General features: G+C 72.1%; 54 protein-coding genes and 1 pseudogene (2 of these 55 running past the window's edge). 11 read left to right on the plus strand and 44 right to left on the minus strand.

Translation table 11 applies throughout. The features are described from left to right. Positions 1-226, minus strand: the 5' end (the start) of a protein-coding gene (locus ACFY93_RS05020) for a pyridoxamine 5'-phosphate oxidase family protein (protein ID WP_391353677.1). Its footprint begins 236 nt before the window's first position; the window shows 226 of its 462 coding nt (coding positions 1-226); its start codon is at positions 224-226; its stop codon lies beyond the left edge, outside the window. A gap of 186 nt (positions 227-412) precedes the next feature. On the opposite strand from ACFY93_RS05020, the gene ACFY93_RS05025 reads away from it, so the two are divergent. The 3 genes from ACFY93_RS05025 (at position 413) to ACFY93_RS05035 (ending at position 2,583) form a co-directional block, all read left to right on the plus strand. Next, a complete protein-coding gene (locus tag ACFY93_RS05025) occupies positions 413-724 on the plus strand; it encodes an FTR1 family protein (RefSeq protein WP_391353678.1) in 312 nt (103 codons plus the stop codon). Positions 725-855: 131 nt separating this feature from the next. Next, a complete protein-coding gene (locus ACFY93_RS05030) occupies positions 856-1,566 on the plus strand; it encodes a cupredoxin domain-containing protein (protein ID WP_391353679.1) in 711 nt (236 codons plus the stop codon). 234 nt (positions 1,567-1,800) lie between these two features. Further along, positions 1,801-2,583 carry a helix-turn-helix domain-containing protein gene (locus ACFY93_RS05035; RefSeq protein WP_391353680.1) on the plus strand — a complete coding sequence of 261 codons (783 nt, stop codon included), beginning with the start codon at positions 1,801-1,803 and terminating at the stop codon, positions 2,581-2,583. Here ACFY93_RS05035 and ACFY93_RS05040 read toward each other — a convergent pair. The 8 genes from ACFY93_RS05040 to ACFY93_RS05075 all read right to left on the minus strand — a co-directional run bounded on the left by ACFY93_RS05040 (position 2,562) and on the right by ACFY93_RS05075 (position 11,086). Beyond that, a complete protein-coding gene (locus ACFY93_RS05040) occupies positions 2,562-2,984 on the minus strand; it encodes a hypothetical protein (RefSeq protein WP_391353681.1) in 423 nt (140 codons plus the stop codon). The two genes, ACFY93_RS05035 and ACFY93_RS05040, sit on opposite strands and share 22 nt — an antisense overlap. Before the next feature lie 227 nt (positions 2,985-3,211). Then, the gene (locus ACFY93_RS05045; RefSeq protein ID WP_391353682.1) at positions 3,212-4,117 is read right to left on the minus strand and encodes a universal stress protein; all 906 of its coding nucleotides are present in this window, start codon (positions 4,115-4,117) and stop codon (positions 3,212-3,214) included. Between the two features lie 142 nt (positions 4,118-4,259). Next, a complete protein-coding gene (locus ACFY93_RS05050) occupies positions 4,260-5,180 on the minus strand; it encodes a universal stress protein (RefSeq protein ID WP_391353683.1) in 921 nt (306 codons plus the stop codon). Positions 5,181-5,293: 113 nt separating this feature from the next. Beyond that, positions 5,294-6,217: a carbamate kinase gene (locus tag ACFY93_RS05055; protein WP_391353684.1), complete on the minus strand. Its 924-nt coding sequence runs from the start codon at positions 6,215-6,217 to the stop codon at positions 5,294-5,296. Positions 6,218-6,220: 3 nt separating this feature from the next. Beyond that, positions 6,221-7,222, minus strand: coding sequence for an ornithine carbamoyltransferase (argF, locus tag ACFY93_RS05060; RefSeq protein WP_391353685.1), 1,002 nt, complete (start codon positions 7,220-7,222; stop codon positions 6,221-6,223). 22 nt (positions 7,223-7,244) lie between these two features. Further along, positions 7,245-8,474, minus strand: a complete 1,230-nt coding sequence (locus ACFY93_RS05065) for an arginine deiminase (RefSeq protein WP_391353686.1) — start codon at positions 8,472-8,474, stop codon at positions 7,245-7,247. Positions 8,475-8,515: 41 nt separating this feature from the next. Continuing rightward, positions 8,516-9,997 (minus strand): amino acid permease, encoded by a 1,482-nt coding sequence (locus ACFY93_RS05070; protein WP_391354130.1) that lies wholly within the window; start codon positions 9,995-9,997, stop codon positions 8,516-8,518. 456 nt (positions 9,998-10,453) lie between these two features. Next, positions 10,454-11,086, minus strand: a complete 633-nt coding sequence (locus ACFY93_RS05075; protein ID WP_391353687.1) for a TetR family transcriptional regulator — start codon at positions 11,084-11,086, stop codon at positions 10,454-10,456. Positions 11,087-11,202: 116 nt separating this feature from the next. Between ACFY93_RS05075 and ACFY93_RS05080 the strand changes: the two genes are divergently transcribed. Then, positions 11,203-11,835 carry an NAD(P)H-binding protein gene (locus tag ACFY93_RS05080; protein ID WP_391354131.1) on the plus strand — a complete coding sequence of 211 codons (633 nt, stop codon included), beginning with the start codon at positions 11,203-11,205 and terminating at the stop codon, positions 11,833-11,835. A gap of 112 nt (positions 11,836-11,947) precedes the next feature. Here ACFY93_RS05080 and ACFY93_RS05085 read toward each other — a convergent pair whose 3' ends face one another. The 9 genes from ACFY93_RS05085 to ACFY93_RS05125 all read right to left on the minus strand — a co-directional run bounded on the left by ACFY93_RS05085 (position 11,948) and on the right by ACFY93_RS05125 (position 21,839). After that, the gene (locus ACFY93_RS05085; protein WP_391353688.1) at positions 11,948-12,895 is read right to left on the minus strand and encodes a PfkB family carbohydrate kinase; all 948 of its coding nucleotides are present in this window, start codon (positions 12,893-12,895) and stop codon (positions 11,948-11,950) included. Between the two features lie 54 nt (positions 12,896-12,949). Next, complete coding sequence (locus ACFY93_RS05090) at positions 12,950-14,185, minus strand: methyltransferase domain-containing protein (RefSeq protein WP_391353690.1); 1,236 nt, start codon at positions 14,183-14,185, stop codon at positions 12,950-12,952. A 17-nt stretch (positions 14,186-14,202) separates the two neighbouring features. Further along, the gene (gene rfbD, locus ACFY93_RS05095; RefSeq protein ID WP_391353692.1) at positions 14,203-15,138 is read right to left on the minus strand and encodes a dTDP-4-dehydrorhamnose reductase; all 936 of its coding nucleotides are present in this window, start codon (positions 15,136-15,138) and stop codon (positions 14,203-14,205) included. 100 nt (positions 15,139-15,238) lie between these two features. Continuing rightward, positions 15,239-17,548 (minus strand): methyltransferase domain-containing protein, encoded by a 2,310-nt coding sequence (locus ACFY93_RS05100; protein WP_391353693.1) that lies wholly within the window; start codon positions 17,546-17,548, stop codon positions 15,239-15,241. Next, a complete protein-coding gene (locus tag ACFY93_RS05105; RefSeq protein ID WP_391353694.1) occupies positions 17,545-18,255 on the minus strand; it encodes an antibiotic biosynthesis monooxygenase in 711 nt (236 codons plus the stop codon). Before ACFY93_RS05105 ends, ACFY93_RS05100 begins: the two co-directional genes overlap by 4 nt. A 42-nt stretch (positions 18,256-18,297) precedes the next feature. After that, a complete protein-coding gene (locus tag ACFY93_RS05110) occupies positions 18,298-19,320 on the minus strand; it encodes a methyltransferase (RefSeq protein WP_391353695.1) in 1,023 nt (340 codons plus the stop codon). Between the two features lie 92 nt (positions 19,321-19,412). After that, positions 19,413-20,552 (minus strand): nucleotide disphospho-sugar-binding domain-containing protein, encoded by a 1,140-nt coding sequence (locus tag ACFY93_RS05115; protein ID WP_391353696.1) that lies wholly within the window; start codon positions 20,550-20,552, stop codon positions 19,413-19,415. Positions 20,553-20,822: 270 nt separating this feature from the next. Next, the gene (locus ACFY93_RS05120) at positions 20,823-21,200 is read right to left on the minus strand and encodes a hypothetical protein (RefSeq protein ID WP_391353697.1); all 378 of its coding nucleotides are present in this window, start codon (positions 21,198-21,200) and stop codon (positions 20,823-20,825) included. A gap of 108 nt (positions 21,201-21,308) precedes the next feature. Beyond that, positions 21,309-21,839 carry a MarR family transcriptional regulator gene (locus ACFY93_RS05125; RefSeq protein WP_391353699.1) on the minus strand — a complete coding sequence of 177 codons (531 nt, stop codon included), beginning with the start codon at positions 21,837-21,839 and terminating at the stop codon, positions 21,309-21,311. Between the two features lie 130 nt (positions 21,840-21,969). Here ACFY93_RS05125 and ACFY93_RS05130 point away from each other — a divergent pair, with 130 nt between their 5' ends. The 5 genes from ACFY93_RS05130 to ACFY93_RS05150 all read left to right on the plus strand — a co-directional run bounded on the left by ACFY93_RS05130 (position 21,970) and on the right by ACFY93_RS05150 (position 27,927). After that, positions 21,970-23,565 (plus strand): DHA2 family efflux MFS transporter permease subunit, encoded by a 1,596-nt coding sequence (locus tag ACFY93_RS05130; protein ID WP_391354133.1) that lies wholly within the window; start codon positions 21,970-21,972, stop codon positions 23,563-23,565. A 301-nt stretch (positions 23,566-23,866) separates the two neighbouring features. Further along, entirely contained in the window at positions 23,867-24,934 is a 1,068-nt protein-coding gene (locus tag ACFY93_RS05135; protein ID WP_391353700.1) for a glucose-1-phosphate thymidylyltransferase, read from the plus strand. Continuing rightward, positions 24,931-25,917: a dTDP-glucose 4,6-dehydratase gene (rfbB, locus tag ACFY93_RS05140; protein ID WP_391353702.1), complete on the plus strand. Its 987-nt coding sequence runs from the start codon at positions 24,931-24,933 to the stop codon at positions 25,915-25,917. The genes ACFY93_RS05135 and rfbB overlap by 4 nt, the downstream gene beginning before the upstream one ends. Before the next feature lie 248 nt (positions 25,918-26,165). Continuing rightward, positions 26,166-26,759 carry a LuxR C-terminal-related transcriptional regulator gene (locus ACFY93_RS05145; RefSeq protein WP_391353704.1) on the plus strand — a complete coding sequence of 198 codons (594 nt, stop codon included), beginning with the start codon at positions 26,166-26,168 and terminating at the stop codon, positions 26,757-26,759. A 553-nt stretch (positions 26,760-27,312) separates the two neighbouring features. Beyond that, positions 27,313-27,927, plus strand: a complete 615-nt coding sequence (locus ACFY93_RS05150; protein WP_391353705.1) for a hypothetical protein — start codon at positions 27,313-27,315, stop codon at positions 27,925-27,927. A gap of 104 nt (positions 27,928-28,031) precedes the next feature. On the opposite strand, the gene ACFY93_RS05155 is transcribed toward ACFY93_RS05150, so the two are convergent. The 16 genes and pseudogenes from ACFY93_RS05155 to ACFY93_RS05230 all read right to left on the minus strand — a co-directional run bounded on the left by ACFY93_RS05155 (position 28,032) and on the right by ACFY93_RS05230 (position 41,037). Further along, entirely contained in the window at positions 28,032-29,015 is a 984-nt protein-coding gene (locus ACFY93_RS05155) for an acyltransferase domain-containing protein (protein ID WP_391353706.1), read from the minus strand. After that, positions 29,012-29,980 (minus strand): ACP S-malonyltransferase, encoded by a 969-nt coding sequence (gene fabD / locus ACFY93_RS05160; protein WP_391353708.1) that lies wholly within the window; start codon positions 29,978-29,980, stop codon positions 29,012-29,014. The genes ACFY93_RS05155 and fabD overlap by 4 nt, the downstream gene beginning before the upstream one ends. A gap of 35 nt (positions 29,981-30,015) precedes the next feature. Beyond that, entirely contained in the window at positions 30,016-30,204 is a 189-nt protein-coding gene (locus ACFY93_RS05165; protein WP_391353709.1) for a ferredoxin, read from the minus strand. A gap of 28 nt (positions 30,205-30,232) precedes the next feature. Then, on the minus strand, positions 30,233-31,417 hold the full coding sequence (locus ACFY93_RS05170) for a cytochrome P450 (protein ID WP_391353711.1): 1,185 nt from the start codon (positions 31,415-31,417) through the stop codon (positions 30,233-30,235). A gap of 33 nt (positions 31,418-31,450) precedes the next feature. Beyond that, positions 31,451-31,714, minus strand: a complete 264-nt coding sequence (locus ACFY93_RS05175) for a phosphopantetheine-binding protein (protein ID WP_391353712.1) — start codon at positions 31,712-31,714, stop codon at positions 31,451-31,453. Between the two features lie 63 nt (positions 31,715-31,777). Next, on the minus strand, positions 31,778-32,986 hold the full coding sequence (locus tag ACFY93_RS05180; protein ID WP_391353713.1) for a beta-ketoacyl synthase N-terminal-like domain-containing protein: 1,209 nt from the start codon (positions 32,984-32,986) through the stop codon (positions 31,778-31,780). Next, the gene (locus ACFY93_RS05185) at positions 32,983-34,251 is read right to left on the minus strand and encodes a beta-ketoacyl-ACP synthase II (RefSeq protein ID WP_391353714.1); all 1,269 of its coding nucleotides are present in this window, start codon (positions 34,249-34,251) and stop codon (positions 32,983-32,985) included. Before ACFY93_RS05185 ends, ACFY93_RS05180 begins: the two co-directional genes overlap by 4 nt. A gap of 70 nt (positions 34,252-34,321) precedes the next feature. Further along, entirely contained in the window at positions 34,322-34,687 is a 366-nt protein-coding gene (locus tag ACFY93_RS05190; RefSeq protein WP_391354134.1) for a hypothetical protein, read from the minus strand. Positions 34,688-34,807: 120 nt separating this feature from the next. Next, positions 34,808-35,818 (minus strand): annotated as a pseudogene (locus ACFY93_RS05195) (FAD-dependent monooxygenase); the annotation flags it as partial. Between the two features lie 55 nt (positions 35,819-35,873). Next, a complete protein-coding gene (locus tag ACFY93_RS05200; RefSeq protein ID WP_391353715.1) occupies positions 35,874-36,818 on the minus strand; it encodes an SRPBCC family protein in 945 nt (314 codons plus the stop codon). Positions 36,819-36,879: 61 nt separating this feature from the next. Further along, entirely contained in the window at positions 36,880-37,131 is a 252-nt protein-coding gene (locus ACFY93_RS05205; protein WP_391353717.1) for a phosphopantetheine-binding protein, read from the minus strand. Between the two features lie 34 nt (positions 37,132-37,165). Continuing rightward, complete coding sequence (locus ACFY93_RS05210) at positions 37,166-37,495, minus strand: TcmI family type II polyketide cyclase (protein WP_391353719.1); 330 nt, start codon at positions 37,493-37,495, stop codon at positions 37,166-37,168. A 79-nt stretch (positions 37,496-37,574) separates the two neighbouring features. After that, on the minus strand, positions 37,575-39,110 hold the full coding sequence (locus ACFY93_RS05215) for an FAD-dependent monooxygenase (protein ID WP_391353721.1): 1,536 nt from the start codon (positions 39,108-39,110) through the stop codon (positions 37,575-37,577). Beyond that, positions 39,107-39,676, minus strand: coding sequence for an NAD(P)H-dependent oxidoreductase (locus ACFY93_RS05220; protein WP_391353723.1), 570 nt, complete (start codon positions 39,674-39,676; stop codon positions 39,107-39,109). Before ACFY93_RS05220 ends, ACFY93_RS05215 begins: the two co-directional genes overlap by 4 nt. A gap of 78 nt (positions 39,677-39,754) precedes the next feature. Next, a complete protein-coding gene (locus ACFY93_RS05225) occupies positions 39,755-40,087 on the minus strand; it encodes a darcynin family protein (RefSeq protein ID WP_391353725.1) in 333 nt (110 codons plus the stop codon). A 164-nt stretch (positions 40,088-40,251) separates the two neighbouring features. Further along, entirely contained in the window at positions 40,252-41,037 is a 786-nt protein-coding gene (locus ACFY93_RS05230) for an SDR family NAD(P)-dependent oxidoreductase (RefSeq protein WP_391353726.1), read from the minus strand. Positions 41,038-41,564: 527 nt separating this feature from the next. Here ACFY93_RS05230 and ACFY93_RS05235 point away from each other — a divergent pair. After that, complete coding sequence (locus ACFY93_RS05235) at positions 41,565-42,014, plus strand: spore-associated protein (protein ID WP_391353728.1); 450 nt, start codon at positions 41,565-41,567, stop codon at positions 42,012-42,014. 78 nt (positions 42,015-42,092) lie between these two features. Here ACFY93_RS05235 and ACFY93_RS05240 read toward each other — a convergent pair whose 3' ends face one another. The 9 genes from ACFY93_RS05240 to ACFY93_RS05280 all read right to left on the minus strand — a co-directional run bounded on the left by ACFY93_RS05240 (position 42,093) and on the right by ACFY93_RS05280 (position 54,057). Then, positions 42,093-44,204 (minus strand): SWIM zinc finger family protein, encoded by a 2,112-nt coding sequence (locus ACFY93_RS05240; RefSeq protein WP_391353730.1) that lies wholly within the window; start codon positions 44,202-44,204, stop codon positions 42,093-42,095. Next, a complete protein-coding gene (locus ACFY93_RS05245) occupies positions 44,201-47,050 on the minus strand; it encodes an SNF2-related protein (RefSeq protein WP_391353732.1) in 2,850 nt (949 codons plus the stop codon). The genes ACFY93_RS05240 and ACFY93_RS05245 overlap by 4 nt, the downstream gene beginning before the upstream one ends. 161 nt (positions 47,051-47,211) lie before the next feature. After that, positions 47,212-47,793 carry a sugar kinase gene (locus ACFY93_RS05250; RefSeq protein ID WP_391353734.1) on the minus strand — a complete coding sequence of 194 codons (582 nt, stop codon included), beginning with the start codon at positions 47,791-47,793 and terminating at the stop codon, positions 47,212-47,214. Continuing rightward, positions 47,790-48,935 (minus strand): ROK family glucokinase, encoded by a 1,146-nt coding sequence (locus ACFY93_RS05255; protein ID WP_391353736.1) that lies wholly within the window; start codon positions 48,933-48,935, stop codon positions 47,790-47,792. Before ACFY93_RS05255 ends, ACFY93_RS05250 begins: the two co-directional genes overlap by 4 nt. A gap of 190 nt (positions 48,936-49,125) precedes the next feature. Then, complete coding sequence (locus tag ACFY93_RS05260; RefSeq protein WP_391353738.1) at positions 49,126-49,950, minus strand: ATP-binding cassette domain-containing protein; 825 nt, start codon at positions 49,948-49,950, stop codon at positions 49,126-49,128. Further along, complete coding sequence (locus tag ACFY93_RS05265) at positions 49,947-51,002, minus strand: ABC transporter permease (protein ID WP_391353740.1); 1,056 nt, start codon at positions 51,000-51,002, stop codon at positions 49,947-49,949. The genes ACFY93_RS05260 and ACFY93_RS05265 overlap by 4 nt, the downstream gene beginning before the upstream one ends. After that, on the minus strand, positions 50,999-52,003 hold the full coding sequence (locus ACFY93_RS05270) for a substrate-binding domain-containing protein (RefSeq protein WP_391353742.1): 1,005 nt from the start codon (positions 52,001-52,003) through the stop codon (positions 50,999-51,001). The genes ACFY93_RS05265 and ACFY93_RS05270 overlap by 4 nt, the downstream gene beginning before the upstream one ends. A gap of 161 nt (positions 52,004-52,164) precedes the next feature. Continuing rightward, positions 52,165-53,154 carry a substrate-binding domain-containing protein gene (locus ACFY93_RS05275; protein WP_391353744.1) on the minus strand — a complete coding sequence of 330 codons (990 nt, stop codon included), beginning with the start codon at positions 53,152-53,154 and terminating at the stop codon, positions 52,165-52,167. Positions 53,155-53,307: 153 nt separating this feature from the next. Further along, on the minus strand, positions 53,308-54,057 hold the full coding sequence (locus ACFY93_RS05280) for a UTRA domain-containing protein (RefSeq protein ID WP_391354135.1): 750 nt from the start codon (positions 54,055-54,057) through the stop codon (positions 53,308-53,310). 117 nt (positions 54,058-54,174) lie between these two features. On the opposite strand from ACFY93_RS05280, the gene ACFY93_RS05285 reads away from it, so the two are divergent. After that, positions 54,175-55,185 (plus strand): Gfo/Idh/MocA family oxidoreductase, encoded by a 1,011-nt coding sequence (locus tag ACFY93_RS05285; protein ID WP_391353746.1) that lies wholly within the window; start codon positions 54,175-54,177, stop codon positions 55,183-55,185. Between the two features lie 16 nt (positions 55,186-55,201). On the opposite strand, the gene ACFY93_RS05290 is transcribed toward ACFY93_RS05285, so the two are convergent. Further along, positions 55,202-55,454: the 3' portion of a hotdog fold thioesterase gene (locus ACFY93_RS05290; protein ID WP_391353748.1), read on the minus strand. It continues 170 nt past the right edge of the window; only the last 253 of its 423 coding nucleotides appear in the window; the start codon falls outside the window, past its right edge; it ends in the stop codon at positions 55,202-55,204.

The raw sequence follows: 55,454 nt of genomic DNA on the forward strand, positions 1-55,454 counted from the left end.
CCAGCCGTACGCGCGGTTCCGCATGCAGATCGCGCGCGGTCGCGGAATGCGCGCCGGTACACATCCACACTGCCTGCCCGTCCCACAGAAACCACAGGGGCACTTGATGCGGGCCATGGTCGGGGTGGGACGTCGACACCCATATGTCGCGTTCCGAGCTGAGCCGCTCCAGGGTGTCCCGCCTGCGCTCCGCCGTGGTGCGGCGAACGATCTCCGTAGCTTGCATGGGTGCCGACCTTAGCCAGCAGGTTCACCGTGCGCATGAGGCGCAGGTCCTAAGCCCGGAGGCGGACCGTCGCCCAGGCGCCCCACAGCAGCGTCACCAAGACCGTCGACATGGCGCGTGCCCGCTCACACAGATCCGACGCACAGGCAGTTGATAGGTAAGCCTTACCTCATCTATTGTCCTATCGTGTTCGCCAACTACCTCATCGGCCCGCGTGAGGGACTCGAAGCGATGGGCGCCCCGGCCCTGGCTCTCACCGCATTCATCGCTGTGGGACGGGAAGGGCTGGAGACGGCCCTGTTCATCAGGACCGCCGGGCAGGCCACCGGCCGGAGCACCGCTCCGGTGACCGGCACCGCCCCCGGCCCGGCCGGCGCCGCCGTCCTGGGCCGCCCCTTCCACCGCGGCGCGGTGAGGATCGACTTCGCCAAGTTCTTCCCTGAACCGGCGCCGCCCTGGTGGTCGTCGCCGCCTGGCCGGCCTGCATCCTGCCGGTGACGACCCTCTTCTTCCTCCCCATCCGGGCCAACCCGGGCCCGGCCCCCGCCGCTTCCGGCTGACCGCTGATTCCCCGCAGCAGCGGCGCGGTTCCCCGCTTCACCTTCCACCCCGCTCACCGGAGACCATCCATGCGCACGTCCCGCACGCTCCCCGTCCTCGCCACCGCCCTTCTCGCCCTTCCCGTCCTCGCGGCCTGCGGCGGCAAGGACTCCGGCGGTACCGGCGGCGACAAGATCGCCGTCATCGCCACGGACACCGCATGCGAGGTCGCCAAGACCGAACTGAAGGCCGGGGACACCAGGTTCACCGTCACCAACAAGGGCGACAAGGCCACCGAGGTCTACGTCTACGGCGAGCACGAGGGCGCTTACAGCCACATCGTCACCGAAGTCGAGAACATCGGCCCCGGCACCTCCCGCGAGATGAAGGTCAAGCTGGGCGGCGGCACGTACGAGATCGCCTGCAAGCCCGGCCAGAGCGGCGACGGCATCCGTCAGAAGGTCACCGTCGAGGGCGCCAGGGCGGACGAGGAGCCCGAGGAGTCCTACGACCGCGAGGTCGAGGTCGAGGCCACGGAGTACCACCTCGAAGGACTCGACACGTTCACCGCGAAGGCCGGCGAGAAGATCGCGTTCAAGCTGGAGAACAAGGGCGGGGCCGAGCACGAGGTCGAGATCTTCGGCCCCGACGGCAAGAAGGCCGGTGAGGTCCCCCCGGTCGAGCCCGGTACGACCGGAGAAGCCGTCATCACTCTGCACCTCCCCGGCACCTACACCTACACGTGCGACATCGGCGATCACGCCGACATGGGCATGCACGGCACCTTCGACGTCAGCTGAGACCCCGGCCCACCGGGACGACCAAGAGGCAAGAGGGAGGAGAAGCCCAGGCGTTCGGCCTGGCGGCCGGCGGCGACCAGCTCGCGGGGGGGGCGCCGGCCGGGCCCCACTGGGCGGATGCGGTCGGGAGCAGTGCACCGATGTCCATGTCTGCGACGTTCACGACCGGTGCGGACGGCGGCAATTCCCTGCGGGGAATGGCCTGGCACCCTCCGCCGCCGTTACAACAGGTCCGTGGACTTCCCTCGTGCACTTCGCGAACGGCGTGCCCGCCGTCATCTCAGCCAACTCGACCTGGCGCTGCGGGCGGGCACCACGCAGCGCCACCTCAGCTTCATCGAATCGGGCAAGTCAGTCCCCGGCCGGAACATGGTCGTGCGCCTGGCCGAGTCGCTGGAACTGCCGCTGCGGGAGCGCAACGAGCTGCTGTTGGCCGCGGGGTACGCTGCTGCCTACCCCGAGAGCGCACTCGACGACCCGGTGCTGGCTCCCGTACGCACGGCGATCGGCCACATCCTCCGTGGGCATCTGCCGTATCCGGCGCTGGTCGTGGACCGAGGCGGCGATCTGATCGCCGCGAACACCGCATTCGACCTGATCACCGAAGGCGTGGCCCCCGAGCTGGTCGGCCCGGGCACGAACGTCTACCGTCTCGCGCTGCATCCCGACGGCCTGGCTCCCCGTATCCACAATCTCGCCGAATGGGCTCGCCACATTCTGGCACGCCTCGATCACCTGGAAGAGTTGCGTGCCGAACTCACGGAATACATTCCCCAGCTGGATCCGTCTGCCGGGCTGCTCGGTTTCGCGGTTCCGCTCCGCCTGCAGTCCTCGTACGGTGAGCTGCGTCTGATGACGACCGTGACCACCTTCGCCACCGCCGTCGACGTGACGCTCGCCGAGCTGAAACTGGAGGCGTTCCTGCCGGCCGACGCGGCGACAGCCGAGGCGCTCTCGGCGGCCGCCGGGCCGATGGGCGCATCTGCGGCTCCAGGTCAGGCACCCGGGAACATGTAGTCGGTCTTGATCCGGCCGTCGTCGTCGAGCACGAGAATGTCCAGGCCGCCACCCAGTACGTCGCCGGCTTCGGTGGACACCGTCTCCCAGCGGAACTTGACCACGTTCTCGAGGCGTACCGCATCGGCGCGGGCCCGGAAGGTGAAGCCCAGTTTCTCGACGAAGCTCTCATGGCTTCGCGCCACTCGGGTCTCGATGGCGTCGTACCCCTGAGCCTCCAAAGTCGTGTGGTCGAAACCGAGTCCCGCGGCGATCTCCCTGATCTCCGCGGGCGGATGAAGGATATGAATACCGTCCTCGGCCCACAGCCGTTCGATGGCCGCGCGCCGTTCGGCGGCCTCCGACAGTGTCCATTGAGCTATGTAGCGGTCAGCCAGGTGCTGCGGGTCGATCTCGCTCACGTGAAACTCCTTACCGGGCACATCAATTCGAACCAGATCATGTGATGTGCAGCGGCGACCGGCAATTCCTCCCAGGGAATGGCCGTTTGGAGCAGTCAGCGGTAGTGCAGCTGGACGCGGCGTACCGGCGCACGGACCTGACACTGCGACAGCTCGCTCGCGGACGGGTGGCAGAGCCCTGATCTCACCCCTTGTTCCGGACAGACCGTGTCGGTCGTGCGGGCCGGTCAGTCGTGAGCGACGACGGCGACGGGGGTGGTGGCGTGGTGCATGACGGCGTGGGCGACGGACCCGATGTGCACCCCGTACGGACTGCGGCGCACGCGGCGGCCGACGACGATCAGCGAGGCGTCGTGGGAGGCGTCGATCAGGTGGCTCGCGGGGCTCCCCATCCGGGACGCCTCGTCCACATCGACGTCCGGGTACTTCTCCCGCCAGGGCAGGAGCACCTCGGTGAGCGCGCCGGCCTGCGCGCGGCCGATGTCCTCGCGGGGGTCGTAACCGCCGGCCACCGTGTACGCGTAGGAGGACGGCAGGCTCCAGCTCTGGACGACGGTCAGGGTGGCCCCGCGCCGCCGCGCCTCCTCGAAGGCGAAGGAGATCACCTGGCCGTCGGGGCTGCCGGTGTCCAGGCCCAGCACCACGGGCCGGAAGCCGGTGGTGGCGGACGGGGTGCCGGCGGCGTCCTCGAGGTGTTCGTCGGCGGCCTGCTCGCCGGCGCGGACGAGGACGACCGGCACCTCGGCGCGGGCTGTCACGGACTGGCCGACGGAGCCGACGAGGAAGCCGCCGATGCCGCTCAGCGCGCGGGAGCCGAGGACCAGCAGCTCCGCGTCCCGGGCGGCGTCCAGGAGGACATCGGCGGGAGTACCACCGCGCTGATCGGTGCTCACCTCGACGCCGGGGTGACGCAGTCGCAGGTCTTCGGCGGCTTCGCGGGGGACACGCTCGGTCCAGTGCTGGTGGGTCTCGGCGCCGAGGAGCGGCGCCTGCGCCATCGGCTCCGGCACCGGCTGCCACACATGCACCAGCCGCACCGCCAGACCGCGCAACTCCGCCTCACGGGCCGCCCATTCCGCGGCGGCACGGCTCTCGGTCGAGCCGTCGAGTCCTACGATGATCGTGCCGTGCATGGTGTCCGCCTTCTGTGTCGTGAGTTCTGCTTCGAGCGTCCCGGCCGGTGGCCGGAACCGGCAGGGAGCGCGGCGGGACGGCCCGTGTCGAGGCGCCGTCCGCCCGTCTCGCGTCTGTTCCGCCCGCCGCCCTGCCCGTCGGTCAGTCGTGCGGGATGACCGCCACCGGCGCGGCGGCGTGGTGCAGCAGCGCCTGGGTCACCGGCCCGATGTGCGTGCCGACCGCTGACCGGCGGATCCTTCGGCCCACGACCACCAGGGCCGCGTCACGGGAGGCGTCGACCAGGTGAGGGCCCGCGCCGCCGACCGTGGTCTGCGTGCTGACCTCCACGGCCGGGAATCTCTCCTGCCACGGCCGCAGTACCCCGGAGAGTTCGCGTCGCACCTGCCTGGCCATGTCGTCGTCCAGTTCGGGCATGAGGTCGCCGCCGTAGGAGTAGGGCGGCAGCGTCCAGCCGTGGACGACGCGCAGACGTGCCGCGCGACGGGAAGCCGCGTCGAACGCGAAATCGAGCACCCTGTCGTCGGGCTTGTCCAGGCCGAGGCCGAGAACGACATCGCGACGGTCGGTTCCGGCGGTCCGGGCGCCTGCCGGATCGTCCGCCGGCCGGTCCTGCCCGTCGGGTTCCGCGGACCGTACGAGGACCACCGGCCGCTCGCTCCCGGCCAGGACGGCGAGGGAGACGGAGCCGAGCAGGAATCCGGCGACCTTGCCCAGACCCCGGGACCCCAGGACCAGCAACTCGGCGTCGTCCGCGGCCTTCAGCAGCGCCGGGACGGGAAGTCCGGGGATGTCTTCGGCCTCGACCGGCAGACCGGGGTGCCGGCCCGCGATGTGCGCTCGCGCGTCGTCCAGGAGGCGCCGCGCGGCCGCGTGCTGCAGATCGCGCGGCAGCGGCGGCATGTCGAGACCGCTCGCCGGCGCGTAGGCGGGGGCCTGCCACTGAGAGGCGTTCACCAGCCGCAGGGGCAGATCACGCAGGAGTGCTTCACGGGCGGCCCAGTCCGCGGCGGCCAGGCTTTCGGGCGAGCCGTCCAGTCCGACGGTGAGGGTGCGGGGCATGGGGAACCTCCTTCAGGTGCTTCGAGTCTGCGATGTGTGCGGTCGGGGCGGCAGGGACCACTGGTCCCTGCCCGTCGGCCGACGGTCCCCTGCCCCCGCCGCGTCGACGCCCGCTATCCGAAGGCGAGCCGCGGTCGTACGAGAGTCCCGGAGGTGCCGTGGACGATGTCGTACGCGGCGTCGAGGGCCCCGATCGCGGCCAGCGCGCCGGACCGTTCGACGAACTTGGCGGCGGCCTCGGCCTTGGGCCTCATGGAGCCCTCGGGAAGGGCCCGGTCCAGCAACTGCGCGGGGGTCACGTCGAGAACGGGCCGCTGACGGGGCGTGCCGAAGTCGGTGTACACGTTCGGGACGTCGGTGAGGATCAGCAGGAAGTCCGCTTTCAGCTCCTCGGCCAGCAGGGCGGCCGTGAGGTCCTTGTCGACGACCGCTTCGACACCGGTCAGCTCGCCGGTGTCGTGGTCGGCCGTGACCGGAACGCCTCCGCCGCCGCCACAGACGACCAACACGCCGCTGTCCAGCAGCGAGAGGACGGTGTCGGTCTCGACGACGGCCTCGGGCGCCGGGGAGGGAACGACGCGGCGCCATCCCGTGGTGTCCTTGGCGATGTGCCAGCCTCGTTCGCGGGCGAGTGCGTGCGCGACCTCCCGGGGGTAGACCTGGCCGACGAACTTGGTGGGCCGCTCGAAGGCCGGGTCGTCCGCGCGGACCACGGTGTGGGTGACCAGCGCGACGACCTGCCGGCCGGGCAGGGCGCCGCGCAGGGCCCTGGCGAGCAGCGACCCGATCATGCCCTGGGTCTGCGCGCCGAGGACGTCCAGCGGGTACGGGGCGCTGAGGGCGGGGTCGGCGGCGCTCTCCATGGCGAGCAGGCCGATCTGCGGGCCGTTGCCGTGGGTGATGACGAGTTCGTTGTCCTGGGCCAGTGCGGCGAGGGCTGTGACGGCCCGGTCGATGTTGGCCTGCTGCACCGCGGCGTCGGGGCGTTCGCCCCGGTGCAGGAGGGCATTGCCGCCGAGGGCGACGACGATGCGCATGGGTCAGTCCTCCAGTGTGGCGACGAGTACGGCCTTGATGGTGTGCAGGCGGTTCTCGGCCTGGTCGAAGACGACGGAGGCGGGCGAGGAGAAGACCTCGTCGGTGACTTCGAGTCCGTCCAGTCCGTAGGTCTCGTACAGCTGCCGGCCCAGGCGGGTGCTGCGGTCGTGCAGGGACGGCAGGCAGTGCATGAACTTGGTGTACGGGTTGCCGGTGGCGCCGATCGTCTTGGCGTCGACCCGGTAGGGCAGCAGCAGTTCGACGCGGTCGCGCCAGGTCTCCGCGGGCTCGCCCATGGACACCCACACGTCCGTGTGCAGGAAGTCGGCCCCGTGGACGGCCTCTTCGACGTCCTCGGTCAGGGTGATGCGGGCCCCGCTGCCGGTGGCGAGCGCGCGGCAGGCGGTGACCAGGCCGGGCTCGGGCCACAGCTCCCGGGGGGCGGCGATCCGTACGTCCATGCCGAGCAGGGCGCCCATGGACAGCAGCGAGTTGCCCATGTTGTTGCGGGCGTCGCCGAGGTAGCAGTAGCTGATCTCCGGCAAGGGCTTGGGGCTGTGCTCGCGCATGGTGAGGACGTCGCACAGGCTCTGGGTGGGGTGGGCGGTGTCGGTGAGGCCGTTGAAGACCGGTACACCGGAGTGTGCGGCCAGTTCGGTGACGATCGACTGGCCGGAGCCACGGTACTCAATGCCGTCGAACATCCGGCCGAGGACGCGGGCGGTGTCGGCGACGGACTCCTTCGCGCCGAGGTGGGTGTCGCCGGGGCCGAGGTAGGTGGTGGCGGCGCCCTGGTCGGCGGCGGCCACCTCGAAGGCGCAGCGGGTGCGGGTGGAGGTCTTCTCGAAGATCAGTGCCAGGTTCCGGCCGGACAGACGCGGTTGTTCGGTGCCCAGGCGCCGGGCGGCCTTGAGGTCGGCGGCCAGGTCCAGCAGGTGGGTGATCTCGGGTGCGGTGAAGTCGAGTTCGCTCAGGTAGGAGCGGCCTCGCAGGTCGATGCTCATGACGGGTCCTCGAGGATTGCGGTCAGGCGACAGGGTCGCGTTCGACGGGGCAGCTCATGCAGCGGGGGCCGCCACGGCCGCGGCCGAGTTCGGCTCCGGCGATGGTGATCACCTCGATGCCCTGCTTGCGCAGGTAGGTGTTGGTGGTGACGTTGCGCTCGTAGCCGACGACGACTCCGGGAGCCACGGCCAGGAAGTTGCTGCCGTCGTCCCACTGTTCGCGCTCTGCCGCCCGCACGTCCTGCGGCGCGGACAGCATGCGGACCTTGTCCAGGTCGAGCGTCTCGGCCAGGGAGGTGGCCAGGTCGGAGTTGACGCTGACGTCGAGGCCGCCGGCCCTCTCCGGGCTCGGCAGCAGGGTCCAGGAACGCAGGGAGTCGGCCAGGCCGGGATAGATGGCGAAGGCGTCGCGGTCGACCATGGTGAGGACCGTGTCCAGGTGCATGTAGGCGCGAGCGGCCGGTAGCTGGACGGCGATGAGCCGTCGGGCCGTGCCGTCGGCGAAGAGGCGGGCGGCGAGCGTCTCGACGGCCTGGGCGGTGGTGCGTTCGCCCATGCCGACCATGACGGCGCCGTTGCCCAGGACGTGGACGTCCCCGCCTTCGAGGGTGACCGGCCCTCCCGGGGTGGCGTCCTCCCCGAGGACGGGAGCGGTGGCGGACTCCGCGAACAGGGGGTGGAAGCGGTAGACGGCCTCCGCGTGGAGGCTCTCGCGCCGCCGGGCGGGCTTGGCCATGGGGTTGACGGAGAGCCGGTCGTAGATCCAGCAGGAGTTGTCGCGCGGGAAGAGGTGGTTGGGCAGCGGGGCGAGGGCGAAGTCGTCGTCGTCCAGGGCGTTCCAGACCAGGCTGTGCGGGTCGGCCAGTGGCAGGTCGTGCTTGAGCAGGCCGCCGATCAGATAGCCGGCGAGGGTCTCGCCGTCCAGGTCGGTGCACAGCTGCCGTACCGGTTCCGCGAGAAGCGGGCCGACCGTGGCCGGGGTGACGACCCGGTCCAGCAGCCAGGCGCGGGCCTCGGGCAGGTCGAGGGCCTCGGCGAGCAGGTCGGCGAAGTAGTGGACCCGTACGCCCTGGTCGCGCAAGGTCTGGGCGAAGGCGTCGTGCTCCTCGCGGGCGCGCTTGGCCCACAGGATGTCGTCGAAGAGCAGCGCGTCGACGTTGCGGGGGGTCAGGCGGGACAGTTCGAGTCCGGGTCGGTGCAGGACGACCTGGCGGAGCCGGCCGACCTCGGAGTCGACGTGGAAGACGGTCATGGTGGTGCGCTCCTGAGGAGTGAGGGCGGGAAGGCGCCGGTTCAGTGGTGATGGCGTGGGGTGAACCGGCGGAGTCGGACGACCGTGGTGCGGGCGTGGCGGGACCCGGCCGGGCGCGTCTCCGGCGCCCGGGTCCCGGGAGCGGGAGCCTCGTCCGGGCCGGAAGAGGCGTCCGGGGCCACGGGTGCGGTCTCGCTGTCCGGGACCGGCCGCGGCGCCGGGACCGCCGGTGCCACCGGTGCCGCCGGGGCGGAGTCGCCGAACACCCCGCGGTCGCGCTTGAGCCAGATGTACACCGGGAGTCCGAGCAGCAGCACGAACAGGCCGTAGTAGACGGTCTGGTATCCGCTGCCCTGGATCGACCAGTAGGAGAAGGCCATCGCCAGCGCTGCCACGGTGACGTCCCGGGCCAGGCGCCGCGGGGTGAGGCTGTCCCGGCCGCGCACCAGCAGCCAGTACAGCTGGGCGGCGGCGGAGAACAGGTACGGGATCACCGCGGTGAGCACGCTCAGCAGGACGATCTTGGTGAAGACGTCGTCGAAGCGGGTGTAGCTGAACACCGTGATCAGGGACGCCAGCACGGTCGAGGCCACGATGCCGAAGACCGGGACACCGCCCTTGCCGCGCGTCCTGGCGAACGCCGCGGGGAAGAGGCCGTCGCGGGCCGCGGCGTAGGGCATCTCCGCGCAGAGCATGGTCCAGCCGTTCAGCGCGCCGATTCCCGAGATGATGGCGGCGACGGCGACGATGTCGCCCGCCCAGGTGCCGCCGAAGATGTTGTTCGCGGCGTCGGTGAACGGCGCTGTGGACGCGCCCAGTTCGCCGTGGGAGACGGTGCCGAAGACGGCGAGCGTGCCCAGGATGTAGATCACCGCGCAAGCGAGGGTGCCGTAGACGGTGGCGCGGGGCACGTTGCGCCCCGGTGCGCGGACCCGGCCGGCGACCACCGAGGCGGCCTCCAGCCCGAGGTAGCTGAACAGGGCGATGGCGGCCGCCGCCGAGATCGCGCCCATCGCCGACTGGCCGCCGGCGTTGAACGGACCGAAGTTGTCCGGGTCGACGAACAGCAGCCCCACACTGGCCATGAAGATGAGCGGGATGAACTTCAGTACGGTCGTGACCACCTGGAAGGCGCCGATGTTCCGTACGCCGGTGAGGTTGATCGCGGCGGGTATCCACAGGCCCACCAGAGCGATCAGCACCGAATTGCCCATGTGATGGCCGGTGTTGACGAACACCTCGACGTAGCCGACCCAGGCCACCACGATCGCCGCGTTCCCGGCCCACGCGGTGATCCAGTACGACCAGGCGTTGAGGAACCCGGCGAACTCCCCGAACGCCTCCCGGGCGTAGACGTAGGGTCCGCCGCTGGCCGGGACGCGCTGGGACAGTGACCCGAAGGTCACCGCCAGGGCAAGTGCGCCGAGCGTGACGACGACGAACGCCACGAGGGAGATCGGCCCGTACGGTGCGAGGGCCGACGGAAGAGCGAAGACGCCGGTGCCGATGATGCTGCCGACCACCAGGGCCGTGGCGGCCGGCAGTCCGAGCAGGGTCCTGGTGTCGGGAGAGCCGTCCGACCCCGCTCCGCGTGTGCGTTCGGGTCGTCGTGGGATCGTGGACATGGCGGCGCTCCTTCTTCCGTTCGTTCCGGCCGCTCGAGCCGTTGCGGCAGGGCAGTTGGCCTACGGCTGATCCTTCTGCACCGGAAGCGCCCTGATCAGTGGCCGTCAGTCCTGGCGGGAAGGCCGATGGTCCCTGCGTCCCGGCCCCGACCGGCCCCGCCCGGCCCCGCCGGGACCGTGCGTGGTCACGCGTCGCCGTGCGCGGCATCGGTGCCCCGGCTCACCGCGTGCATGGTCTGCCCGTGCCTCCGCCTGAGGCTCCGGGACCTCTCCCGCGCTCGCGTCCCCCGGAGCGCCGATCCGGGACCGGCGAAGCCGTCCGGGCCGTCCGCGAGACCTGTCTCGGCCGTCGCCTCACCCGGCCGGACGGACGAGACCCGTAAGCAGGGTGCGGGCCAGGCGGGCTGCGAAGTCGTCCACCGGGGGGCGGGTGTGCTCCGGTGCCGCGTCGTAGGCGAAGGCCCGCTGTGCGCACGCCCCCATCAGCAGGGACGCCGCCGCGAACGTGTCCGCGTCCCTGCCGACCCGCCCCAGTTCACGCTCGGCCCGCAGATAGGCGTCGAGTTCCTCGATCGGCAGGTGCGGTCCGGATCCCATCCGCCGCATCGCCTCGTCGTGCCGCCGCTTGAGCTGGGTCTCGGCGTAGAGGGACGCGGCGATCGGGAAGCTCTGCTCGTAGAAGAGCGCGGCCCGGCGGGCGATCTCGGTGAGGTTGTCCTCCAGCGTCCCGCGTCCGGGCTCGGCGGCGAGGCTGCGCAGCAGCGGCGTCAGCCGGGGCAGCCGCTCCGCCAGTACGCGGATGAACAGCTCCTCCTTGCCGTCGAAGTACTTGTACAGCGCGGCCTCCGAGCAGCCGGCCGCCCTGGCGATCTCCTTGGTCGTGGTCCGGGCCAGTCCGACCGTGAGCATCAGCTCGTAGGCGGCGTCGAGGATGCGGACCTCGGCCGGTTTCCGCCGCGCGTCACCCGGGGATGCCGAGGCTTCCATCGCGTGTCCTTCCGTCCTCGCCGCCTTGACGGGTGGGTGAGTGTTTACTCACTCTAGAGGAGAAAGAAGGTGGGTGAATGCTCACTCACCTGCTCGTCGCGAGACCCGGAGGACTGATGAGACTCACCGTGTTCGGCGCCACGGGCGGCATCGGCCAGGAGATCGTCCGGCAGGCACTGGACGCGGGGCACCACGTCACGGCGGTCGTCCGCGACCCCGCCAGGCTGACCGTCACCGGCGCGCGCCTGGAGGTGTTCCGCGCCGACCTGACCGACCCGGAGGCGGTGCGGCCCGCCGTGGCCGGCCGGGACGCGGTCCTGTCCGGTCTCGGCGCCCGCACCCGCAGGGACGCCGGTGTCGCGACCCGGCTCACGCGCACGGTGCTGCGCGCCATGGAGGCGGAGGGCACCCGGCGTCTGCTCGTGGTGAGCGCCGCTCCGGTGGGACCCGAGCCGGAGGGCGAAGGCCCGCTCGACCGCGTGGCGCGCGGCATCGTCTCCGCCGTCCTCAAGGACACGTACGCCGATCTGCGCGCGATGGAGGCCGAGCTGACCCGGAGCGCCACGGACTGGACGGTCGTACGCCCGCCGCGCCTGCGGGACAGTCCCCTCGGCGGCACGTACCGGACGGTGGTCGGCGGCAGCCCGCCCAAGAGCCGTTTCATCGGCCGCGCGGACGTCGCCCACGCGATGCTCGCGATGACCGACGACCTCGCGACGGTGAAGCAGGGAGTGGGGGTCGCGTACTGAGGGTGCTGCGGGTGCTGCGGGTGCTGAGGGGAGCCGGGCATGCTCGGGACACGAGAAAAGGCCCCCTCCTGCCGCGTGGATCACGCGGCAGGAGGGGGCGGGGAGTGCGAGGTCAGGACGGCGACGGCTGCCGCGGTGCGCGCGGACGGCCGGGGTCGGGGGTGTAGGTCCGGCTGCCGACGGCCGACAGTGCCCGGGCGGCCAGAGCGGACCCGGCCCGGGCGCACCGCTCTGCGCCGGCGCCCGCCGCGAGGGAGGCGAGGTAGCCCGCGCGGAAGGCGCCGCCGGCTCCGGCCGGGTCGGTGACCGTGCCGGCGGGGACGGCCGGAACCTCCACCGGAGGTTCGCCCGCCCGCTCGACGCGGCTGCCCCTGTCGCCGAGCGTGGTGATCCAGACGCCGGTCCGGCGCAGGACGTCGTCCCGCGTCCAGCCGGTCCTGGTCAGCAGCAGCTCGTGTGCGTCCTCGTTGGTGAACAGGTGGTCCGCTCCCTCGACCAGTTCCCTGATGGCGGGGCCGGTGAGCCGGGCCAGCTGCCCGCCCGGATCGGCGGCGAAGGGGACGCCGAGGGCGCGGCAGGCCCGGGTGTGGCGGGCCATCGCCGTGGGGTCGTCGGCTCCGATCAGTACGAGGTCGGCGCCACCGCGGCGACGCAGCACCTCGCCGAGGTCGATCGCGGCGGCCTCGGCCGTCGCGCCGGGGTAGAAGGTGGCGAGCCGGCCGCCGTCGGTGTCGGTGGTGCACAGGCGGCGGGCCGTGTGCCGGGTGGTGGAGACGTGGACGGCCGAGGTGTCCACTCCGAGGGCGGCCAGGCGGGCGCCGTGATCGTGGAAGTCGGCTCCGACCGCCCCGACGAGCAGCGGGCGGTGGCCGAGGAGGGCCAGGCCGTACGCGATGTCGGCGGCCGCACCGCCGTCCCGGACGTCCAGGGCGTCGACGAGCAGCGACAGGGAGATGTGGTCCAGCTTGTCCGCGATCAGCTGTTCGCGGATGCGGCCGGGGAAGGTCATCAGATGGTCGGTGGCGATGGAGCCCGTGACGACGAAGCGCGTCTCAGGCATACGTCCCTCCTGCGGTCGGACGGGGGGGGTGCTCGGTCGCTGCGGCGGAGTGCCTCAGTCGACGCGCACGTCGGGCACGTAGTGGATCCATCGGCCGCCCGCCTCGCGGAACGCGGACTCCTTGGCGAGGATCTCGTCCTCGTGGTTCCAGGCCAGCAGCAGCGCGTAGTCGGGGTACGGGTCGGCGAAGGCGTCCGGGCTCCTGACCGGGATGTGGGTGCCCGGGGTGAGCCGTCCCTGCTTCTCGGGGGTGGAGTCGCAGATGAAGGAGACCAGGTCGGGGCCGATCCCGCAGTAGTTGAGCAGGGTGGTGCTCTTGGCGGTGGCGCCGTAGCCGGCCACGCGCTTGCCCTGGTCCCGCAGGTCGCGCAGCCGGGCCACCAGGGTCTCGCCGAGTTCCCGTACGCCGTCGGCGAAGCGGGTCAGCGTCGCCCGCTCGGTGAGGCCCTGCTCCTTCTCCTGTTCCAGCAGCTTCGGCACCGAGGGGCTGACGGGGCGTGCGCCGGTGCGGGCGAGCGTGCACCGCAGCTCCCCGCCGTGCACCGGCAGGAGTTCGACGTCGACGAGTTCGAGGCCGTGGCGTGCGGCCATGTCCTGAACGGAGCGGGCCGTGAAGAAGAAGATGTGCTCGTCGTAGATCTGGTCGAACGAGGCGCGCTTGACGATGTCGCCGAAGTACGGGTCCTCGAAGACGAAGACGCCGCCGGGAGCGAGCAGGTTCTCGACGCCGCGCAGGATGGAGTCGAGGAAGTCGATGTGCGAGAACGTGTTGGCGGCGAAGACGACATCGGCCCGTCCGTCGGTGGCGAGGATGCCGGCGGCGAGGTTCTCGTCGAAGAACTCGTCGACCACCCGTATCCCGTTCGCGCGGCCGACCTCGGCGACGTCCCCGCACGGTTCGACGCCGAGGTGGCGCACTCCCGCCTTGGCGATGGTGCGCAGCATGATGCCGTCGTTGCTGCCGAGTTCGACGATGAACGGGTCGGGGCCGGTCAGCTCGTCCGCCAGGAAGCGCCGCGCCAGGTTCTCGAAGTGGGCGCTCATGACGGACGACTGCGAGGAGCGGTAGGGGTATGCGGCGTGGAACATCCGGTCGTGCCGGACGTAGTCGGTCAGCTGCACCATGGTGCACGTCTCGCACATGGCGACGGTGAGACGGAAGCGGAAGGCACTGGCCTCCTCGTCCGGTCGCCCGGGGTCCACGAAGGCGTTGCCCATGGGCTGGTCGCCGAGGTCGAGGAACTCGCGCAGGGCACCGCCGCAGACGCGGCAGGTCGGCAGGTCGGACATGAGGTCTCCTCGGATCGTCACGGGGCGTCGGGAAGGGGCGGCGCGGACCGGGCCGCGGCCAGGGCGTCCGGTCCGTGCTCGCGCAGGAACTCGGCGAGGGCGTCGCGCCAGGGGCGGTTGAGCCGCCGCACGCGCGGGGGCAGCCGTACGGAGGTGAGCGGGGTGGCGGCGGGCCGCGCCGGACCGGCCGTCCCGGCGCCGGGCGTGGCCGGCCGGGGCAGGGCGCCGAGCCCCAGACCGGAGACGACGGCGTGCGCCAGTCCGTACCAGGTGGCGCTCCCCTCGTTGGTCACGTGGTAGGGCCCGCCGTCCGCGTCGGCGGCGAGCAGTTCGACCACCATGCGGGCCAGGTCGGCCGTGTACGTGGGTGACATGACGAGGGTGTCGATCACGTCGGCGCGCCGGCCGGCGGCGGCGCGGCCCAGGATCTGTTCGACGAATCCCGCCCGGCGTCTCTCTCCGGGCGGGGGTGGCCCGAACAGGGCGGCGGTGCGCACGACCAGGTGCCCGGGGCTCGCGTTCAGGGTCTCGTGCTCCCCGGCGAGCTTGGACAGCCCGTAGGTCAGCAGGGGGCGGGGCGGGGCGGTCTCGTCGTAGGGGCCGGGTCCGGTGCCGTCGAAGACGTAGTCGGTGCTGATGTAGACGCAGCGGGCGCCGGCGTCGGCGCAGGCCCGGGCCACCCGGCGCGCGCCGACGGCGTTGACCTCGTAGGCGCGGGCCGGGTCGGCCTCGCAGGGGCCGACGCCGGTGAACACGGCGGCGTTGACGACGACGTCCGGCCGTACGGCGCGCAGCAGCCGTTCGGTCTCGGCGGTCCGGGTGATGTCGGCCTGGGCCCGTCCGGCACGGTGAACGGCGCGGATCCGGGGGTCCGCCGAGGCGACGGTGGCCAGGGCGGAGCCGAGCAGGCCCTCGGCGCCCAGGACGAGCCACCTCCCTGTGGCTGGCGGCATTCCGGCAACCTCCGATATGTCGATGAGGGTCGGTTGGCGTGAGGGCGCGCGGACCCGCGGCGGGCACCATGGGGGGCGGTGGTGCCCGCCCGCGGGTGTCTCAGTCGCGGCGTTCGGCCGTGACGTGCCAGACGGGCATCGTGGCCTTGCCGTGCTCGTCGAGCGGGAGACCCTCGAGCCGGGCCGCGGCGCCGCCGTCCGGGTACTCCGACCTGATCAGGGCCGCGATGTCCGCGACGCCGAGGGAGCTGGCGAAGGTGGCGGGCTCCACGGAGAGCACGTTCCAGACACCGCCGACGACCTCGCGGAGGTAGGCGGCGGTGTGCCGGTGCGGCCCGGGGAACGGCGCCTCGAACTCCTGGGCGAAGCAGAACATGTGCAGCCTGGCCCCCGGCCGCGCCGCCTCCCGCAGCGCGCGGAGGTAGCGTTCGCGTTCGTCCTCGGCCAGCGAGTGGAAGCAGGCGCTGTCCACGATCGTGTCGAAGCGGTTCCCGTAGCCCGTCAGCCGGGTGGCGTCCGCGACGGCGAACTCGACCTCGGCGCCACGGGCCTTCGCCCGTCGCCGCGCCTCCTCCACGGCGGCCTCGGCCACGTCGACCGCGGTGACACGGTGGCCGCGTCCGGCGAGGAAGGCGGCGTTGTCGCCGAGGCCGCAGCCGACGTCCAGGACGTCCCCGGTGATCGTCCCCGCGTCGTGGGCGGCCACCAGGGCGGGCTGCGGCCGGCCGATGTCCCACGGCTGGACGGGCCTCGCCTCCTTCCCGCCCTTCTCGCCCTCGTAGATGGCCCGGAAGTCGTAGTGCTCGGGAATGTGGGCGGTGGGGTACGTCGGGTCGTCCTTCGTCATGTCGTCCTCAGGCAGCCGCACGGACAGGGCGTGGTGGAAGACGTCACGGGGGTCCCATGCCGCCTTGACGGCCTGGAGAGCCGCGTAGTTGTCCTTGTAGTAGAGCTGGTGCCAGGGCACCCCCGACCTGTTGTGCTCCGGGTCGGCGAGATCGACGTCCGGGTAGTTGATGTACGACCCGTCCGTCAGCTCGCCGGGGACGGGCACCCCGCCGGTGCCGGCGTACAGCTCTGAGTAGAGGCCGCGCAGCCAGGCCAGGTGCGCGTCGTCCTCGTTCTCGTCGTACCAGGCCGCCGAGTACGCCGCCTTGATCACCGAGTCGCGCTGGACCGACGCGGTGTCCGCCGGTGCGACCGCGTTGATGGCGCCGCCGTAGCCGTTGAGCATCATCAGGGACTCGCGGCCGAAGTAGTCCTCGCGCTGGAACCACCGGTACAGCGTGGCGATCTGCTCGTCGGTGTACACGCCCCGCAGATAGGCGGCCTTGGTCTTGAGGCGCGCCCCCATCACGGGGCCGGAGTCGCCCTGCCCCATGTACCGGCAGGCGGTCAGCCACGGCAGTTCCCTGCGGAGCACGAACGGACGCGCGCCGACGCCCTCGCCGACGGCCGCGAGGAACGCGTCCAGCCGGGCCGGGGCGTCCGGTTCCGTGGCGTCGGTCTGTACGAACATGGTGAGCCCGCCGCCCGAGCGGTGCCTGACCCACAGCGACGCGAACAGCCCGGCTGACGGCGATCCGGGTTCGCTATTGGCGACGTGCCAGGCCATGAAGTTGCGTACGAGGCCGGTGAACGCGGGCAGTTCGCACTGCTCCCACGACCAGTTCACCATGGCGGTCAGCAGCGAGGCGGGCGGGCGGGGCAGCAGTCCCGCGGGGTCGGCGCCGTCTGCCCCCGGGGAACGCATCCAGTAGCGGGTGACGATGCCGAAGTTGCCGCCGCCGGCGCCGGTGTGGGCCCACCACAGCTGCCGGTGGGGGTCGTCCGGCTCACGGGTCGCGGTCACGGTGCGCACCCGCCCGGCCCGGTCGACGTGGACGACCTCGACCGCGTAGAGGTGGTCGGCGACGAGTCCGTGCAGCCTGGACAGGGGTCCGTACCCGCCGCCCGAGATGTGGCCGCCGACCCCGACCGCGGTGCACACCCCGGCCGGAAGGGTCACGTTCCAGTTCCGGTACAGCTCCTTGTACACGTGGCCGACGGTCGCGCCGGCCTCGATCGCCACGGCGTTGAGCGCCGGGTCGTAGGAGACCCGCGACATCAGGGAGAGGTCGATGACGACCTCGACCGCCGGGTCTGCCACGAACGCCTCCGGGCAGTGGCCACCGCTGCGCACGGCGACCCGTTTCCCGGCGGCCAGCGCACGGCCGAGGGCGTCCGCGACCTGCCCGGTGGAGCGGACCAGTTCGACGTGGTCGGGCGCGCCGGTGAAGCGGTGGTTGTCGCCGCGCACCAGTTCGCCGTAGCGGGGGTCCTCCGGTCCGACGCGGACCGGTCCGGGTCCGGGACGCGGGCGGCCAGGGGCTGTGGCGGTCGTGTCACCGTCCGCCGTGCCGACGCTCATCGGTCACCGGCCGTCTGCCCGGCGGACGGCCGGTCGCTCGCGGACCGCGCGAACACGACCTCGTAGGTGTTCGACGACCGTGACGTCAGCAGCGGGCGGGCCTGCGCGCGCATGGCCCGGGTGTGCGCCGGACGCTGGTCCTCCGGGAGGTTGTGGAACGTCTCGTACGCCTCACGGCTGTCCCACTGGGCGTAGTTGACGACGAAGTCCCCGTCGAGACCGCGCAGGATGGAGTGGGAACGGTAGCCCGGCACGTCCGGCATGGACGGGTCGTACTTCGCGAACAGGTCCACGAGGGCGGCCTGGTTGCCGGGCTCGACGCCCATGATGACGATGACGGTGAAGTCGTCCCGCTCCGGCGAGATCTCTATCCGTTCAAGACCGGGGTGGAGATGGGCGGCGATCACCTCGGTCTTGAGCAGATGCACCGTGGTGGTCAGTTCCTTGAAGTGGGGCACCGTGTTGTGCCGGAAGCTCTCCCCCTCGTAGCGCTCCTGCAGGTCGTCCACGCTGCGCCACTGGATGTAGTTGGCGGCGCAGGGCTTGTCCAGACCGCCGTGCAGGGTGGAGGAGCGCCACCCCGGGTAGTTCGCCCCCTTGATGATCCCCTCCATCGTGTCCAGCAGGATCTTCTGGCCGTCCCGGTCGACGGTGTCGAAGAGGTTGAACACGGTGAGCGATCCGTTGTCGGGCGTGATGAATGGCATGGCTTGCGGTCCCTCCGTGTGGCTCGGTGGCTCGGTACGCGATCAGGCCCGGACGGCTTCGACGACGCTGTGCAGTCCCGCCGGGACGACGCGGGTGAGGCGCAGCCCGGCCCGGCCGAGGAGTTCGGCGAACTCGCTCTCGGTGCGCTGCTTGCCTCCGCAGAGCACGAGCATGTTGAGGTCCATCAGGGTCACGGTCGGCGAGAGCCCGTCCCGCTCCGGCATGACGGCCTCGACGAGGAGCACCCGGCCGTCCTCGGCGAGCGCCCGGCGGCAGTTGGTGAGGATCCTCAGGGACGGCTCGTCGTCCCAGTCGTGGATGACGTTCGACAGCAGGTAGGCGTCCTTGCCGGCCGGTACGGAGTCGAAGAAGTCGCCCGCGGCGATCTCCACCCGGTCGTCCAACCCGCGGTCCTGGAACGTCCGCTTCGCCCCGGCCACCACGTCGGGCCGGTCGTACAGCAGGCCGCGGGTGTCCGGGTGGGCGGCGAGGACCGCGGCGAGCAGGGCGCCGTGCCCGCCCGCGACGTCCACGAGCGTGCCGATGCCGCCGAAGTCGTAGGCGTCGACCACCGGGGCGATCAGCCGGCACGACGCCTCGGTCATCGCGTCGTCGAAGACCGCCGAGACGTCGGCGCGGTCCCGCATGTACTCCCACACGTCCTGGCCGTGCACCCGCTCGAACGCGGGGCCGCCGGTGCGGACGCTGTCGGCCAGGCCGGTCCAGGTGGTGCGGTCGGCGGCGAGACCGACCCACCGGGCGAAGTTGCGCATGGAGTGCGGCGAGTCGTCGCGGAGCGCGTCCCCGACCTCGGTGAGGGCGAACACGCGTCCTTCGCGCTCCTCGAAGAGCCCCAGGGCGGCGCAGGCCCGCAGCAGCCGGTAGCAGGTGGGCGGGTGCGCGCCGACGCTCCGGGCGATCTCGTCGGCGGGGCGGGCTCCGTCCGCCAGCGCGTCGGCGACGCCGAGTTCGGCGGCTGCGCTCACGGCGGCGGCCATCCAGCTCGACGTGGCGAGCTGCAGCACCCGTGCGGAGGGCGGCGGCTTGGGGGGTGAGGTCTGCATGGCGGACGGACCCTTTCGGTCGCTGGGTTGGGTGAGGGCGGTGAGGGTGCGGGCGGGCTCCGCGAGCGGGGCCCGGGCCGGCGGCGGGGGGCTCAGCGGCGGGCGAGCGCTTCGAGGTCGGCGACGACCTCTCCCGGCGGGGGCAGTTCGCCCAGCTCGCGGGCCAGCTCACGCGCCCGGCGCGCGTGGCTGTCGTCGGACAGGACACGGTCGCAGGCGTCGAAGGTGTTGTCCGGTGACTTGTCATCCCGGTGCAGGATCACGCCCGCACCCTGCTGTTCGAGCAGTCGCAGTGAGGGTTCGAACGCCTGGAACTGGTTCACGATGACCTGCGGGGTTCCTGCCGCCATGGCGTTGAGCGTGGTCAGGCCGCCCGCGTGCACGATCGCGTCACAGGTGCGCACCAGGAACTCCATCGGCACCCAGTCGGCGCGTACGCCGGGGAAGCGGTCCCGGATCTCGCGGGCGGTCGCCTCGTTGGCCGCGACGACGATCTCGGCGTCGAGTGCGGTCAGCCGCTCCACCAGTGCGCAGAGGTAGGCGAACATCTCCGGCATGGCGGTGCGGAAGCTGCCGAGCGTGACGCACACCCGGGCGCGCTCGCCCCTGCTGTACATCCACGGTTCCAGCCTGCGCTGGCGGTTGCCCGGCACCCATCGCATCGGCCGGCCGCGCACGGCGCCGGCCGGGATGAGGCTCGGCGGGCAGATGTCGATGAACAGGTCGGGGCCGGGCAGCCGTTCGAGTCCGGCCTGCGCCAGCTCGGGCGCCAGTTCCTCGTTCGCGTAGCGTTCCACGCCGTCGAAGTGCAGCCAGTCCCACGCCTGCCGGACGTACGGGATCCCCAGCCGGGAGCCGAGCAGGGCGGCGGCGTGGGCGTCCGTCCCGCCGACGACGAGGTCGGGGCGCCATACGCCGGCGAGTTCCAGGAGCCCGTCCAGGGCGACCGCGGCCTGACGGCCGAACCACCGTCCCACGTACGGCAGTTCCTGTTCCGGGGACCAGGGGAACTCGATGGGCCCGCCCGGCCGGTCGAGCTCCTTGATGCTCTCCGTGGTGTGGCCGTCGGCGACCGCCACCGCGGGCAGTCCGACGGAAGCGACGGTCGGGGTCAGCTCGTCGAAGGCCGCGACCAGGATCTCGTGCCCGGCGTTGCGCACCGCCGTCGCGAGAGGGGCCAGGGCGAAGACACCCGCCGGGCTCGTTCCCGCGGCGATGAAGAGGACTCTCATGCTGCTCCTTCGGGGCTGGCCGCCCCGCGACGACGACGCCGCCGTGGCTGGTGCCACGGCGGCGGTCGGGGTGGGGCGCGCCGGTACGCGGTCGGCGGCACCCGTGACACGGGATGTGCACGTGCACGGGGAAGAGGAAGCCGGAACCGGCCGGCGGGGAGGGGGAACGGGGCCGATGGGCACACACGTTCCACGATGAGCAGTATCTTCTTCGCCGCAGTTCGGTGTGTCAAGTGCCTTTCACTGACGGGAGGTTGTGCGGCCGGTGACTCATCCCGCCGTCGCGAGCCTCTGGAGGATCTCGCGGTGCAGGCCGATCAGGCGGGGCACGTCCGCGCGCTCGGCGCGCGCCATTACGCACTCGGTGCAGATCCCCCACGGCCTGCCGTCCCCGGGGAGGAACCGGTCGATGAGCGCGGCCTGCGCCTCGGCCGTGCCGCGGGCCTGCTTGTCGGGGTGGTAGGACACGAGGGACAGGTAGAGCTCGGTGCCGGGGCCTGCCCGCAGTCCGGCCAGCGGGGCGAAGTACGCCTCGTCGCCACGGTCCTGGGGCACGGTGAAGGAGATCCAGGCCGGCTCGCGCCCGGGTGCGGCGCCGAGCGCGTCGGCGATGTCCACCTGGCCGGCCAGGGTCTCCGGACCGACCATGTGCCGGTGCTCGAAGTCGCCGTAGCACAGGTGCCAACTCCTGCGTGCGCGCGGTGGTCACGGTCCCGGTCCACGGTCCGGCGGGACGGGGCGCGGACGGCGGCGGGGTCAGCTTCCCTCGGGCGCCCCGGGGCTCCGGCCCGCGCGGGTCTCCTTGTACTCGTGCGCGAGCAGCGAGTCCATGGTCTCGCGCAGGTGGAAGATGAAGTCCTCGAACTGCTGGAGCTGCTCGGGGGTGTACTGCGACATCTCGGCGACCATGCGTCCTGCGTAGGGGCCGAAGAACTCCTCGGCGCGCGGCTTCACGTGCGGGCTGCTGCGCAGCGTCACGATCCTGCGGTCGGTGTGCTCGCGGGTGCGCACGACGTGGCCCGCCGCCTCCAGCCGGTTCAGCAGCGCGGTCGTCGCGCCGGACGACAGGGAGACGCGCTCGCTCAGCCGGGCGGGTGACAACGGCGCCCCCTTGTCCTCGGCGTAGAGGATCTCGACCAGAGCCGCGGCGTCGGTGGAGTGCAGGCCCAGCCAGGTCGCGAACCGCTGGGTGAACTCCGCGTAGTTGGCACCGAAGGCGCGCAGCCCGTCCATGAGCCGGTCGCGCCGCACCTCCAGCCCGCCGAAGTCTGCTCTGTCCATCGTCATGCTCCGTCCTCGATCCGCGCCGGCGGCCCCGCGGCCCCGCGAGTTGACACCGTAGCCCGGACTCAATACCTTCATGGCAAAGATACATCAGAGTGGAGGTACCTTGAACGGCACCACGGAACCCCCATCCATGCGCCAATGGCTCGGCCTGGTCGCAGTTTCCTTGGGTGTGGCGCTGATCGTCGTCGACATCACGATCGTCAACGTCATCCTGGCCCCGGTCATCGAGGACCTCTCGATCGATTCCGCCGAGGCCCAGTGGATCCAGGAGTCGTACGCGATCGCCTTCGCGGCGCTCCTCCTGCTCGCCGGACGCCTCGCCGACCTGTACGGCGCCCGCAGGATCTTCGTCTACGGTCTCGTCGTCTTCGGCGTCACGAGCCTGGTGGCCGCCCTCTCCCCCGACGGCGGCCTCCTGATCCTGGCCCGCGCCCTGCAGGGCGTCGGCGGCGCCATGATCCTTCCGACGTCGCTGGCCCTGGTGAACGCCACGTTCACCGGCAAGGCCCGGGGCCAGGCCTTCGCCATCTGGGGCTCGACCATCGGCGCAGCGGCGGCCGTGGGCCCGCTGCTCGGCGGCTGGCTGGCCGACATCTCCTGGCGCTGGGCCTTCGGCATCAACATCCCCCTGGTCGTCCTGATCATGGCCGGGGCCCTCGTCTACCTGTCCGAGTCCCCGCGGGCACGGGGCCGCGTCGACGGCGTCGGCGGTGCCCTGTCGGCGGTCGGGCTCGGCCTGCTCGCGTTCGCCCTCATCGAGGGGCGCACCTACGGCTGGCTGATGACCACCGAATCGCTGGACATCGGCGGACTCTCCTGGAGCGGCGGCCCCTCCCCCGTGCTCGTCTCGTTCGTGGTGTCCGTCGTCGTCCTGTGGGCGTTCTGGCGCCGCCAGGCCGCACTGGGCCGTAAGGACGGCGAGCCGCTGATGGACGTCGGGCTCTTCTCCATCCCGTCCTTCCGCAACGGCAACGTCGTGACGCTGATGGTCGGACTCGGCGAGTTCGGCATCATCGCCGTGCTGCCGCTGTGGCTGCAGTTCACCCTGGACTACAGCGCGTTCGACGCGGGCCTCGCGCTCGTCGCGCTCGCCGTGGGCAGCTTCGTCGCCAGCGGTGCGAGCTTCGGCATGGCGGCCACGGTCCCGCCCCTCTCCCAGGTGCGGATCGGCCTCGTCCTGGAGGCCGGCGGTCTGGTGATGCTGGGCCTGATCGCCGCGACCGACACCTCCTGGTGGACGATCGCGATCGCCCTGTTCGTGTACGGCGTCGGCGTGGGCTTCGCCACGGCGCAGGTCACCAACATCGTCCTGGTGGACGTGCCCCCGCAGAGCGCCGGTCAGGGCTCGGGCATTCAGAGCGCGGCGCGCGAACTGGGCTCCGCGCTGGGCATCGCCGTCCTGACCACGCTGTTCTTCAGCACGCTCGCCACCGATCTGAGCGACCGGCTCACCGAGTCCGGGCTGAAGGAGGCCGAGGCCGACCGGTTCAGCTCCGTCGTCACGGACAGCGCCGGCTCGGTGATCCACTCGCTCTCCGACGACCGGCGGACCGCGGCGGTCGCGGACGCCGCCCGCGAGGCGATGTCCCACGGTCTGGCGATGGCCTCGTACGTGTGCGCGGGGCTGCTGGTCCTGGCCCTGGTGACCACGCTGTTCGTCACCCCCGGCAAGGGCGCTCCCGCCGAGGAGGCGAAGACCGCACACCCCGAACCGACGACGAACTGACCGCGAGCCGGCCACCAACCGACCCCGGAACGGGGCCCCATGAGCGACCCGGCCGGAGGGTTACTTTCCCCCGGACCGTCCGGCCGGGTCATCCGGGCAGAGAAACGAACCCCACGCCGTGAGAAATACAGGAGCACGGCGTGCGGATATCACGAATGTGCGGCACCGTGAATCCGATCCGCTCGTCGAAATACCGGACGACTGGACAAGCCGACTTCTCGGTGCATAGGTTCAGCTCAGTACCCGTCGCCAGGAACGTGCACATCGAATTCGTCCACGCGGCCATTTGGGGGCTTGTCACATGAAGGCGCTCGTCCTCTCGGGAGGCGCTGGCACACGCATGCGCCCGCTCACGCACACCACTGCGAAACAGCTGGTCCCGGTAGCCAACAAGCCTGTTCTCTTCTACGGTCTCGAAGCCATCGCGCAGGCCGGCATCACGGACGTCGGAATCATCGTGGGTGAAACCGCGGCCGAGATCGAGGAGGCGGTCGGCGACGGATCCAAGTTCGGACTCGACGTCACCTACATTCCACAGGAGGCGCCGCTCGGCCTCGCCCACGCCGTCCTGATCTCAAGGAAATTCCTCGGCGACGAGGATTTCGTCATGTATTTGGGCGACAACTTCATCGTCGGCGGCATCACCGAACTGGTCGACCATTTCCTCTCGGACCGGCCCGACGCCCAGATCCTGCTGACCCACGTCCCCAACCCCACCGTCTTCGGCGTCGCCGAGCTGGACGACGCGGGCAACGTCGCGAGGGTGGAGGAGAAGTCCCCCCACCCCCGGAGCGACCTCGCGATCGTCGGCGTGTACCTGTTCAGTCCGGCCGTCCACGAGGCGGTGCGGGCGATCGAGCCCTCCCGGCGCGGGGAGCTGGAGATCACCCACGCCATCCAGTGGCTCATCGACGAGCGGCGCGACGTGCGCTCCACGACCATCTCCGGCTACTGGAAGGACACCGGCAACGTCGTGGACATGCTGGAGGTCAACCGGTCCGTGCTGGAGACGCTCGAACCCCGGATCGAGGGCGAGGTCGACGAGGAGAGCCAGATCATCGGCCGGGTCTGGATCGAGGAGGGCGCGAGCGTGCGCGGGTCCCGGGTCGTCGGCCCCGCCGTCATCGGCCGGGGCACGGTGATCAGCGACTCCTACATCGGCGCGTACACGTCGGTGTCGGAGGACTGCCGCGTCGAGAACAGCGAGATCGAGTTCTCGATCGTGCTGCGGGACTCGTCGATCAAGGGGGTGCGCCGGGTCGAGGCGTCCCTGATCGGACGGAACGTCACGGTGACGCCGGCGCCCGCCGTCCCGCACGCCCACCGTCTCCTCCTGGGCGACCACAGCGAGGTGCAGATCTCGTCATGACGACCACTCACCTCCTGGTCACGGGCGGAGCCGGGTTCATCGGCTCGCACTACGTGCGCACGCTGCTCTCCCCCCAGGGCCCCGGCGACGTCTCCGTCACCGTGCTCGACGCGCTGACCTACGCCGGGAACCCGGCCAATCTCGACCCGGTGCGCACCCACCCCGGATTCACCTTCGTCCAAGGCGACATCTGCGACGAACCGCTCGTGCGCACCCTCGCCCAGTGCGCCGACGAGATCGTACACTTCGCCGCCGAGTCGCACGTGGACCGCTCGATCAGGAGCTCGGCCCCCTTCGTCCGGACCAACGTGGCCGGGACACAGGTCCTGCTCGACGCCGCCCTGCGTGCGGGGACGCGCACGTTCGTCCACATCTCGACGGACGAGGTCTACGGGTCCATCGACGAGGGCTCCTGGCCGGAGGACCATCCGCTGCGGCCCAGCTCACCGTACGCCGCGTCCAAGGCGTCGAGCGATCTCCTCGCCCTGAGCCATCACCGCACCCACGGCCTGGACGTGCGCGTGACCCGGTGCTCCAACAACTACGGCCACCACCAGTTCCCGGAGAAGGCCGTCCCCCTGTTCGTGACCAACCTGCTCGACGGGAAGAAGGTGCCCCTGTACGGCGACGGGCTCAACGTCCGGGACTGGCTGCACATCGACGACCACGTGCGGGCCGTCGAGCTGGTGCGCACGGCCGGCAGACCCGGCGAGGTCTACAACATCGGCGGCGGCACCGAGCTGACGAACCGGGAACTCACCGAGCTGCTGCTCGCGGAGTGCGGCGCGGGCCGGGACATGGTCGAGTACGTCGCCGACCGCCGCGGGCACGACCACCGCTACGCGGTCGACTGGACCAAGATCCGCACCGAGCTGGGCTACCGGCCGCGCAAGGACTTCGCCACCGGACTGGCCGAGACCGTTGCCTGGTACCGCGAGAACCGCCGGTGGTGGGAACCCCTGAAGGACCGCGCGATGCTGTGACATCCGCCGAAAACCGGCACCGCGCCTCCCCCGCGCACACGCCGGCTTACCCCCGTATCGCATAGGGCACCCCGTCCGAATGTGTGGATCCCGCACAGATCCGCATGTGCGCAATGGACCGGAAAAGATCGCACTTGAAAACTAGCGGCCAGTAGCTAGACTTTTGAGCGACCTGACCGGGCGCGGATGGCGGGACACAGGACGCCGAGTGCTCGCGATCACCTCTTGGGGGAAAAGTGATTAACGTCTTGCTCGCCGAAGAGAGGGAAATGACACGAGGGGCATTCCTCGCCTTGCTCGCGCAGGAGAGCGACATAAAGACCGTCGCCGACCTGGGCCGGAGCAAGGACATTCTGCCCGCCATCAGACTTCACCGGCCGGACGCGGCTGTCATCGATATGGACATGCTGACCCCGGACGGCCTGTCATTGATACAGACCGTTTTTGACGAGCTACCGGAAACGCGTACGCTCATTCTCACCAATCATGGACGCCCGGGTGTGGTGCGTCAAGCGCTGAACATCGGCGTCTCGGGATTCCTGCACAAGGATTCGCCGCCGGAGAAACTCGTCAGCGCGATAAGGGATCTCGCGGCGGGACGACGCGTCATCGACGCGGATCTCGCGATGTCGGCCTGGCAGACACCGCTCCCCCCGCTCACCGAGCGCGAGCTGGAAGTGCTCCGCCTCATCGCCACCGGCGAGGCTGTTCCGGCCATCGCCACCCGGCTCCACCTGTCCCCCGGCACCGTCCGCAACTACCTGACCACCGTGGAGAGCAAGCTCCACGCACGCACCCGAGTGGACGCCGTACGCATCGCCACGGACGCCGGCTGGCTCTGAATGCCGCCCGCTCCCGCACCGACGAAGGGAAGGTCGAGGACAAGGCCATAAACGGTGCTTTTCAGCCAGGACACACGCCGGGCCGCATGCCGGGCCAGGCCGCGACCTTAATTCAAGGCTGAACTACAAAGCCCCTGCGGGGAAGGCCGCCGACCACGGCCCCCCGCAGGGGCTTTCCCCTTCCCGAAAAGGGAGCGGCCTGCCGGAATTACCCATGGGCAACCCCATGATTTTCCCATGATCAACCATCGTCTCTCCACGATTACATTCATGACGGAGACACTCCATCATGGAATTGCTTCCCCATATCATTTGAAGCACGGACGAGGTCGGTCGCCCGGCCTCGAAGACGGGGAAACGGAAGAGCTTCATGGTCTGCTTCACGCACACCCGAAACCACCCTCACAACCGTGCGATCGATTGTCCCGACGACACGTCGGGCGGCCTGTGCACCGATTGCGAAGAACACCTCTCAGAAATGCTGCAAAGGCTCCCCACGCTTTATTTGAGCTGTGAACTAAGCCTTGGAGGAGCAAATTCGAGCGAGGAAAGGGTGACCAGCTCCAACAGTCACCAGGGCATGCCGTTCAACACGGCGGCCGCCGAGGTCCGCTCCTCGATCATGTCGGTCCTCGCCTCCTGGGCCGGCCTCATCACCGAGGAGCGGTCGGTCGGCGCCCCGCAGCGCCACGTCGTGGGGCTGGCCCGCTTCCTCCACGAGAACATCCCGTGGCTCCGCGCCCACCCGGCGGCACACGACCTCATCGACGAACTCTCCACCCTGACGCGGCTCGCCCGGCGCGCGAGCGACTCCCGCAGCGTCCGCGTCATCCCGGTCGGCCCCTGTGTACGGGAAGGCTGCGACGGCAAGCTGCGCGCCGTGGTCAAGGTGGTCCCCGGCGCGCAGCCGAAGCCGTCCGAGATCCGGTGCAGCGCGGACCGAGCGCACTGGTGGGCCTCCAGCGAGTGGGCGGCCCTCGCGTCGCGCATGCGGACGCTCCGCGACCACCGCCGCACCTGGTACAGCGTGGCCGACATCGAGGTGCTCTGGAAGATCCCCAGCGGAAGCATCTACCGCCTCGCCAACCAGTACCGGTGGCGCCGCCGCAAGGTCTCGGGCCGGGTCTTCTACCATGCCGAGGACCTCCACAACTCACTGCGGAGCTGACCGGCCGGCCGCGGACAGCGCACGGCGGGCAGCGCACAGCGGACATGACGGGGCGGGGGCGGGGTTCCGGTGCTCACCGGGACCCCGCCCCCGCCCCGTCCCGGTCAGACGGCCGCGGCCGTCAGCCGTCCGATGCCGCTCCTCCACGCGCTCCAGGCGTCCCGTCCCGGCGGCGCCAGCAGGGACACCACCGCGCTGTCGCCCCGCCGCACCGCCGGGTGCCCGCGCGCCAGCGTCGCCAGGGCGCCGGCCGGGCTCCCGTCGGCCAGGAGGTGGTCCCGCTCGTCGAGCACCGCGCCGAGAGCGGGCCAGAACAGCACGGGCGCCGCGATCTGCCCGCCCCAGAAGCCGGGGCGCACCGCCTCCGACGCGGTGACCGTACGGCCCGTACGGGTCGACACGATCGGTATCTCCGGAGGGCGCAGCGTCTCGGCCGCGATCACCTCGGTGAAGCGGCGGGCGGCCCGGTCCATGGCGGGCGAGTGCCAGGGTTCGAGCGCGCGTACGCGGCGTGCCACGAGGCCCGCCTCCCGCAACGCCCGTTCCGCGTCGCCGAGATGCGGCTCCGGTCCGGCGAGGACGGTCTGGGCGCGGCCGTTGTGCGCGCCGAGCACCACGTGCTCGGCCGCCGGATCTCCCCGCAGGCGGTCCAGGACGCGCTCGGGCGCCCCCGCCACTGCGAGCATGCCGCCGGGGGGAGCCTCGTCGAGCGCGGCGCAGCGGCCCGCGACGATCCGGCCCGCCGCCGCGAGGTCGAGCACTCCGGCCAGCGTGGCGGCGGCCAGTTCGCCGACGCTGTGGCCGATGAACACGTCCGGGCGCACGCCCCTGCTCATCAGGGCGCGGCCGACCGCGTACCCGGTCATGAAGAGCAGCGGTTGCGCCCGGGTGCCCCGGTCCGCGGTCTCGCCGTCCGCACCCGCCAGCCAGTCGTCCCGCAGCGCGTCCGCCTCCGGGCCGAGCGCCGCGAGGAACGCGTCGGCCGCGGCCGCGAAGTCCGCGTCGCGCCGGTAGAGCTCCACCGCCATGCCCGCGTGCTGGAAGCCCTGCCCGGGCAGGAGCAGGGCCGTGGGGCGCCCGCGCGTCACGTCCGCGCCCCGGACGGCCGCGCCGTGCCGAGGGCGCCGGTCACCCGGTCGAGGTGCTCCGCGTCGTTGGTGCGGTACGCCTGTGCGGCCGGGGCCAGCCGGCCGCACAGCTTGCTCAGCGTCCTGCCGGGCCCCACCTCCACGAACCGGCCGACGCCGGCCGCCGTCAGCGCCTCCACCGTGTCGGTCCACCGCACCCGGTGGGTGAACTGCCGCGACAGGCAGTCGGCGGCCTCCTCGGCCGTACGGACGGGCGCCGCCGTCACCGACGAGATCACGGGGATCACCGGATCGCGCAGATCGAGCGCCTCGATGGCCCGCCGGAACTCCGGTTCGATGCCGGACAGCAGGCTGCAGTGCGCCGATCCGGCTACGTCGAGCGTCAGCACCCGCCGGGCTCCGGCCTGTTCGGCGAGTTCGAGGAGGCGCGCCACACCGCCGGTCTGCCCGGCGACCACGATCTGCCGGTGGTCGTTGTGATTGGCGATCTCGACGATCTCGCCGGTGTCGGCGGCGGCCCGGGCGCACAGGTCCTCGAGTTCGCCCGCCGCGACGCCGACGACCGCTCCCATGCTGCCCGGGATCTCGCGGTTGACCGCGTCCATCAGCAGGCCGCGCAGCCGGACCAGACGCAGGCCGTCGACCCAAGTGAGCACCCCGGCGGCGACCATCGCCGCAAACTCGCCGAGGCTGTGTCCGGCCACGATGTCCGGCACCACCCCGTGCCCGGCGAGCACCTCGTGGGTGACGACGCTGGTCAGGAACACCGCGGGCTGGGTGACGGGCATGACCCGCAGTTCCTCGGCCGGGCCCTCCCGGCACAGCCGTGTCAGGGGGATTCCCAGCACCTCGTCGGCGACCCGGTAGTGGGAGTCGAGCAGGTCCGGTCGCCGTTCGGCCGGAGCGCGTCCCATGCCCACCCGTTGTGAGCCCTGGCCCGGGAACACGAAGGCTGTCGTACTCATCGCCGCTGCCACCCTCCATTCTTCGTTCCGGGCGCTCAGGCCGTCCTGAGCGCCGCGATGGGACACACCCGCACCGCGGTCATCGCGGCGGTCTGCTGGTCCACGGGCACGTCCCCCTCCACGAGCAGTTCCGCGCGGCCCTCGTCGGCCGACAGCAGTGCCGGGGCCACGCCTTCGCACAGGCCGTGCCCCTCGCAGCGCCGTCGGTCGACGACGATCCTCATCGCGCCTCCGTCTTCCGTCGGGCCACCGTCAGGTCCGCAGCGTCACGGGCAGGGAGGCGATGCCCCGGATGGTGTTGTGCAGCCGCCAGGCGGGCTCGCCGATCTCGATCGAACGCACCCGCGTGGAAAGCGCCTTCAGCAGGCTGTGCCCCTCGAGCCGGGAGAGCGCCTGGCCGACGCAGCCGTGGATGCCGTGGCCGAAGCCGATGTGCTGCGCCACTCCGGGCCGGCCGATGTCGAAGCGCTCGGGATCGTTCCACTGGCGCTCGTCGCGGTTGGCCGAGCCGTACAGCAGCAGGACCCGTGAGTCGGCCGCGAGGGGGACTCCGCCCAGTTCGCGTGCGCGCGTGGTGAGCCGGGTGAAGCCGCGCAGGGGGGACTCGATGCGCAGGATCTCGTTGAACGCGTGCGGGATGCGCTCCTCGTCCTCGCGAAGCAGCCGCCACTGGTCCGGGTGCGCGCCGAACAGCCAGAGCATGCTGGACAGCGCGCTGACGGAGGTGTCCATCGACGGCGCGAGGAAGTCGCCGAGCAGACCCGGAAGCAGGTACTCCTCGATCCTGCCCTCCTTGGCGTCGCTGACCAGCTCGGCGCCCCAGCTGCCCGGCCGCAGGTTCCCGGGGACCGACATCCGCTGAAGGAACTCGGACATCTCCTTGAGCAGCGGGAAGCCTGACATGGTGCGCTCGTTGAGCGGGCCGAAGGCGTTGAAGCCGGCGGTCGCCCACTCCAGCAGCCGTTCCTTGCCCTCCTCGACGGGCCAGCCGAGGAGATCGGGGACGACCGCCAGCGGGAACGCCTGGGCGAAGTCGGTGACCGCGTCGAACGTGCCCTTCTCGATGAGCTCGTCGACCAGCCGGTTCGCCCAGCCCTCGATGTAGGCGTGGAACCGCTCCAGCGCCTTCGGTTTCAGATGCCGGGCCACCAGCCCGCGCACGTACCCGTGGTAGGGCGGGTCGCTGGTGAAACTGCTGCCCTTCTGGGCCTTGTTGAGCGTCTCGGTCAGCCCCACGCCGGAGCCCGACGAGAACGTCGTGTGGTCGTGCAGCGCGTCGTAGACCTCCTGGTACCGGGCGACCGCGAAGACCTGGTGCGGCTCCAGCCACACCACGGGTCCGAGGTCGCGCAGCCGCCGGTAGTCGTCGTACGGGGAGAGGATCGACGCGTCGCTGTAGGGGTCGATGTCGCTGCGGGGGATGGTGCTCGTCGCCATGCCGGACTCCTTGGGTGAGCTACGGGGAGGGGGTCAGCCGCGTGCCGCGTGGGCCGGCAGGTGGGCGTTGACGACCTCGACCAGGTCGCGGGGGGTGTCGACGTCGACGAAGGCCGTGTCCTCGAACTCCACGCCGTACTCGCGGCCGATCCGGCTGCCCGTCTCCAGGAGGGCGAGGGAGTCGTAGCCGAGATCCTCGAAGGCGACGTCCTCGATGTCGCCCGTCAGCTCGCTCTCGCCGCCCGCGCCCTCGGCGAGGATGCGCTTCAGGTCGTCGATGCTGAATTCACTGCTCACAGTTCCACCCTGTCGAAGAGGTCCTCTGGGACACCGTCTGGTTCCTGATCCCGCGCGGTGCGCTCACCGCGTCCCGCGCACCACGAGCGCGGAGTTGAACCCGCCGTGGCCCCTGGCCAGTACGACCGCGGTCCGTACGGGGGCCCGGCGGGCGCTCCCGGTGACCAGGTCGATGTCGTAGCCGGGCGCCCGTGAGACGTTCACGGTCGGCGGGATCACGCCGTCCCGGATCGCGAGGAGCGCCCCGGCGACGTCCAGCGCCGCCGTCCCGGCCGCCGGACGGCCGGTCATCGTCTTCGGTGCCGTGACCGGCACCCGGCCGGCGCCGAACACGCGGTTGAGGGCGTCGACCTCCACACGGTCGAGTTCGGGCACGGCGGCCGCGTCCGCGAAGACGACGTCGACGTCGTCCGGGGAGACGTCCGCGTCGTCGAGCGCGATCGTGAGCGCGCGGCGCAGACCGGGCTCACGGGAGCTGCCCGGCGCGGGGTCGGTGGTCGCGCCGTATCCGGCGATCTCGCCGTAGATCCGCGCGCCGCGCTCGCGGGCGTGCGCCAGGTCCTCCATCACGAGCAGCGCGCCGCCCTCGCCCGGCACGTACCCTCCGGCCCTCGGGTCGAAGGGCAGGTACGCCTCCCGGGGATCGGCGGCGGTGCTCATCCTGGGGTCCGTCATCTGCGCGACCCAGCCCCAGGGGCACAGGGAGCCGTCCACGGCGCCGGAGACGATCAGCCTGGTGCCCTTGCGGATCTGCCGCCGGGACTGGGCGATCGCGTCGAGGCCGCCCGCGTGGTCGCCGACGACGACACCGCTGGGTCCGCGCATCCCGTGCCGGATGGAGATCTGACCGGAGTTGACGGCGTAGAACCAGGCGTAGGACTGGTACACGCTGACGTACTTGGCGCCCTTGCTCCACAGGTTCTCCAGCTCGCGCTGGCCGAGTTCGAAGCCGCCCGCGGAGCCGGCCGTGATGACACCGGTGCTGAAGTCGTCCAGGTCGGAGGGGCGCACCGCCGCGTCGTCGAGGGCCCAGTCCGCGGCGGCGAGGGCGAGCCGCGTCATGTGGTCGGTCGCCGGGATCAGCCGGCTGGGCAGGTGCGCGGCGGCGTCGAAGGTCACCTCGCCGGCCAGCTTCGCCGGGTACCCGGAGGCGTCGAACCGGCTGATCCCGGCGATGCCGCCGATCCCTTCGACGGTGGACTTCCAGTACTCCTCGGTGCCCTGTCCGTTGGACGCGATGGCGCCGATTCCGGTGACCGCGACGGCCGTCATACGGTGCTCCTTCCGGGCCGGGCCAGGACCATCGCGCTCTGGAATCCGCCGAACCCGCTGCCCACGGTGAGCACCCGGTCGGTCTTCCAGTTCCGCGCGGTCAACGGCACGTAGTCCAGGTCGAGTTCGGGGTCCTGCTGGTGCAGGTTGGCGGTGGGCGGCACGACGTTCTCCTTGACCGCCAGCGCGGAGGCGGCGATCTCGATCGAGCCGATCGCCCCGAGCGAGTGGCCCACCATCGACTTGATGGAGCTCACCGGGACGCGGTAGGCGTGCTCACCGAGGCTCCGCTTGAACGCGGCGGTCTCGTGGCGGTCGTTCTGCTTGGTGCCGGAGCCGTGGGCGTTGACGTAGTCGAGGTCGCCGGGGTTGAGGCGGGCCTCGTCGAGCGCCGAGGTGATGGCCTCGGCCATCTCGGCGCCGTCCGGGCGCAGCCCGGTCATGTGGAAGGCGTTGCTGCGCGTGGCGTAGCCGACGATCTCGGCGTAGACGGTGGCGCCGCGCCGCTTCGCGCTCTCGTACTCCTCCAGTACGAAGGCCGCCGCGCCCTCGCCGAGGACGAAGCCGTTGCGGGTGCTGTCGTAGGGCCGGGAGGCGTGTTCGGGGTCGTCGTTGTGCACGGTCGTGGCCTTGATGGCGTCGAAGCAGGCGACTGTGATCGGCGCGAGCGGGGCCTCGGTCGCCCCGGTGATCATCACGTCGGCGCTGCCCTCGCGGATCAGCTCGACGGCGTGGCCCACGGCGTCGATGCCCGAGGTGCAGCCCGTGGACGCCACGGTGCTCGGCCCCTCGGCTCCGAGCGCCCACGCCACCTCGGCGGCGAACGAGCTGGGCACGAGGTAGTCGTACAGATGCGGGGTGGCGTACGTGTGGTCGACGAGGGTGGCCGCGCCGTCGTCGCTCACCACCCGGTACTCGTCCTCCAGGCTGGTGGTGGCTCCGACGGCGCTGCCGATCGTCACGCCGGTCCGGTGCGGGTCCAGTTCGGACAGTTCGAGCCCGCTGTCGGCCGCCGCCTCGCGGGCGGCGACCACGGCGAACTGCGCGGCCCGGTCCATCCGGCGTATCTCCTGGGCGCGCAGGCCGTGCTCCTGCGGGCGGAAGTCGATCTCGGCCGCGACCCGCGAGCGGTACGGGGTGGGGTCGAAGCGCGTCAGGGTGCGCGTCGCCGTCCGTCCCTCGCTGATCAGCGACCAGAAGTTCTTGGTGCCGACACCTCCCGGTGCCAGCACTCCCATACCGGTGATGACAACTCGCCGCCTCATGATCTTTCCCTTCGGTGAGGCTCGTGAGACTCCGTGGAACGAGAGGAATCCGATGACGGTCGTGCGCGGGTCAGGCCCCGAACCACCGGCGTGCCGCCCGCGCCGGCGGTGTGCGGGCCCGGTCGGTCCACACGACGTGTCCGTCGGGCCGCAGCAGGAACACCGCTCCGTCGGGGTGCTCCCGCACGGGGCGCGCGGTGACGACGCGCACCCGGTGGGGTCCGGCGGGGCGCGCCGCGCGGAAGCGCTCGGCCGCGGTGCCGTCCTCGGTCAGGTCGAGCAGGACGCCGTGCCCGTCGTGCAGCAGCCTGGCCACGGTGGTGGGCCGGCCGTCGACGGTCAGGTCGAGGTCGGGCATGCGCGCGCCCAGCAGCGGGGCCGGGTCGGGTGCCCCGTCGTGGCGCACGTCGTAGCGCACGTCGAGGCCGCTCACCATGCGGGCGAACAGGTCCCCGGCGCCGGTCGCGGCCAGCAGTTCGGTGAGCACCGCCCGCACCGGGTCCGCCTCGGCGCCGCCGAACAGCAGCAGTCCCTGCGCCCGTACGTTGTCCAGGACCCGTCCGGCGACGCCGTGGCGCTCCTCGTGGTAACTGTCGAGCAGGCCCGGCGGCGCCCAGCCGTGCAGGCTCGCGGCCAGCTTCCAGCCGAGGTTGGCCGCGTCCTGCAGCCCGAGGTTGAGCGCCTGTCCTCCGACGGGCATGTGGACGTGGGCCGCGTCGCCCGCGAGCAGCACCCGGCCGCTCCGGTACCGGGTGGCCCGCAGGCAGGCGTCGTCGAAGGAGTCGAGCCAGAGCGGCGTGGCCCCGCTGATGTCCTCGCCGGTGACCGTCCGCCAGGCGCGGGCGACCTCGGCGAACGGCGGTGGGCCGGTCCGGCGGGCCGGGGGACGGCCGGACTCGTGCACCATCACGCGGGTGACGCCGTCGGGGCGCCGCGCGGAGGCGGCGAAGCCGCGTTCCCGGCGTTCGAACCGGTGGTCGGGGATCCGTACGCCCTCGATGTCGGCGCGCAGCAGTTCCCGTGCGGCGCCGTTGCCCGCCAGGCCGATGCCCGCGAGGGCGCGAACGGTGCTCCCGGCGCCGTCGCAGCCGACCAGGTAGGCGGCGCGCAGGGTGCGCGGGCCCGCGGGGGTCCGCAGCACGGCGGTCACCGCGTCGTCGGCGATACGCAGTTCGCGCAGTTCGTGCTCCCGGCGCAGGTCGACGCCGGCCGCGAGCGCCCATCGGGTCAGTGCCGCCTCGGTGCGGAACTGGGGGACCTTCCAGTTCCCCGCGTGGCGGCTCGCCGTGCCGGCCGCGTCGAAGGGCAGGCCCCCGAAGTGGCCGGCGCTCTCGGGGTGCGCGCCGAGACCTTCCAGCAGGCCGCGCTGGTCGAGCAGTTCCATGGTGCGGGCGTTGAGCTGGGAGGCCCGGGACTCGGTCATCGGCCGCGCCAGCCGGTCGACGAGGACGACGTCCGCTCCGTACCGCCGCAGGTCGCCGGCGAGCAGCAGCCCCACGGGGCCGGCCCCGACCACGAGCACCCGCTTCTTCTCGGTGGCGTCGGGCCGCGTCATCCCCTTGTCCCTGTCCCTGGTCCTGTCGCCGTCTCCGTCGTCATCGCCGGACGGCCGGTGCGCGCGGTCATGAACCGCCGCCCTCTACGTGGGCCTTGGCGTGGGCGAGGGTGCTCAGGCTGTTGGTGCCGAGGGCCTTGCGGACCACGGCCCGGGCGTCCTCCAGCGTGGCGTCCGCGCCCAGGACCTCCGCGACACGGGACTCGTCGACGGCGACCGTGTGCCGGGACGTGGCCAGGACGCCGTCGCCGTCCTCCTCGAACCGCCACTCCCCCGTGTGCAGCGACATCAGGGCCGGCACCTGGATCTGCTTGTAGTGGATGCGGTGCGGGGCGAGGCACACGCGGACCGACGTGGTGGTGTGGACCGACCCGTCGGGCGCGTGCGTGTCCATCTCCAGCAGCTGCAGTCCGTCCTCGTCCTCCAGGCACACCCGGGCGACGTGCGGCAGCCGCTGCGGCCACCGGTCCGCCTCGTTGACGAAGTCGAAGACGTCCTGGGCGCGACCGGCGATCCGGCGGCTGTCCTCGAAGGAGAACACCGGGCTCGAACCGCCGGTCGCCGCCTCCGCGTTCCTCTTCAGCGCGTCCAGTTCGGCCCGGCTGTTGCGGTCGACGGCGGCGGCGATCCACTCCAGGGCGGCCGGGTCGTCGTCGACGGCACGGTAGTCGTGCAGCAGCCGCACCCGGCAGCTCTCCTCGCCCTCCGCCTCCACGATCCAGGCGCCGCCCATCGCCGCGACCGGCGGGCTCGACACCTCCTGCCGGAACTCGATGCGGCCTTCGGCGGGGACGATCCGCCTGCGGGACGTCCAGGTCTTGGCCGCGCCGTTGGCGGTGGCCCAGATCCGTATCCGCTCGTGCTCGCCGTCCTGTTCGACGCGCTGTACGTGCACGCTCGGCGGGAACAACCACGGCCAGTTCTCCACCTCGACGAGTAGCTGGGTGACGGCCTTCGCTGGCGCGGCGACGGTGATCTCGTGCTCGGCTTCGTGGACCTTCGGTCCGGACATCGTGCCTCCCGGCTCGTTCGGGACAGGGGTGTACGCGGTCGCGTGCGGGCGGCGGGCCCGTTCAGGCGGCGTCGTTGACCAGACCGACGAAGCCGCGCGGCGTGGTGACGGCGGTGACGGCGTCGTCGTCGAGGGTGACGCCGTACTCCCGGGAGACGGCCGCGGCGGTCTCCAGCAGGGCGAGCGAGTCGAACCCGAGGTCGGTGAACGGCGTGTCCGCGCTGTCCCCGCCCAGGTCGATGTCTTCGTCGGCGCCCGCCACGCCGATCAGGATGCGTCGGAGATCGTCGAGGGTGAACACGGCGACGGTCATGGGGTTCCTCCGGGTGTTGGCGTGCCGGGGACGCTCACGCGTCCTGTTCCCAGTGGTAGAAGCGCTGGGCGATCGCGTCGGAGGGCGACCGCCACGTCTCGGGGTCGTAGGCGTCGATGTGGGCCTTGAGGTCCTCGCTGATCCCCACGAACAGCGGGTGGGAGCGCGCCTCGGCGATCCGCTCCCCTCCGTCCCCGGACTCGAAGTCCTGGAGGTGGAAGTAGAGGCCCTGGTAGCTGAACAGCTGCCGGCGGACCGTGCCCATGCGCTCCGGCAGGTCCGTCCGGTCGAACGCGCCGAACAGCCTGCTCACGTCGCCGATCGAGTGCGGGTCCATCCGGGCCACGATCAGGGTGCTGTGCATCGTGCTCTCCTTCTGTCGGGATGTGCTGTCGGCGCGGGCGCGGTCATCGGCGCGGGAGGGGCCACCGGCACGGGCGCGGTCACCGGCGTGCCGCGGACACCGGCTGCCGGGCACGCTCGGCGGCCCCGAACCAGGTGCCGAGCGCTTCGGCCGGATCCCCTCCGTCGGGCGCCGCCCAGGCGATGTGGCCGTCGGGCCGCAACAGGACCGCACGCGTGCCGGTGAGGCGCACGTCGGAGCAGACGGCGTCCACCACGTCGACGCGGTCCGCCCACGGTCCGGCGGTCAGAGCCGGGGCGGTGTCGCCGTCGAGCCGGAGGAGTACGCCCCGTCCGCGACGCAGCAGGCGTGCGGCAGTGGTCGTACCGGGGCCGACGAGCAGGTCGCAGGGGGGCATCCGCAGCCCGAGCAGGGGGTGCGTCCCCGGGCCGACGGGGTAGCGGATGTCGAGGCCGCTGACCATTCCGGCCACATGGCGGGCCACCCCGGGATCCTCCAGCAGTTCACCCATCACCGCGCGCAGCGGTTCCACCTCGCTGCCGCCGAGATAGAGCAGGCCCTGCGCCCGGGTGTTGGTCAGAACCCGCTCACCCACGGGGTGCCGCTCGCGGTGGTAGGTGTCGAGCAGGCTCGCGTCGCTGCGGCCGGCCAGGACGGCCGCGAGTTTCCAGCCCAGGTTCACCGCGTCCTGGACGCCGGTGCTGAGGCCCTGGCCGCCCGCCGGCAGATGGATGTGGGCGGCGTCACCGGCCAGGAACACCCGTCCGCGGCGGTACTCGGTGACGAGCCGGGCGGCGTCGGTGAAGGAACTGATCCACCGGGCCTCGCCGTGGCCGATGTCCTCGCCGGTGAGCCGCCGCCAGGCCCCGGCGACCTCCTGGAAGCCGGGCGGAGCGGTGCGCTCCTTCGGCGCGGTGCCGCGTTCGCAGACGATGACACGGTCCACGCCGTCGTCCAGCCGGGCGGCCATCACCATGCCGCCGGGCACCCGTTCGCCGAGGAGGCGCGGGCGGATGCCGGCACCCGCCACGTCGGCGAGGAACATCTCGCAGGTCGCGTCGTGCCCCGGGAAGCCGAAGCCCGCGACCCGCCGTACGGTGCTGCGCCCGCCGTCCGCGCCGACCAGGTAGGAGCAGCGCAGCACCTCCTGGCCACGCGGGCCGGACACCTCGACCTCGGCCACGTCCTCGGACTGCCGCACGCCGGTGACCTCGTACCCGCGTCGGATCGTGGCACCGAGGCCGGTGGCCCAGCGTTCCAGCACGCCCTCGGTCTCGGTCTGTTCGACGTTGCGCACCCCGAAGTGCCCGCCGGGCAGGACGTCGTAGTCCATCGGGATGCCGCCGAAGTGGCCCCGGGGACTGATCTCGGGGTGCGTGAAGCCGTCCAGCAGACCCCGCTGGTCGAAGACCTCGGCGGCCCGGGCGGTGAAGCCGAGCCCGCGGGACTCGGTGACCGGCTCGGTCAGCCGGTCGAGAACGGTCACCTCGGCACCGCCGAGACGGAGTTCACCGGCCAGCATGAGCCCGGTGGGGCCCGCGCCGACCACGATCACCGGCGCGTGAGGCGGTGCGGCCGCCGCGTCCGGGTCCGGACCCGTGGCCGTCCTCGTCATGCCCGCGCCTTGCGGCGGACGGGCTCCAGCGCCTCGGACCAGGAGACGACCTGGTCCAGCATCTGCTCGACGGCCGCCCGGCTCTCCGGGGCGGGCCGGAAGGTGGTGCGGTCGGCGAAGTCCGTGGCGAAGGTCAGGGCCGCCTGCGCGCGTACGGTGGCGACCTGGAGCTCCGCCATGATCAGGCGCAGGTGCTCGACCGCGCGGACGGCCCCGGCCGGGCCGTATCCCACGAAGCCCGCCGCCTTGTTGCCCCATTCGGCGAACAGGAAGTCGATGGCGTTCTTCAGCACACCGGGCACGGAGTGGTTGTACTCGGGCGTCACGAAGACGAAGCCGTCGAGGCGGGCGATCCGCTCCGCCCAGGCGAGGGTGTGCGGCTGCGCGTACGCGCCCGCCATGGGGGGAATCGCCTCGTCGAAGTGGGGCAGGGCGACCTCGGCGAGGTCGATCGGCTCGAAGGACGCGTCGTCGCGGTCACGGGCGATGCCGTGGACCCACCGGGCGACCGCCTCGCCCTGCCGTCCCGGCCTGCTGCTGCCGAGGATGATTCCGATCGTGGACATGCTTGCTCCCCTGTCGTCGTGCGCGGTGGGTGCGGTCGGGCGAGCGGGGTGCGCCGGCACCCCCGGGCCCCGGGGCCGTCAGGCCGCCTTGTCCTCGCCCTCCGTGTAGTGGGCGGCCTCGATGCCGATGAAGTTGTCCGTGATGGTGGCGAACCGGTTGGCCATCAGCGGACGTTCGCGCATCTCCTCGATGAGGCTGTTGTAGGCGGGGATGTCGTCGAAGTGGACGAGGAAGAAGTTCGTGTGCCGGGAACTGAAGGCCGAGGCGCGGAAGGGCCGGATCTCCAGGAACCGCGCGTGCTTCGCGAGGATCGGGAAGACGTACTCCGACTCGAACTTCTCCCGCTCGGCCGCGTCCATGAGGAACCACTCGGGTTCGAACCTGACGCCGAGGAACGCGGTGTACTTCACGGAAGACCTCCTGGTTTCGTTTGGCTGTCGTGGGGGGCGCTTGGTATGGCTGTCGGGGGGCGCGGCGAAGCGCGGTGCGCCGGAGGGCGGCGGGCCGGAGGGCGGCGGGCCGGTCGCCGCCCGTGGGCGGCGGCCGGGCCGGTCGCCGGAGGGCGGTGGTGGGCTCAGAAGTTGCCCAGGCCGCCGCAGACGTTGATGGCCTGCGAGGTCACCGAGGCCGCCGTGTCGCTGACGAGGTAGCCGACCATGCCCGCCACCTCGGTGACGGTCGAGTAGCGGCCCAGCGGGATCTTCGCCTCGAACCGCCGCAGGATGTCGTCCTCTGTGGTCTCCCAGGCCCGGGCGTAGCCGCCGCGCACGCGTTCCGCCATCGGCGTCTCCACGTACCCCGGGCAGACCGCGTTCACGGTGATCCCGGTCTTCGCCAGCTCGTTCCCGAGCGACTTGGTGAACCCGACGACGCCGTGCTTGGACGCCGAGTACGGGGCGGCGAGCACCACGCCCTGTTTTCCCGCGGTGGAGGCGATGTTGACGATCCGCCCCCAGCTCTTGTCGCGCATCCGGCCGATCGAGAGCACGTCGCGCGTCACGTGGAAGACGCTGTTGAGGTTCGTGTCGATGACGTCGGCCCACGCCTCGTCGGTGAGGTCCGCGGTGACGCCACCGCCGCCGGTGCCCGCGTTGTTGACGAGGACGTCGATGCTGCCATAGCGCTCGGCCGCCGCGGTCACCATCGCCCGGATCCGCTCGGGCGAGCGGACGTCGCAGGCGACGCCGTCCGCGTCGTGGCCGGCGGCCCGGAACTCCTCGGCCGTCAGCTTCACGGCCTCCGCGCCGCGGGCGCACAGGAAGACACGGAAGCCGAGTTCGGCCAGCCGATGCGCGGTCGCCAGACCGATACCACTGGTCGCTCCGGTGATGAGCGCGGTCTTTCCGGCACCGTTCGCCAATGTCCCTCCTCGGGTGGACCACCGGTCGAGGACACGGTGGTGGTGGCTCTCCCGTGCGGACGAGGCGGGCGCTCCGGTCCGGGCAGGACGCCGGGCGGAGAGCCGGACGCCATCCAGGGCGGGCGGCGCACACGCCGGGTGGGGCGCACAGCCGGGTGGGGCGCGCAGCCGGGTGGGGCGCACAGCCGGGTGGGGCGCACAGCCGGGTGGGGCGCGCACACGAAAAAGGCCCGGGAGCACCGGGCCTCGCCTTACGCGTCGTCAGGGAGAGAGGAAGATCGGCTCCTGGGAAGAAGGCCGCGACGGAGGCGGGCCCCCGATGGGCACAGGCTTGCCAATCTGAAATGTATGTTCTTCACCGCAGCTCAGATTGTCAAGAGGCGAAGCGGATTCACAACAACCGTGTCAGCGCGGTCACTTGACTGCTCATCAGCTCGGAACTGCCCCAGAACGCGGCACAACCATTTGGATGAGTCGTGGGTCACATTGGGCAGGAGCAACCACCCGAAGAGTTGCAAGGGGGAAATATGAGATTCAGCCGTTCCGTCCTGGCTGCCTCCGCCGTAGCGGCCCTGGCCATGGGGGCCACGACCGCCCTGGCGGCGCCGGCCTCCGCCGCGCCCAACACCACACCGCAGAAGGTCTGCGGCAGCGGCTACAAGACCGTGAACTCGGCGGCGGTCGGGTCCCTTGGCACCGTCTACCTGACGTACAACTCCACCAACGGCAAGAACTGCGTCACGACCATCCGCACCAACCCGGGCACCGCCCGGGACATGTCCGCGTGGATCTACGTCTCCGACACCGACGCCGGTGACCAGGACTACGGGACGTACACGTCGTACGCAGGCCCGACCTACGTCTACGGCAAGGCTCACTGCGTCGACTGGGGCGGCAGCATCGACAACGTGTACGTGCAGGTGTACGGCTCCAACTGCGCCGCGCTGCGGGAGCACCGGGTGACCTTCACCCGCTGATCCGTCGCGGCCAGACGTCCCACCACGACGGAGTGCGGGGGCCCCGGTGCACCGGGGCCCCCGCACTCCGTCGTGAGGTCAGACCGACCCCAGTCCGGTGAGGGCGCCGACCGGGTCGAGGTCGGGGGTGCCCCGGGGCCACCAGTCGTCCTGGCCGGGCTCCGATTCGTACGCGTACCACAGGCCGCCCTGCCCCAACCGGAGCTGGACATGGCCGTGGGGGTGGGTGAGGTGGTTGCGCCACGGCCGGAACGCGGGGAGGTCCGCCGCGCGCAGCAGCGGGCGGGCGCGGTCGAAGCGGCCGGCCGGCGGGTCCCAGGGCTCTTCGAGGACCGTGAGCGCCTCGTACCCGCCCTGCCGCCAGGCGGCGACCGCGCGCGCGAGGTCCCCCGGGGTGCGTCCGGCGGCGGAGGCGAGGGACTGGTACAGCGAGCGGGTGGCGGCGGTGAGGCCGGAGCCGGGACGGGCGGCGGCCAGACGCACGGCGTCCTGCCAGAGCGTCAGACCGGCGACCGGGTCGCGGCCGGTGGCGAGCAGGGCGTGCGCGCGTCCGGCCGCGTCGGTGGCGAGCTGGTCCAGGGCGAACGGGTCCGGGCCGCCCGGCGCCCCCGGGTAGACCGGCGGCTGCTCGGGGTGCGGGGGCACGGGCAGCGGTGCGGGCAGGGGCGGCAGGGTGCGCCGGGCGACGGCGTCGCGGGCGCGGACGCCGGGCGGTGGCGCGGGTGCCCGGTCCTGGGCGGCGCGGGCCGCGCGCGCCGCGCTCAGCCGGGAGAGCGCGTCGAGCAGTTCGCGTTCTCCGCGGCCGCGCAGCAGGAGCAGGACGAAGGGGTCCTCGTCGAGCAGGCGTGCCGTCTGGTAGCAGAGGGCCGCCGCGTGCTTGCAAGGGTGCCCGGAGTCGGGGCAGCTGCAGCGCGGCTGAATGTCGCGGGGTCCGGGGAGCAGGTCCACGCCGCACTCAGCGAGCGACCGGGGCATCTCCTTGTCGAGCAGCGCGGCGATGTGGCCGGGCCGGTCGGCGGCGTCGAGGAAGCGGTCCCAGTCGTCGTCGGAGAGCGTGCGCAACCGCAACTGCACGCGGTAGGGACGCGGGCGGCTCCCGTGCACGTAGGCGAGGACGAGCCCCGGGGTGACGGTGATGGCGTCGACGTTTCCCCGGTCGGCGTACGCCCTGCCCCGCGCCAGCCGGGCTGCGTCGAGGGCGCCCTGCTCCAGCGCCGACACCCAGGCGTTCCCCCACCAGGTCCGGGCGAATTCGCTCCCCCGGGACGCGCGCGCCGTGAACGCGGCGAACGTCCGCCGTGACTCACCGTCCCGCCGGGACGCGGCCATGGGCGCCGACGGCCGTCCGGAGGCACCGGGGGCGGGAGCCGTGGCGGGGGTGGAGGCGGGGGCTGCGGCAGAGGCGAGGGTGGTGGCCGAGGCGGGGGGCTCGGCGCCGTGCGTCTGACCGATACGCGTCTCGGCGGTGCGCGCCTCGTCGGCGCGCGTCGCATCGGCGCGCGTCTCGTCCACACGTGTCGCATCGGCGGGCGTCTCGTCGGTGCGCGTCTCGTCGTCGGGGAGGCGGAACGCGTCCGCCAGGAGGGCGCGCAGTTCCTGCGCACGGCCTCCCTGGGCGGCGGGCCGGGGTGCGGCCGGGCGGCCTGCGGACCGGGCCGCCCTCCCGCGCGCGACAGCCTCGGCCGCCGCGTCCGCCCGCGCCCGCGCCTCGCGCTTCCGCGCCGCGCGCAGGGCCTCGCGCGCGGTGTCACCGGGGCGGGCCCCGGCCGGGGGCCCGGCGTCGCGCGCGGGGGTGGGCCCGGCGTCGTGCGCGGGGGCCGCCGCGGCGGAGGGGTCCACGGTTCCGCCCGGCCGGGAGGCTCGCAGGGCCTCGCGGGCCAGGTCGCCGGGGCGGGGGTCCGAGGCGGCGGGTCCGGCCGGAGACCTGGGCTCGGGCTCCGGTCCGGGCGCAGGAGCGGGGTGCGGCGCGGAAGGCGCCCCGGACCGGCCGTCGTCCGGCTCGTGACCCCAGGGCTCGTGGCCCCAGGGTGCACGGGGTTCACGTTCGCGGGCGGCCCGCAGAGCGCGGCGGGCCTCGTCGGCCGGGCGGACCCCGTCGGCGGGCCCCGGCTCGGGCGTGCCCGCGTTCACGCCATCCGCCTCCGCGCCGCCCGTGTTCGCGTCATCCACGTCCATGCCGTCCGCGTTCATGCCGTCCTCCTGAGGGAGACCAGGTCGGACAGTTCACGGTCGGTGAGTTCGGTCAGGGCGGACTCGCCGGAGCCGAGGATCGCGTCGGCCAGGGCCCGCTTCGCCTCCAGCATCTCGGCGATACGGTCCTCCACCGTGCCCTCCGTGATCAGCCGGTGGACCTGGACGGGCTGGGTCTGGCCGATGCGGTAGGCGCGGTCGGTGGCCTGCTCCTCCACCGCCGGGTTCCACCAGCGGTCGAAGTGGACGACGTGTCCGGCCCGGGTGAGGTTGAGGCCGGTGCCGGCGGCCTTCAGGGAGAGGACCAGGACGGGGGTGGCCCCGTCCTGGAAGCGGTCCACCATCCGCTCGCGGTCCGGGACGGGCGTGCCGCCGTGCAGCAGCTCGACCGGGACGGCGCGGGCCGCGAGGTGGGTGGTGATCAGCCGGGCCATGCCCACGTACTGCGTGAACACCAGGGCCGAGCCGTCCTCGGCGAGCACGGTGTCCAGCAGTTCGTCGAGCAGGGCGAGTTTGCCGGAGCGGTGGGCGAGCCGGGAGACGGCCGCCTCGGAGGCCGTCCGCGCGTCCTCCTTCAGATACAGCGCGGGGTGGTCGCAGATCTGCTTGAGGGAGGTGAGGAGTTTGAGGACGAGTCCGCGCCTGCCGATGCCCTCGGCGGTCTCGATGGCCAGCATCCCCTCGCGGACCACGGCCTCGTACAGGGATGCCTGTTCGCGGCTGAGGGCCACCGGGTGGTCGGTCTCGGTCTTCGGCGGGAGTTCCGGGACGATGCCGGGGTCGGACTTCTTGCGGCGGAGCAGGAAGGGCCGGATCAGCCCGGCCAGCCGCGCGACCGCCTCGTCGTCCTCGCCGTTCTCCACGGCGCGGGCGTGGCGGGCCCGGAAGGACTTCAAAGGGCCGAGGAGGCCGGGGGTCGTCCAGTCGAGCAGGGCCCACAGCTCGGACAGGTTGTTCTCCACGGGGGTGCCGGTGAGTGCCACGCGGGCGGGCGCCGGGATCGTGCGGAGCGCCTTCGCCGTCGCCGAGTACGGGTTCTTCACGTGCTGCGCCTCGTCCGCGACGATCATGCCCCAGGGCTGCTGGGCGAGGCGCGACGCGGCCGAGCGCATCGTCCCGTACGTGGTGAGGACGAAGCCGCCGTCGAGGTCCTCCAGGGTGCGGCCCGCCCCGTGGTAGCGGCGGACGGGGGTGCCGGGGGCGAAGCGCTCGATCTCGCGCTGCCAGTTGCCGAGCAGGGAGGCGGGGCAGACGACGAGGGTCGGCTCGCTATGCGCGCGCCGCAGGTGCAGCGCGATGAGGGTGACGGTCTTGCCCAGGCCCATGTCGTCGGCGAGGCAGCCGCCGAGGCCCAGGGAGGTCATGAGGTCGAGCCAGGCGAGGCCCCTGAGCTGGTAGTCCCTCAGGCGGGCCCGCAGCCCGGCCGGGGCCTCCGTGGGCGTCACGCCCGCTGTCAGCCGGTCGCGCAGCGCGGCCAGCGCGCCGACCGGTACCGCCTCGACCGTCTCCCCGTCGACCTCGGCGCTGCCGGTGAGGGCGACGGAGAGGGCGTCGACGGGGTCGAGGAGACCCAGTTCGCGTTTGCGGGCCTTGCGGACGAGGGCGGGGTCGACGAGCACCCACTGGTCCCGCAGCCGCACCACCGGCCGGTGGGCCTCCGCCAGCATGTCCATCTCGGCCTCGGTGAGCGGGTCGCCGCCGAGGGCGAGCTGCCAGCGGAACTGGAGCAGGTCCTCGCTCTCGAAGAAGCCGGTGCCGTCCGTGGCCGAGCCGGGGGCGGGGCGGACCACGGCGGCCGCGCTGAGGTCCTGGGCGAGGTCGCGGGGCCAGTGCACGGCGACTCCGGCGGCGCCGAGCCGGGTCGCCGCGACGCCGAGCAGGTCGTACAGCTCCTCCTCGGTGAGGGCGAGGACGTCGGGCACGTCCTGTTCGGCGAGGCGGTCGAGGGGTGGCCAGACCCGTGCCGCGCGCCGTACGGCGAGGGCGGTGTCGACGCGGGCGCGGGGCCCGAACACGGTGTCGGCGTCGCCCGCCCAGAGCGCGGCGGCGTCGACGACGAGGGTGGGGTCGGCGAGGCTGTGCACCTGGACGACGGCCGCGCCCGCGCGGTGGGCGCCCTCCGGGTCGTCGAAGAGCTGGTACGCGGAGAGGTCGAGGCGGAGCGAGATCCGGACGCCCGCGTCCATGCCCGCGGCGACCTCGGCGGCCCAGTCGTGCGCGCCGGGCAGCCGCTGCGGCTCGCGGGCGGCGAAGGGACGTCCGGAGGCGTGCGCCGCGGCGGGGGTGCGCGGCAGCGTGTCGGCGACCGCGTCGAGGAAGGAGCGCATCAGCGCTTCGGGGTCGGGCAGCCGCAGCGGGCCGGGGCCGGGCAGCGGGACGGCATGGCCCTCGTACGGGAGGGCGGCGGCGACCGCCCTGAGGTGGGCGAGGTCGGCGGGGTCGAGGGGGCCGGCCCGCCAGGCGTCGTGGCCGTCGGGCGTCAGGCCGGGCAGCAGCCTGCCGCGCGCGACGAGCCCTAGCGCGTGCAGGGCGGCCGCGCCCCAGCAGGCCGTGGCGGGGTGTGCGGCGGGGGCACGGCGGGCGCCGGTGAGCAGCGGGAGTGCCTCGGCGACTCCGAGGGTGCGTGCGGGGACCGCGGTCCGGCGCACCGAGCCGCCGTGCCGTCGTACGACCGTGATCTCGGCCGGCTCGCCCGCGGGCAGCGGGCCGCCATCGGGGTCCCAGAAGGCGACCAGGCCGTCACGGGGCACCGGCGCGGGCAGGAAGACGGCGGCGGCCCGCGGCGGGGGCGTCGCGCCGTCCCGGCCGGTGTCACCCGGGCGTGCGTCGGCGGTGCCGAAGCTCATGCGTCCCGTCACCTCCCCCGTCGTCCCGTCGCTCGCGTCCGTCGCGGGCTGTCGTGTCCGGCGCACCGGTCGCGTCGGACGTCTTTGACTTTACGGGCGGGGTCTGACAACCGGTCCCGGCGGCGGGGTCTGGGACCTTCCGGGGGCTGTTCCGAGGCGGCTCAGGGTGTGGTGCGGGAGACGACGTACACCATGGGGTGCTTGGGGTCGGACCAGTTCACGACGATGTCGTGGGTGGGCGAGGGGTTCTTCTGCTTGTGGGCGAGGCCCGACCACGGGCCGGGGCCGCCGAAGTCCCAGCCGACGACCTTCTGGTCGCGCTCGTGGATGGTGATGTCGTCCGGGCGGAACTTGTCGCGGCTGGTGCCGATCTTGCCGAGGAACGTGTCCAGGCCCTCGGGGCTGGTCAGGAACTGGACGTACATGCGGCTGGTGCGCCAGTTGTTGGTCTCGTAGTAGGCGACGTCGCGGGAGTAGCCGGGGATCGGCACCTGGTAGAGCCGGCGCTGGACGCGGGAGGGCCAGCCCGCGGTGAGTCCGGTCGCCGAGTACTTCTCCTCCTTGTCCTTGCCGCTGTCGCGGCTCTGGTTGGCGGAGATCACCAGATAGCCGGCGGGCACGCCGATGAGCAGCACGATGATCAGCAGGGTGAGCGCGCGGCGGCGGATCATGTGCCGCCGGTCCTCGGGCGGGTGGGGCGGCTCGTCGGGGGCGGGTGCCTGGTGGGGCAGTGCGGCCGTCACATCGACTCCGGCGTCGTACGGCGGGACTGCGTGTACCGCTCGTACCTCTCGTAGCGCTCGACGCGGCGCCGGTTGGCGCGGCGGAAGCGGCGGGCGACGAGGCGCGCGAGGTCGGCGGCGCCGACCATACCGGCCTCGGGGCCGAGCTGGGCGCGGGCGATGCGGGCCTCGGGCCGGTAGCCGCGGCCGGTGAGGTGGCGCCTGAAGGCGTCCCGGGCGGGGCCGATCAGCAGGTCGTCGGCGGCGCTGACGCCGCCGCCGACGACGAAGCAGGAGGGGTCGAGGGCGGCGGCGAGGTTGGCGATGCCGACGCCGAGCCACTGGCCGATGTCCTGGAGCAGCTCGACGCACATGGCGTCGCCCTCGCGGGCCAGCTCGGTGATGAGCGGCCCGGTGATGTCGGGGATGCTTCCCTTGACGCGCTCGATGATCCCGTAGGCGACCGGGGAGTCGGCGGCGGCGAGTTCGCGGGCCTCCCGGACCAGTGCGTTGCCGGAGCTGTACTGCTCCCAGCAGCCGCGGTTGCCGCAGGGGCAGCGGTGGCCGCCGGGCACGACCTGCATGTGGCCGAACTCGCCGGCGACGCCGAACCTGCCTCGCTTGACCTGGCCGTCCTCGAGGATGGCACCGCCGATTCCGGTGCCGAGCGTGATCATGACCAGGTGGTCCTCGTCGCGGCCCGCGCCGAAGCGCCATTCCGCCCAGGCGGCGGCGTTGGCGTCGTTGTCGACGAGGACGGGCACGGCGAGCCGTCCGGCGAGGCGGTCGCGCAGCGGCTCGTTGCGCCAGGACAGGTGGGGGGCGAACAGGACGCGGTTGCGGTCGGCGTCGACCCAGCCGGCCGCGCCGATGCCGACGGCGTGCACGTCGTGCCGGTCGGAGAGGTCGAGCACCAGCTCGACGATGGTGTCCTCGACGACCTTGGGGCTCTTGGACTTGTCGGGTGTCTCCGCGCGGACCTTCTCCAGGATGTTGCCGTCGGCGTCGACGACGCCGGCCATCACCTTGGTGCCTCCGATGTCGATGCCGACGGTGGGGACGCGGGGCGCCGTCAGATGGGAGCGGCGCTCACGGGTCCCCACGGTCCGCAGGACGGTGGCCCGCGCGGAGCCGCGGTGTGTGAAGTCGCGGTAGGTGCTCATCGCGCCGATTCTGCCTTACGCGGGCGCGGGCCTGCACCGTGGGCGCCGGGCCGACCCAGGGCGGGCGGCCCGGTGGGAGACGCCTCCCGGGGCCCCGGGAGGCGTGTGCCGGCCGCGGGCCGGGAGGGGGTGCCGGCCGCGGGCCGGGAGGCTGATCGCACGGTCCCCCGGCCCTTCACGCGGCGGCTTCCTACTGGGCGCGTTCCAGCTCGTGGCGGAGGTCGTCGAGTTCGCTGCCGCCCGCCATCTGCCGGGTCAGCTCGTCGAGGGTGATCTCCTCGCGGGTGTGGCTGCCGGACATGGTGCCGCGCTTGAGGAGCACGAAACGGTTGCCGACGAGGTAGGCGTGATGCGGGTTGTGGGTGATCAACACAACACCCAGCCCGGCGTCCCGGGCGGCGGCCACATATTTGAGGACCACACCGGACTGCTTCACACCGAGTGCGGCGGTGGGCTCGTCGAGGACGAGGACCTTGGCACCGAAGTGGACGGCGCGGGCGATCGCCACGCACTGGCGCTCGCCGCCCGAGAGGGTGCCGATGGGCTGGTCGACGTCGCGCAGGTCGATGCCCATGCGCAGCAGCTCCGCGTGGGTCGTCCTGCGCATGAGGTCGACGTCGAGGCGCTTGAGGGGGCCGACGCCCTTCGTCGGCTCCGAGCCGAGGAAGAAGTTCCGCCAGACCGGCATCAGCGGGACGACGGCAAGGTCCTGGTAGACGGTGGCGATGCCGAGGTCGAGGGCCTCGCGCGGGGACGCAAGCCGCTTCTCCTCGCCGCCGATGCGCAGGGTGCCCGCGTCGTGCTGGTGGAGCCCCGAGATGATCTTGATGAGGGTGGACTTGCCGGCGCCGTTGTCGCCGAGCACGCAGGTGATCTCGCCCGCGTGGACCTCCAGCGAGACGCCTTCGAGGGCGCGGATGTTCCCGTAGTACTTGCTGACGTCGTCGAGTTCGACGAGTGCCGTGCGCTCCGTGGCGGCGGTGTCCGGGGAAGGGGAAGGGGTGTGCTTCGTCATTTCGTCACCTCCGCGCGCTTGCGGACCCAGTGGTTGAGCAGGGTCGCCAGGAGCAGCATCACTCCCAGGAAGAACTTGAACCAGTCCGGGTTCCACTCGGCGAAGACGATGCCCTTGCTGACCATGCCGAAGATCAGGGCGCCGACCGCAGCGCCGACCGCCGAACCGTATCCGCCGGTGATCAGACAGCCGCCGATGACGGCCGCGATGATGTAGATCAGCTCGTTGCCCACGCCTTCGCCGGACTGGACGACGTCGAACGAGAACAGCAGGTGCTGGCCGGAGACCCAGGCGCCGAAGGCGACACCCATGTAGAGGCCGATCTTGGTCTTGTCGACCGGTACGCCGACCGCGCGGGCGGCCTGCTCGCCGCCGCCGACCGCGTAGATCCAGTTCCCGACGCGGGTGCGCAGCAGGATCCAGGTGGCGACGGCGATCATGCCGAGCCACCACAGGATGGTGATCTTGAAGTCGACGCCGCCGATGGTGAGGGTGGAGGCGAAGACGTCCCTCGCGGAGGAGAAGCCCTCCATGTCGGAGATCGACTTGGTGGAGACGGTGCCGCTGATCAGCTTGGTGAAGCCGAGGTTCATCCCGGTCAGCATGAGGAACGTGCCGAGCGTGATGATGAAACTGGGCGGGTCGGTGCGGGTCAGCATGACGCCGTTGAAGACGCCGAGGGCGAGCGTGACCAGCAGGGACACGAGCACGCCGGCCCAGACGTTCGCCGTCATCTGGTAGCTGAACATGGAGGAGATCAGCGCGGAGCTGGTCACCATGACGCCCGCGGAGAGGTCGAACTCGCCGCCGATCATCAGCAGGGCCACCGGGACGGCCATGATGCCGATGGTCGACGAGGCGTACAGGACCGTGGCCAGGCTGGAGGCCCGTACGAAACTGTCCGCGAAGATCGCGAAGAAGACGAAGACGGCGATCGCGCCGACCACCGAGCCGAGCTCCGGGCGGCCCATGAGGCTGCGCAGCGGCGACGTCTTCAGCAGCCGTTCGTCCGTCTTAGATCCCGGCGCGGGCGCCGGTGCTGTGGCGGTCATCGGGTTCCCCGCTTCGTGTACTCCTCGAGCGCGGCGGCCTGCTTCTCGGTGATGATCTGCGGTCCGGTGAGGACCGGCTTGCCGCCGCCGAGGACATCGGCGTTGTACTTGTACAGCCAGAGCAGGTCGACGGCCTCGTAGCCCTGGAGGTACGGCTGCTGGTCGACGGCGAAGCCGAGCGTGCCGTCCTTGAGCTCGGCGGCGACCTTGGCGTTCAGGTCGAAGGTGTCGATCTCCGCCTTGCTGCCCACGTCGTCCCTGGCCTTGACGGCGGTGTCGGCGTACGGGGCGCCGAGCGTGACGACCGCGTCGATGGACTTGTCGGCCTGCAGCTTGGCGCTGACGGCGGACTGCACCTCGGGCATGTTGGTGCCCTCGACGTACAGGTTCTGCACGGTGCCGTCGAGGGTCGACTTCACCCCGGCGCAGCGCTGCTCGTGGCCGACGTTGCCCTGCTCGTGCAGGACGCACAGGGCCTTCTCGCGCCCGCGCTTGTTCAGCTCCTCGCCGACGGCCTCACCGGCGACGGTCTCGTCCTGTCCGATGTGGGTGAGCGCCCCGAACTTCTTGGACTCGGCGGAGCCGGAGTTGACCGTGATCACCGGGATGCCGGCCTTCTCGGCGCGCGCGACGGCCGCCTTCATGGCGTCGGGCTTGGCCAGGGAGACGATGATGCCGTCGACCTTCTTGTCCACGGCGGCGTCCACCAGCTGGGCCTGCTGCTGCGCCTCGTCGTTGTGCGAGTACAGGAACTTGATGTTGTCCTTGACAGCGGCCTGCTCGGCACCGTTCTGCACGATGTCCCAGAAGGTGTCGCCGTCGCCCGAGTGGGTGATCATGGCGAAGGTCCAGCGCGGCGTGTTCACCGCTGCCCTCCCCTGGGCCGACGCGGCCTTGCGGGCGTCCTCCGCCCGCTTCCCGCCGGTGCTGCTGCATCCCGCGAGGGACGCTCCCAGCGCCCCTGCGAGCGCGATGGTCACCCAGGTCCGAGTCCGTGCCACGAGGCCGTGCCCTTCTTGATCCGTTGCTTGGTCGGCCCAAGTATCGCCGACCACGGATCGCGGGCGCGGGTCAGGCCCCTGGCGGGGCGGTGGGCCCCCGGCCGGAAGTCCGGAGGTCACCGCCCCGGCGGGAGGGGCGGACAGGGGCGGGGCGCACCCGGTCATCGGGTACCGCGTGCCGTGTACTTCTCGAGGGCGGGCACGTCCTCCCCGGTGACGATGGCGGGGCCGGTGAGCACGGGCTTGCCGCCGCCGAGGACGTTTCCGTTGGTCTTGTAGAGCCACAGTTCGTCGATGGCCTCGTAGCCCTGGAGGTAGGGCTGCTGGTCGACGGCGAAGCCGACCTCCTTGGCCTTGAGGCGCCTGACCACCTCGGCGTTGAGGTCGAAGGTGTCGATCTCCGCCTTGCTGCCCGCGTCGGCCTTGGCCTTGACGGCGACGGCGGCGAGCGGGGCGCCGAGCGTGACCACGGCGTCGATGTCCTTGGTGGCCTGCAGCTTCGCCTCGATCGACGACTGGGAGGCGGGGGCGTTGGTGCCCTCGACGTTGAGGTTCTCGACGGTGCCCTCGAAGGTCTTCTTCACGCCCGCGCAGCGCTGCTCCAGGGAGACGTTGCCCTGTTCGTGGATGACGCAGAGGGCCTTCTTCCTGCCCTCCTTGGTGAGCTGCTCGCCGATCGCCTCGCCGGCCACGGACTCGTCCTGGCCGAAGTGCACGAGCGCCCCGTACTTCTGGGAGAACTCGGCTCCGGAGTTGATGGTGACGACCGGTATGCCCGCGCGGGCCGCCTTGGCGAGCACGTCCTTCATGGCCTCGGGCTTGGCGAGGGTGACGACGATGCCGTCGACCTTCTTGTCGATCGCCGTCTGGACGAGGTCGGCCTGCTCCTTGGCCTCGGCGGAGTTGGAGTACAGGAACTCCACGTTGTCCTTGGCCGCGGCCTGCTTGGCGCCGCTCTGCACGATGTCCCAGAAGGTGTCCCCGGCTCCCGAGTGGGTCACCATGGCGATCTTGAGGCGGGGTGTCGAGGCGGCCTTCCCACCGCTCGTGCCGCTCTCCTTGTCCTCGGAATCCTTGCCGCCGGAACTGCTGCACCCGGCCGCGAGGGCAATGACAGCGATCATCGCTGCCGCTGTGCGGGCTGTACGCATAGTGCGGACCACTCTCTTCTCCCGGGCCGCCCCGTTGCGGCTGAGGGGAGTTCTAGCGTCCGGCCCGCGCGCCCGTCAATGGATTTGTCAGAACATTATGACGACGGTGACGGGCGGGGAACGGCCCGCGGGCGGGTGGGGCCGCCGGGCACGTCAGGGCCGTACGAGGAGCTGGAACTCGAAGGAGTAGCGCGAGGCCCGGTAGGTGTGCGAACCGAACTCGACGGCGCGGCCGGTGTCGTCGAAGGTGGTCCGCCGCATGGTCAGCAGGGGCGCGCCCGCGGGCTCCCCGAGCCGCTCGCCCTCCTCCTCCGTGGCCGCGCGGGCGCCGACGGACTGACGGGCGCTGTGCAGGCTGATGCCCGCGGCGCGCATGAGCCGGTAGAGGCCGGTGGCCTCCAGCCGGGCACCGTCCAGTTCCAGCAGGCCGGGTGGCAGGTGGTTGCAGAGGTACGCCATCGGCTCGCCGTGGGCCAGCCGGAGCCGCTCGACGCGGTGCACCTCGACGCCCTCGGCGACTCCGAGCGCGGCCGCGACCTCGGCGGACGCGGGCTCCAGGACGTTGGCGAGCACCCGGGTGGCGGGGCGCTGGCCGGCCGCCTCCAGGTCGTCGTACAGGCTGCTCAGTTCCAGGGGGCGCTTGACCTGGCTGTGCACGACCTGGGTGCCGACGCCCCGCCGGCGCACCAGCAGTCCCTTGTCGACGAGGGACTGGATGGCCTGCCGGACCGTGGGCCGGGACAGGCCGAGCCGCCCGGCGAGCTCGATCTCGTTGCCGAGGAGGCTGCCCGGAGTCAGCGTTCCCCTCTCGATCGCGGCCTCCAGTTGCTGCGACAGCTGGAAGTAGAGCGGGACCGGACTGCTGCGGTCCACGCCCAGCTGGAGCGCGACGGTCGGGTCCACTTCTGGTTTCGGCACGCCGCCGAGCGTAGCCCCGTGAGATGTTGACGGGAAGTTGTGAAGTTCGATTGTCCGGACAAACCATTGACAGGGTGCCCGGCACGCCCTCAGGTTGTTCCCATGCGCATCGGACTCATCGGAACGGGTCGTATCGGTACTTTCCACGCGACCGCTCTCCACCGTCACCGCGACGTCGGCTCACTGATCGTCACGGACGCGGACAGCGCGCGGGCCCACGCGCTCGCGGACCGTCTGGGCGCCACGGCGGCGCCCGGCGTCGACGAGATCTTCACCTGGGGCGTGGACGCGGTCGTCATCACCGCCGCCACCGCCGCCCACGCCGAGCTGATCGGCCGGGCGGCCCGCTCCGGGCTTCCCGTCTTCTGCGAGAAGCCCATCGCCGTCGACCTGCCGGGCACGCTGGCCGCGCTCGCCGAGGTCGACGCCGCCGGGACCGTGCTGCAGCTGGGCTTCCAGCGCCGCTTCGACTCCGGGTACACGGCCGCGCGGGAGGCCGTGCGCTCGGGGCGGCTCGGGCGGCTGCACACCGTTCGGGCGATGACATCCGACCAGTCACCGCCCCCGGCCGCGTACCTCCCGCTCTCCGGCGGCCTCTACCGGGACTGCCTGGTGCACGACTTCGACATGCTGCGCTGGGTCACCGGCCGCGAGGTGACCGAGGTCTACGCGACCGGGTCCGACGCCGGCCCCGCCATGTTCCGCGAGGCGCACGACATCGACACGGCGGCGGCCGTCCTCACCCTGGACGACGGCACGCTCGCCACGGCGACGGCGACCCGGGTGAACGGCGCGGGCTATGACGTCCGCATGGAGCTCGCCGGTGAGCTGGACCAGATCGGCGTCGGCCTCGACGACCGGACGCCGATCGCCTCCACCGAACCGGCCGGGCCGCCTCCCGCCGACAAGCCGTGGACCGGCTTCCTGGAGCGGTTCGGTCCCGCGTACGAGGCCGAGCTCGCGTCGTTCGTCGAGGTCGTCCGGGGTGAGCGCGCCAACCCCTGCGACGGCCGGGAGGCGCTGCACGCGCTGCGGATCGCCGAGGCGTGCGAGCTGTCCCGGCTGGAGCGGCGGCCGGTGCGGCTGGCGGAGATCCCGGGCGGCCGGGACTGACCCGCGGGCGGCCGCGTCAGGACGCCGACAGCACCGTGCCCTGAGCGACCGCGCACAGGGTCTCGGTGCCGTCCTCGCCGACCGTGGACAGATCACAGCGGACGGCGGCCTGTCTGCGGCCGGCGTGCAGGACCTGGGCGCGGGCGACGAGGGTGCGGCCGGTGGCCGGGCGGACGTACTGGATGGAGAAACCGCCGGTGAGCACGGCCGGTCCGAGAGCGGCGCCACCGGCGAAGGTGAGCGCGTTGTCGGCCGCGTAGGAGACGACT

This window comes from Streptomyces sp. NPDC008313, assembly GCF_042956125.1.
In the GTDB taxonomy this organism is placed as follows: Bacteria; Actinomycetota; Actinomycetes; order Streptomycetales; family Streptomycetaceae; genus Streptomyces.

Coding starts and splice junctions, on each gene's coding strand:
- ACFY93_RS05285 (WP_391353746.1), top strand. CDS start 54,175: ATGCGCATCGGACTCATCGGAACGGGTCGTATCGGTACTTTCCACGCG.
- ACFY93_RS05065 (WP_391353686.1), bottom strand. CDS start 8,474: ATGACCGTCTTCCACGTCGACTCCGAGGTCGGCCGGCTCCGCCAGGTC.
- ACFY93_RS05215 (WP_391353721.1), bottom strand. CDS start 39,110: ATGACGAGGACGGCCACGGGTCCGGACCCGGACGCGGCGGCCGCACCG.
- rfbD (WP_391353692.1), bottom strand. CDS start 15,138: ATGCCGCCAGCCACAGGGAGGTGGCTCGTCCTGGGCGCCGAGGGCCTG.
- ACFY93_RS05185 (WP_391353714.1), bottom strand. CDS start 34,251: ATGAGGCGGCGAGTTGTCATCACCGGTATGGGAGTGCTGGCACCGGGA.
- ACFY93_RS05050 (WP_391353683.1), bottom strand. CDS start 5,180: ATGCCCCGCACCCTCACCGTCGGACTGGACGGCTCGCCCGAAAGCCTG.
- ACFY93_RS05090 (WP_391353690.1), bottom strand. CDS start 14,185: ATGTCCGACCTGCCGACCTGCCGCGTCTGCGGCGGTGCCCTGCGCGAG.
- ACFY93_RS05265 (WP_391353740.1), bottom strand. CDS start 51,002: ATGACCGCCACAGCACCGGCGCCCGCGCCGGGATCTAAGACGGACGAA.
- ACFY93_RS05245 (WP_391353732.1), bottom strand. CDS start 47,050: ATGAGCTTCGGCACCGCCGACGCACGCCCGGGTGACACCGGCCGGGAC.
- ACFY93_RS05085 (WP_391353688.1), bottom strand. CDS start 12,895: ATGCCTGAGACGCGCTTCGTCGTCACGGGCTCCATCGCCACCGACCAT.
- argF (WP_391353685.1), bottom strand. CDS start 7,222: ATGAGCATCGACCTGCGAGGCCGCTCCTACCTGAGCGAACTCGACTTC.
- ACFY93_RS05135 (WP_391353700.1), top strand. CDS start 23,867: ATGAAGGCGCTCGTCCTCTCGGGAGGCGCTGGCACACGCATGCGCCCG.
- ACFY93_RS05120 (WP_391353697.1), bottom strand. CDS start 21,200: ATGGTCGGTCCGGAGACCCTGGCCGGCCAGGTGGACATCGCCGACGCG.
- ACFY93_RS05045 (WP_391353682.1), bottom strand. CDS start 4,117: ATGCACGGCACGATCATCGTAGGACTCGACGGCTCGACCGAGAGCCGT.
- ACFY93_RS05055 (WP_391353684.1), bottom strand. CDS start 6,217: ATGCGCATCGTCGTCGCCCTCGGCGGCAATGCCCTCCTGCACCGGGGC.
- ACFY93_RS05255 (WP_391353736.1), bottom strand. CDS start 48,935: ATGAGCACCTACCGCGACTTCACACACCGCGGCTCCGCGCGGGCCACC.
- ACFY93_RS05220 (WP_391353723.1), bottom strand. CDS start 39,676: ATGTCCACGATCGGAATCATCCTCGGCAGCAGCAGGCCGGGACGGCAG.
- ACFY93_RS05110 (WP_391353695.1), bottom strand. CDS start 19,320: ATGCAGACCTCACCCCCCAAGCCGCCGCCCTCCGCACGGGTGCTGCAG.
- ACFY93_RS05275 (WP_391353744.1), bottom strand. CDS start 53,154: ATGCGTACAGCCCGCACAGCGGCAGCGATGATCGCTGTCATTGCCCTC.
- ACFY93_RS05210 (WP_391353719.1), bottom strand. CDS start 37,495: ATGCACAGCACCCTGATCGTGGCCCGGATGGACCCGCACTCGATCGGC.
- ACFY93_RS05030 (WP_391353679.1), top strand. CDS start 856: ATGCGCACGTCCCGCACGCTCCCCGTCCTCGCCACCGCCCTTCTCGCC.
- ACFY93_RS05170 (WP_391353711.1), bottom strand. CDS start 31,417: ATGGCGACGAGCACCATCCCCCGCAGCGACATCGACCCCTACAGCGAC.
- ACFY93_RS05200 (WP_391353715.1), bottom strand. CDS start 36,818: ATGTCCGGACCGAAGGTCCACGAAGCCGAGCACGAGATCACCGTCGCC.
- ACFY93_RS05100 (WP_391353693.1), bottom strand. CDS start 17,548: ATGAGCGTCGGCACGGCGGACGGTGACACGACCGCCACAGCCCCTGGC.
- ACFY93_RS05105 (WP_391353694.1), bottom strand. CDS start 18,255: ATGCCATTCATCACGCCCGACAACGGATCGCTCACCGTGTTCAACCTC.
- ACFY93_RS05235 (WP_391353728.1), top strand. CDS start 41,565: ATGAGATTCAGCCGTTCCGTCCTGGCTGCCTCCGCCGTAGCGGCCCTG.
- ACFY93_RS05240 (WP_391353730.1), bottom strand. CDS start 44,204: ATGAACGCGGACGGCATGGACGTGGATGACGCGAACACGGGCGGCGCG.
- ACFY93_RS05165 (WP_391353709.1), bottom strand. CDS start 30,204: ATGAGGATCGTCGTCGACCGACGGCGCTGCGAGGGGCACGGCCTGTGC.
- ACFY93_RS05115 (WP_391353696.1), bottom strand. CDS start 20,552: ATGAGAGTCCTCTTCATCGCCGCGGGAACGAGCCCGGCGGGTGTCTTC.
- ACFY93_RS05130 (WP_391354133.1), top strand. CDS start 21,970: ATGCGCCAATGGCTCGGCCTGGTCGCAGTTTCCTTGGGTGTGGCGCTG.
- ACFY93_RS05125 (WP_391353699.1), bottom strand. CDS start 21,839: ATGACGATGGACAGAGCAGACTTCGGCGGGCTGGAGGTGCGGCGCGAC.
- ACFY93_RS05190 (WP_391354134.1), bottom strand. CDS start 34,687: ATGGTGAGCGGCCTCGACGTGCGCTACGACGTGCGCCACGACGGGGCA.
- rfbB (WP_391353702.1), top strand. CDS start 24,931: ATGACGACCACTCACCTCCTGGTCACGGGCGGAGCCGGGTTCATCGGC.
- ACFY93_RS05180 (WP_391353713.1), bottom strand. CDS start 32,986: ATGACGGCCGTCGCGGTCACCGGAATCGGCGCCATCGCGTCCAACGGA.
- ACFY93_RS05205 (WP_391353717.1), bottom strand. CDS start 37,131: ATGACCGTCGCCGTGTTCACCCTCGACGATCTCCGACGCATCCTGATC.
- ACFY93_RS05260 (WP_391353738.1), bottom strand. CDS start 49,950: ATGACGAAGCACACCCCTTCCCCTTCCCCGGACACCGCCGCCACGGAG.
- ACFY93_RS05075 (WP_391353687.1), bottom strand. CDS start 11,086: ATGGAAGCCTCGGCATCCCCGGGTGACGCGCGGCGGAAACCGGCCGAG.
- ACFY93_RS05080 (WP_391354131.1), top strand. CDS start 11,203: ATGAGACTCACCGTGTTCGGCGCCACGGGCGGCATCGGCCAGGAGATC.
- fabD (WP_391353708.1), bottom strand. CDS start 29,980: ATGAGTACGACAGCCTTCGTGTTCCCGGGCCAGGGCTCACAACGGGTG.